Origin of the sequence: Cupriavidus sp. NPDC089707 (assembly GCF_044748965.1) — a bacterium.
Lineage (GTDB): Bacteria > Pseudomonadota > Gammaproteobacteria > Burkholderiales > Burkholderiaceae > Cupriavidus.
Map to the genome: position 1 here is coordinate 87061 of NZ_JBIVHB010000005.1, position 57671 is coordinate 144731.

Annotated in this window: 45 protein-coding genes and 1 tRNA gene (1 of these 46 running past the window's edge); 22 read left to right on the forward strand and 24 right to left on the reverse strand. The window is 65.9% G+C overall.

Going from position 1 to position 57671, the window contains the following annotated elements; genetic code table 11:
* Positions 1-319: 319 nt before the first annotated feature.
* The 5 genes from ACIP1U_RS10540 to ACIP1U_RS10560 are packed head-to-tail and all read right to left on the reverse strand — an operon-like array spanning position 320 to position 8414.
* Positions 320-1156, reverse strand: a complete 837-nt coding sequence (locus ACIP1U_RS10540) for a ChaN family lipoprotein (RefSeq protein ID WP_400314522.1) — start codon at positions 1154-1156, stop codon at positions 320-322.
* A gap of 13 nt (positions 1157-1169) precedes the next feature.
* Complete coding sequence (locus ACIP1U_RS10545; protein ID WP_400314523.1) at positions 1170-1517, reverse strand: DUF2149 domain-containing protein; 348 nt, start codon at positions 1515-1517, stop codon at positions 1170-1172.
* On the reverse strand, positions 1514-2059 hold the full coding sequence (locus ACIP1U_RS10550) for a MotA/TolQ/ExbB proton channel family protein (protein WP_400314525.1): 546 nt from the start codon (positions 2057-2059) through the stop codon (positions 1514-1516). The genes ACIP1U_RS10545 and ACIP1U_RS10550 overlap by 4 nt, the downstream gene beginning before the upstream one ends.
* A 38-nt stretch (positions 2060-2097) precedes the next feature.
* A complete protein-coding gene (gene cobN / locus ACIP1U_RS10555; protein ID WP_400314526.1) occupies positions 2098-6108 on the reverse strand; it encodes a cobaltochelatase subunit CobN in 4011 nt (1336 codons plus the stop codon).
* A 26-nt stretch (positions 6109-6134) separates the two neighbouring features.
* Entirely contained in the window at positions 6135-8414 is a 2280-nt protein-coding gene (locus ACIP1U_RS10560; protein WP_400314528.1) for a TonB-dependent hemoglobin/transferrin/lactoferrin family receptor, read from the reverse strand.
* A 274-nt stretch (positions 8415-8688) separates the two neighbouring features.
* On the opposite strand from ACIP1U_RS10560, the gene ACIP1U_RS10565 reads away from it, so the two are divergent.
* Together ACIP1U_RS10565 and ACIP1U_RS10570 are read left to right on the forward strand one after the other, a co-directional pair.
* Positions 8689-8946 (forward strand): type II toxin-antitoxin system RelE/ParE family toxin, encoded by a 258-nt coding sequence (locus tag ACIP1U_RS10565; RefSeq protein ID WP_400314530.1) that lies wholly within the window; start codon positions 8689-8691, stop codon positions 8944-8946.
* Positions 8943-9320, forward strand: a complete 378-nt coding sequence (locus tag ACIP1U_RS10570; RefSeq protein ID WP_400314532.1) for a helix-turn-helix domain-containing protein — start codon at positions 8943-8945, stop codon at positions 9318-9320. The genes ACIP1U_RS10565 and ACIP1U_RS10570 overlap by 4 nt, the downstream gene beginning before the upstream one ends.
* A 22-nt stretch (positions 9321-9342) precedes the next feature.
* Here ACIP1U_RS10570 and ACIP1U_RS10575 read toward each other — a convergent pair whose 3' ends face one another.
* From ACIP1U_RS10575 to ACIP1U_RS10595, 5 genes are all read right to left on the reverse strand, one after another.
* Positions 9343-12540 carry an efflux RND transporter permease subunit gene (locus ACIP1U_RS10575; RefSeq protein ID WP_400314534.1) on the reverse strand — a complete coding sequence of 1066 codons (3198 nt, stop codon included), beginning with the start codon at positions 12538-12540 and terminating at the stop codon, positions 9343-9345.
* 3 nt (positions 12541-12543) lie between these two features.
* Positions 12544-13815 carry an efflux RND transporter periplasmic adaptor subunit gene (locus tag ACIP1U_RS10580; protein ID WP_400314536.1) on the reverse strand — a complete coding sequence of 424 codons (1272 nt, stop codon included), beginning with the start codon at positions 13813-13815 and terminating at the stop codon, positions 12544-12546.
* Positions 13816-14077: 262 nt separating this feature from the next.
* Positions 14078-14716, reverse strand: a complete 639-nt coding sequence (locus tag ACIP1U_RS10585) for an MOSC domain-containing protein (RefSeq protein WP_400314538.1) — start codon at positions 14714-14716, stop codon at positions 14078-14080.
* Between the two features lie 172 nt (positions 14717-14888).
* A complete protein-coding gene (locus tag ACIP1U_RS10590; RefSeq protein WP_400314539.1) occupies positions 14889-16073 on the reverse strand; it encodes an MFS transporter in 1185 nt (394 codons plus the stop codon).
* A gap of 217 nt (positions 16074-16290) precedes the next feature.
* Complete coding sequence (locus tag ACIP1U_RS10595; protein WP_400314540.1) at positions 16291-17316, reverse strand: D-2-hydroxyacid dehydrogenase family protein; 1026 nt, start codon at positions 17314-17316, stop codon at positions 16291-16293.
* 521 nt (positions 17317-17837) lie between these two features.
* On the opposite strand from ACIP1U_RS10595, the gene ACIP1U_RS10600 reads away from it, so the two are divergent.
* On the forward strand, positions 17838-19694 hold the full coding sequence (locus ACIP1U_RS10600) for a phosphoenolpyruvate carboxykinase (GTP) (RefSeq protein WP_400314541.1): 1857 nt from the start codon (positions 17838-17840) through the stop codon (positions 19692-19694).
* Between the two features lie 109 nt (positions 19695-19803).
* On the opposite strand, the gene ACIP1U_RS10605 is transcribed toward ACIP1U_RS10600, so the two are convergent.
* On the reverse strand, positions 19804-20478 hold the full coding sequence (locus tag ACIP1U_RS10605) for a response regulator (protein ID WP_400314543.1): 675 nt from the start codon (positions 20476-20478) through the stop codon (positions 19804-19806).
* Entirely contained in the window at positions 20475-21890 is a 1416-nt protein-coding gene (locus ACIP1U_RS10610; protein WP_400314544.1) for a cache domain-containing protein, read from the reverse strand. Before ACIP1U_RS10610 ends, ACIP1U_RS10605 begins: the two co-directional genes overlap by 4 nt.
* Before the next feature lie 393 nt (positions 21891-22283).
* Here ACIP1U_RS10610 and ACIP1U_RS10615 point away from each other — a divergent pair, with 393 nt between their 5' ends.
* The 3 genes from ACIP1U_RS10615 to ACIP1U_RS10625 all read left to right on the forward strand — a co-directional run bounded on the left by ACIP1U_RS10615 (position 22284) and on the right by ACIP1U_RS10625 (position 25260).
* A complete protein-coding gene (locus tag ACIP1U_RS10615) occupies positions 22284-24356 on the forward strand; it encodes a carbon starvation CstA family protein (protein WP_400314545.1) in 2073 nt (690 codons plus the stop codon).
* A 31-nt stretch (positions 24357-24387) separates the two neighbouring features.
* The gene (locus ACIP1U_RS10620; protein ID WP_092315474.1) at positions 24388-24582 is read left to right on the forward strand and encodes a YbdD/YjiX family protein; all 195 of its coding nucleotides are present in this window, start codon (positions 24388-24390) and stop codon (positions 24580-24582) included.
* Positions 24583-24807: 225 nt separating this feature from the next.
* Positions 24808-25260, forward strand: a complete 453-nt coding sequence (locus tag ACIP1U_RS10625) for a hypothetical protein (RefSeq protein WP_400314547.1) — start codon at positions 24808-24810, stop codon at positions 25258-25260.
* A 293-nt stretch (positions 25261-25553) separates the two neighbouring features.
* Here ACIP1U_RS10625 and ACIP1U_RS10630 read toward each other — a convergent pair whose 3' ends face one another.
* Positions 25554-25841, reverse strand: coding sequence for a hypothetical protein (locus ACIP1U_RS10630; protein WP_400314549.1), 288 nt, complete (start codon positions 25839-25841; stop codon positions 25554-25556).
* A gap of 201 nt (positions 25842-26042) precedes the next feature.
* Here ACIP1U_RS10630 and ACIP1U_RS10635 point away from each other — a divergent pair, with 201 nt between their 5' ends.
* Positions 26043-26984: a LysR family transcriptional regulator gene (locus ACIP1U_RS10635; RefSeq protein WP_400314551.1), complete on the forward strand. Its 942-nt coding sequence runs from the start codon at positions 26043-26045 to the stop codon at positions 26982-26984.
* 63 nt (positions 26985-27047) lie between these two features.
* Here the strand turns inward: ACIP1U_RS10635 and ACIP1U_RS10640 are convergent, their stop codons facing one another.
* From ACIP1U_RS10640 to ACIP1U_RS10655, 4 genes are all read right to left on the reverse strand, one after another.
* Positions 27048-29750 (reverse strand): DNA topoisomerase III, encoded by a 2703-nt coding sequence (locus ACIP1U_RS10640; protein WP_400314552.1) that lies wholly within the window; start codon positions 29748-29750, stop codon positions 27048-27050.
* A 148-nt stretch (positions 29751-29898) separates the two neighbouring features.
* The gene (locus tag ACIP1U_RS10645; protein WP_400314554.1) at positions 29899-30303 is read right to left on the reverse strand and encodes a thioredoxin family protein; all 405 of its coding nucleotides are present in this window, start codon (positions 30301-30303) and stop codon (positions 29899-29901) included.
* Between the two features lie 94 nt (positions 30304-30397).
* The gene (gene dprA / locus ACIP1U_RS10650) at positions 30398-31567 is read right to left on the reverse strand and encodes a DNA-processing protein DprA (protein ID WP_400314555.1); all 1170 of its coding nucleotides are present in this window, start codon (positions 31565-31567) and stop codon (positions 30398-30400) included.
* A 19-nt stretch (positions 31568-31586) separates the two neighbouring features.
* Positions 31587-32756 (reverse strand): LysM peptidoglycan-binding domain-containing protein, encoded by a 1170-nt coding sequence (locus tag ACIP1U_RS10655; RefSeq protein ID WP_400314556.1) that lies wholly within the window; start codon positions 32754-32756, stop codon positions 31587-31589.
* Positions 32757-32917: 161 nt separating this feature from the next.
* Between ACIP1U_RS10655 and def the strand changes: the two genes are divergently transcribed.
* The 10 genes from def to ACIP1U_RS10705 all read left to right on the forward strand — a co-directional run bounded on the left by def (position 32918) and on the right by ACIP1U_RS10705 (position 42113).
* A complete protein-coding gene (gene def, locus ACIP1U_RS10660; RefSeq protein WP_116320063.1) occupies positions 32918-33424 on the forward strand; it encodes a peptide deformylase in 507 nt (168 codons plus the stop codon).
* 164 nt (positions 33425-33588) lie between these two features.
* Positions 33589-34602: a methionyl-tRNA formyltransferase gene (fmt, locus tag ACIP1U_RS10665; protein WP_400314558.1), complete on the forward strand. Its 1014-nt coding sequence runs from the start codon at positions 33589-33591 to the stop codon at positions 34600-34602.
* 183 nt (positions 34603-34785) lie between these two features.
* The gene (gene htpX, locus ACIP1U_RS10670; protein ID WP_400314841.1) at positions 34786-35646 is read left to right on the forward strand and encodes a zinc metalloprotease HtpX; all 861 of its coding nucleotides are present in this window, start codon (positions 34786-34788) and stop codon (positions 35644-35646) included.
* 179 nt (positions 35647-35825) lie between these two features.
* The gene (gene rsmB / locus ACIP1U_RS10675; RefSeq protein WP_400314560.1) at positions 35826-37241 is read left to right on the forward strand and encodes a 16S rRNA (cytosine(967)-C(5))-methyltransferase RsmB; all 1416 of its coding nucleotides are present in this window, start codon (positions 35826-35828) and stop codon (positions 37239-37241) included.
* A 9-nt stretch (positions 37242-37250) separates the two neighbouring features.
* On the forward strand, positions 37251-38105 hold the full coding sequence (locus ACIP1U_RS10680) for a DUF4390 domain-containing protein (protein WP_400314562.1): 855 nt from the start codon (positions 37251-37253) through the stop codon (positions 38103-38105).
* Positions 38102-40537, forward strand: a complete 2436-nt coding sequence (locus ACIP1U_RS10685; RefSeq protein ID WP_400314564.1) for a sensor histidine kinase — start codon at positions 38102-38104, stop codon at positions 40535-40537. Before ACIP1U_RS10680 ends, ACIP1U_RS10685 begins: the two co-directional genes overlap by 4 nt.
* 54 nt (positions 40538-40591) lie before the next feature.
* Positions 40592-41302 (forward strand): response regulator, encoded by a 711-nt coding sequence (locus tag ACIP1U_RS10690; RefSeq protein WP_400314565.1) that lies wholly within the window; start codon positions 40592-40594, stop codon positions 41300-41302.
* A gap of 60 nt (positions 41303-41362) precedes the next feature.
* Positions 41363-41438 (forward strand) — tRNA-Phe (locus tag ACIP1U_RS10695).
* Between the two features lie 109 nt (positions 41439-41547).
* Positions 41548-41781 (forward strand): type II toxin-antitoxin system ParD family antitoxin, encoded by a 234-nt coding sequence (locus ACIP1U_RS10700; protein ID WP_400314567.1) that lies wholly within the window; start codon positions 41548-41550, stop codon positions 41779-41781.
* Complete coding sequence (locus ACIP1U_RS10705; protein ID WP_400314568.1) at positions 41778-42113, forward strand: type II toxin-antitoxin system RelE/ParE family toxin; 336 nt, start codon at positions 41778-41780, stop codon at positions 42111-42113. Before ACIP1U_RS10700 ends, ACIP1U_RS10705 begins: the two co-directional genes overlap by 4 nt.
* A gap of 142 nt (positions 42114-42255) precedes the next feature.
* Here the strand turns inward: ACIP1U_RS10705 and ACIP1U_RS10710 are convergent, their stop codons facing one another.
* From ACIP1U_RS10710 to ACIP1U_RS10730, 5 genes are read right to left on the reverse strand one after another with little or no spacing between them, the layout of a single operon-like run.
* Positions 42256-45291 carry a type I restriction endonuclease subunit R gene (locus ACIP1U_RS10710; protein ID WP_400314570.1) on the reverse strand — a complete coding sequence of 1012 codons (3036 nt, stop codon included), beginning with the start codon at positions 45289-45291 and terminating at the stop codon, positions 42256-42258.
* On the reverse strand, positions 45288-46541 hold the full coding sequence (locus tag ACIP1U_RS10715; RefSeq protein ID WP_400314572.1) for a restriction endonuclease subunit S: 1254 nt from the start codon (positions 46539-46541) through the stop codon (positions 45288-45290). The genes ACIP1U_RS10710 and ACIP1U_RS10715 overlap by 4 nt, the downstream gene beginning before the upstream one ends.
* Entirely contained in the window at positions 46538-48112 is a 1575-nt protein-coding gene (locus ACIP1U_RS10720; RefSeq protein ID WP_400314573.1) for a type I restriction-modification system subunit M, read from the reverse strand. The genes ACIP1U_RS10715 and ACIP1U_RS10720 overlap by 4 nt, the downstream gene beginning before the upstream one ends.
* Positions 48109-48279: a hypothetical protein gene (locus ACIP1U_RS10725; RefSeq protein WP_400314575.1), complete on the reverse strand. Its 171-nt coding sequence runs from the start codon at positions 48277-48279 to the stop codon at positions 48109-48111. The genes ACIP1U_RS10720 and ACIP1U_RS10725 overlap by 4 nt, the downstream gene beginning before the upstream one ends.
* A 16-nt stretch (positions 48280-48295) precedes the next feature.
* On the reverse strand, positions 48296-49195 hold the full coding sequence (locus ACIP1U_RS10730; protein ID WP_400314576.1) for a helix-turn-helix transcriptional regulator: 900 nt from the start codon (positions 49193-49195) through the stop codon (positions 48296-48298).
* A gap of 321 nt (positions 49196-49516) precedes the next feature.
* Here ACIP1U_RS10730 and ACIP1U_RS10735 point away from each other — a divergent pair, with 321 nt between their 5' ends.
* Positions 49517-49981, forward strand: a complete 465-nt coding sequence (locus ACIP1U_RS10735; RefSeq protein WP_400314577.1) for a hypothetical protein — start codon at positions 49517-49519, stop codon at positions 49979-49981.
* 23 nt (positions 49982-50004) lie between these two features.
* On the opposite strand, the gene ACIP1U_RS10740 is transcribed toward ACIP1U_RS10735, so the two are convergent.
* The gene (locus tag ACIP1U_RS10740; protein WP_400314579.1) at positions 50005-51786 is read right to left on the reverse strand and encodes a diguanylate cyclase; all 1782 of its coding nucleotides are present in this window, start codon (positions 51784-51786) and stop codon (positions 50005-50007) included.
* A 385-nt stretch (positions 51787-52171) separates the two neighbouring features.
* Here ACIP1U_RS10740 and ACIP1U_RS10745 point away from each other — a divergent pair, with 385 nt between their 5' ends.
* On the forward strand, positions 52172-52936 hold the full coding sequence (locus tag ACIP1U_RS10745; protein WP_400314580.1) for an aquaporin: 765 nt from the start codon (positions 52172-52174) through the stop codon (positions 52934-52936).
* Here ACIP1U_RS10745 and ACIP1U_RS10750 read toward each other — a convergent pair.
* The gene (locus tag ACIP1U_RS10750) at positions 52920-54626 is read right to left on the reverse strand and encodes a carbohydrate porin (protein WP_400314581.1); all 1707 of its coding nucleotides are present in this window, start codon (positions 54624-54626) and stop codon (positions 52920-52922) included. The two genes, ACIP1U_RS10745 and ACIP1U_RS10750, sit on opposite strands and share 17 nt — an antisense overlap.
* Positions 54627-55172: 546 nt before the next feature.
* Here ACIP1U_RS10750 and ACIP1U_RS10755 point away from each other — a divergent pair.
* From ACIP1U_RS10755 to dinB, 3 genes are all read left to right on the forward strand, one after another.
* A complete protein-coding gene (locus ACIP1U_RS10755) occupies positions 55173-56309 on the forward strand; it encodes a TRAP transporter substrate-binding protein (RefSeq protein WP_400314583.1) in 1137 nt (378 codons plus the stop codon).
* Between the two features lie 119 nt (positions 56310-56428).
* Positions 56429-57331 carry an EamA family transporter RarD gene (gene rarD / locus ACIP1U_RS10760; protein ID WP_400314584.1) on the forward strand — a complete coding sequence of 301 codons (903 nt, stop codon included), beginning with the start codon at positions 56429-56431 and terminating at the stop codon, positions 57329-57331.
* A gap of 47 nt (positions 57332-57378) precedes the next feature.
* A protein-coding gene (gene dinB / locus ACIP1U_RS10765; protein WP_400314586.1) for a DNA polymerase IV crosses the window boundary here: on the forward strand, positions 57379-57671 show its 5' end (the start). It continues 796 nt past the right edge of the window; 293 of the gene's 1089 nt are visible here — the first part of the coding sequence; the start codon lies at positions 57379-57381; its stop codon lies off the right edge, out of view.

Below are 57671 nucleotides of genomic sequence, written 5' to 3' on the forward strand. Positions count from 1 at the left end.
GCGTGCGGGAGAGGGGAGCGATCGCCAGCGGAGTCGGCAAGCTCTCAAGCCCTCGAATATCGACACCTTGCCCCCCTCTCCCGCCTGCGGGAGAGGGGTGCGATCGCCAGCGGAGTCGGCAAGCTCTCAAGCCCTCGAATATCGACACCTTGCTCCCCTCTCCCGCCTGCGGGAGAGGGGTGCGATCGCCAGCGGAGTCGGCAAGCTCTCAAGCCCTCGAATATCGACACCTTGCCCCCCTCTCCCGCCTGCGGGAGAGGGGCTGGGGGAGAGGGCCGGCGCATCCAGGAACTGCAGCCCTGCAATAGCCGGATAGCGCTCACCCCGCCGGCTTCGCCTCCAGGCAAGGATCCTTGCGCACCACCGCCGGCACCACCACCGCCATGTCGAACTCGCCCTCCGCCGCCGCGCTCTCCACATAGCCTACGCTGACAACCTTGCCGGCCTCGCCAGGAAGCCAGCGCGGCACCCCCACATCGCGCCGGACATGCCCGTTGCCTGCAATCAGCACCGCGCCGCGCTGCGCGTAAGGCCGCAGCGCCTGCGCCATCACCGCGTCGCGCGCGGCCTGTGCAGCCAGCATGCCGGGCAGCATCGCCTTCGGGAAATTGCCGCAGTGCCCGCGGTCAAGCACCGCGGTCTGCGCCGCCACCAGGTCAGGCGGCAACGCACCGGTCAGGCCCAGTTGCTGCCGCTCGTCCGCAGGGAACAGGCCCTCCAGGCCGCCGCGAACGATCTTGCCCGCATCCGCGCGCGACAGGTTGGCCGCGACCAGCGGCAGGTCGTACTGCAGCGCCAGCGCCACCACCGGCCGGTACAGCGGCCACTGCCAGGCGCCGCCGCCGGCCTGCGCGATCAGGTAGTCGGCATCCTTCGGCCGCTCCTTGCGCGCGCGGTCGATATCGGCCTGCCGTTCGCGGTCGAATTGCTCCATGGCGATGGCCGGACGCCACCCTTGTTCGACCGCGCGCGTGAGCGCGGCCAGCCGCTGCTGCTGGCCGGCGGCATTGTCGTGGACCTCGCCCAGCAGCACGTAGGGCTTGCCGGCAAAGCCGGCGCTGACGGCAGCCGGCGAAGGGCCCGAGGCAGCACAGCCGGCGGTCAGCAGGGCAACGTTCGCGGCCAGCATGGAGGCTGCGAGCAAGCGGATTGACATCACGCGGTTTCCTTTATCTCGTTTCGTTCGTCGGGACGGAAGCCTGCGGCGCAGGCTGCTCCGGCACATATACCATCGACCCATCCTTCATCCGGTACGCCACACCGGCCTTGATGCCGTCGCCGCTGCCGACCTGGCCGCTGGCCTGGTAGCGCACCACCTTCTCGCCCTGCCGCGACACGATTTCCATGTTGGGCTTGCCCGGGTTCTTGATGATCGTCACGTCGTCATGCGTGAATGGATTCGCCGGGTTCTGCGCAATCGCCACCAGGAGCGCGGCGATCACCACCAGGAACACGTCGATTAGGTTCACTACCGACAGGATCGGATCGTCGGCCTCGCTCTCTTCCAGGAATTTCATTCGTCGCGCTCCCATTGCGGCTCACGTTGCGGCTCACGTTGCGCCTCACTTTGCGGCTTCGACTGCCCCAGCCACACCAGTTCTTCAGCCAGCCAGCGGCGGCGCACGTTGACGACCCAGAAGGTAATGCTGGCCGCGATCAGCGCCAGGATCACCGCGGAGAATGCGATGGTGAGATTCTCGCCCACATTGGCCAGGTTGCCACCAGACAGGCCCTTCAGCGCCGGGCCCATCGGGATCATGGTGGCCACCAGCCCCAGCATTGGCGCCACACGCGTGGCGATGCGCGGGCGCTCCAGCAGGCGGTGCGCGGCGACGTCGAGGGCATCGGCATCGGCCACCTTGTGTTTGCGCGCCCACGCCACCAGCACGTAGCCGCTGCCGCTGCCAATGGGATGGCGCGCGCGCAGCCAGGCTTGCATGGCGAATTCGCCCAGCGCCCAAAAGGCATACAGGAACAGCAGTGCGATCAGCGCGAGTGTCGGGATCAGGAACAACTGGCCGACGTCGTACATCAGGGTTTCAAGCAGGGTGGGTGTCATGTCTCGTCTCGTTAGATGCGATGGAATTCTTCGTTGCCTCAGCGCCGTTCGGGCAGCCAATTGCCGCCGGCATTAACGTGGCGCCGCCGCGCGCTGAGCGCGCCGCCGACAATGGCGGCCGCCAGCGCGATGCCGCCGGCCAGCCACGACAGCACTGGCACGATTTCCGCAGCGGGTGGCGTGCGTTCCACCAATTGCATGCCCTGCACGGGCTGCGGCTGGTTCGGCGCGGGTGCGGGCGGAGGCTCTGGCGCGGGTGCCGCCGCGGCAGGCTTCGGCGGCGTTGCCGCCGGTGCCGGACGCGGTGCCGCAACAGGCGGCTGCAACCCATAGCCCGGCGCGGCGGCCTGCGCCTGCTGCTTCAGGTACTGGTTGAACGCGCGGTTGTTGCTGACGATATCGTGCCGCTGCGCCAGGTCTTCATAGCGCTGCGCCAGCGTCTTCAGCAGCTTGTCGTCGGCCTTCCAGTAGCCCTTGCGCGCGGCTTCGAGCATGCGTTCGATCACCTGCGCCTGGGCCTGCGGTGCGTTCTTCTCGAACCATTCGTTCAGGCCGAGCTTGTGCTTGTCGTTGACATAGACCTCGGCGAACTCGGTCCACTGGTCGTCGCGCACGATCTCGGGCGAGACCGCGGTCCAGCCCCAGAAGTTGTTGACGGTGTCGAGGACGTTCAGCGCGCCGCTGTAGCCTTCGGCCTTCATACCCTCGATCCAGCCGGGATGGAAGTAGCGCGTGCGCAGTTCACTGGCGAGGAAGCTCGCGGCGGTCTCGGTGCGCGCATTGCTGGCATCACGCAGGTTCGAGATCAGCAGCTCGGGCGCCTTCCCGGTCAGGTGCCGCACCGCCAGCCCGATGCCGCCAAGGTACTGGAACGGGTCGTCGGTGGTCAGCATGCCGTACAGGTTGGAGCTGCGCGCCAGCAGCGCGCCGTCGACGCCTTTCAGGTTCTCGGCATACAGGTTGACCTGCGGCAGCGCCTCGCCCCAGTGCTGCTCATCGGGACCGTAGGCGTACTGCATGCGCGCGAGATACAGCCTGGCCAGCTTGGCGTCGGCCTCGCGGCCGCTGCCGAAGGTGTCGGTGGCCATCGCCGCGTCGTTCAGGCCGGTGCCGTAGTTGCCCGATTCGCTGGCGAAGATGCGGGTCACCGCCAGCGCATCGAGCCGGTCGGCAGGTACGTTCAGCTTGGCCAGCCGTTCGCGCACCGCGCGAGTGTTGGCGGCAACGACGTTGTCCGCTTCCGGCTGCGCGGCGGCGAGCTTCACCGCCTCGGCCAGCCACTTCATCAGGTTAGGGAAGTGGTCGCGATAGAGGCCGGTGGCGGACAGCACCACGTCCACGCGCGGACGCCCCAATTCCGCAGCGGGAATCGGCTCGACGCCGACCACGCGTCCGCCGTCATCCCACTTCGGCCGCACGCCCAGCACCGCCATCGCCTGCGCCTCGAGCATGCCCTGGTGGCGCATGGTCTCCACGCTCCACAGCGAGAACGCGAGCTTGTCGGGGTAACGGCCATGGCGCTTGCGCCAGTCGGCGATCATCGCCTCGGCGGCGGCCTGGCCGGCTTTCCACGCTTCGCGGCTGGGCACCTTGGAGGGATCGAAGCCGTACAGGTTGCGGCCGGTCGGCAGCGTGTCGGGATTGCGCACCGGATCGCCGCCCGTTCCCGATTGCAGGTGACGGCCGGCCAGCGCGGTCAGCAAGCCGCCGTTTTCCGGGGACGCATCGAGGCTGGCATAGAGGTGCCGTGCGCGCTGCATGTCTTCACGCTGGCGCGGGTCGCTCAGCTCATCCAGCGATGCGCCCTCAGCCACGTAGCGCCGCACCATCGCATAGGGCGGGGTCTGCGCAAGCTGCGCGTAGTCGACCGCGAACAGCTCCTCCGGCTCTTCGGGAAAGACGCGCTTGAGCCAGTCCTTGCCGAGCATCGCCATGGTCGTGTAGAGGCGCAGGCCATCGTCCTGCGACTGCCCGAACGTGTGCAGGCCATAGGGCTGCAGCGCGCCGCCGAGTTCATGCAGATGGATATGCAACGCATCCAGGTAGCCGGTGAAGTCCGAGCGCGCACGCGCGGCGCTCCAGCCCATGTCTTCGAACAGGTGCATCGACGCGCTGCGCGACAGGATCTGCTGGCGGATGATGTCCTTCACCGCGCCTTCGTCCTGCTGCAGGTACACGTGCAACTGGTCATGCAGCGATACCAGGTCGGTATGCAGGCCAGCCGGCCGGAATGGCGGCGTCTGGTGGCTGACGATCACCGCGCGGCCGCGGCGCTTGGCCTGGATCGCTTCGCCGACGTCATCGACAATGTACGGATAGATCACGGGCACGCTGCCCAGCACCAGGTAAGGCTGGTCGGTGACAGACAGGCCGCGCTCCTTGCCCGGCGTCCATTCCTGGGTGCCGTGCGTGCCGTAGTGGACCAGCGCCTCGCGGCCCCCATTTCCGGTACGTGCCCACAGGTAGGCCGCCATGTAGAAGTGGTTCAGCGGCGTGGTGGTGGAGTGGTATAGCGCCTTCTCATCCGATTCATTGCGCTCGCCGCGCGGCGGCACCGGCATCAGCGCCACGTTGCCGAGCTGCAGGCGCGGGATCACGAAGCCGGCCTCGCCGTTGCGCGTGGTTGCCATCGCCGATTGCTCCGGATTGCCCCAGCGCTGCGCGACGGCGGCACGGAACGCTGCCGGCTGTACGTCGTACCAGCGCCGATATTGCGACATCGGCATCCACACCGCGAGGCCGGCATCAAGCAACGGTTCCAGCTTGCCACTGCGATAGAACGGTGCGAGCAGCGCGCCAAGGTCGCGCTGCAAGCGTGCTTCGTCCGCGGCCTCGGTGGTGTAGCCCGCGGCGCGCAGCGCGGCGAGTGTGCTGGCCAGGCTCTTGGGCAGGTTCAGGAACGACGCCGACAGGTTCTTCTCGCCGGCCGGGTAGTTGTAGTACAGGATTGCCACGCGCTTGTCGGCGTTTGGCAGGTGCCGCAGCCGCGCCAATGCCAACGCCTTGTCCGCCACGGCATCGAGCTGCGCCGGCAGGCTGACGATGGCACCGTCGCCCTTGGCCGTGGCGGCGGCCAGGATGGGATCGATCACGCCGGCCAGTTCGGGCTGCACCAGGTAAAAGGGCGTATCGGTCAGGCTGATGCCGTGCGGGTCGTTCTGCCACGCTTGCGCATCGCCCTTGCGGTAAGGCATGACCTGCATCACCGGCACGTCGAGCTTTTCGAACTCGGCCTTTCGGCCGTGCGGGTTCAGCATGATCTGGCCGTTGACCAGCACGTCGACCAGGCGCTTGCCGTCTGGCATCGTCATGCGCGTGATGCCGTCGGCATCCATCACCGGGCCGTAGAAGGTCAGCACGCGCGCATGGCGCGCTTCCAGGCGACCGATGAGGTCGTCGATAAAGGCGCTGTCGAGACCCGACACATAAGCCTGGTGGATGGCGATGCCGATCACCGGGCCGCTGCTGCCCGATGCGGCCAGCGCTTCCTGCGGCGACGTGGTGATCACGCCCGCGAGCTTCGGATGGTAGTACGCGGCCTTGGGGAACACCACCGGCGCGGGAATGGCGGCATCGGCACGCAAGCGGAACTGCTGTGCCGCAATCGTGCGCATCATGGCGCCGAAGTTGCCGCGGCCTCCGTTGACGTAGTACGCATGCAGCTGCGCCGCGAGCTTGTCGTCGACGCCATGCGCTTCATAACGGTCGGTGGCGATCAGCACGCGCGGCACGCGCGCCTCGCTCCACAACGGACCGAGGCGTTGCAGCATCGCGGTGACGATGTGATCGCGCGGCGCATCGACGATCAGCAGGTCTGCGCTACCGATAAACGGCGCGACGTCCTGCGCCTGCATGCGCTCCAGGTACTGCGCCTCCAGCGTCATGCCCTGCGCCTGCGCCAGTTCGCGCAGCGGGCCGAACTTGCCGGCCGGCACCGGCGAGCTGGTCAGGATGGCGATGCGTGGCGTGGCAGCCTGCGCCGCGCCCATCCACATCAGCAGGCACAGCAGCGCCCAGAGGAAGCGACTGGTTATGTTCTGTGGGGCCATGCGATACCTCCTTGAGCCGACGTGGCTCAGAACGACAGCTTCAGGCTGGCGGCAAAGGTGCGGCCCGGCTGCGTGTAGAAGTCCACGCCGGGCTCGGTGGCCGATACGCCGGTCTGGCGCACGTCGCCCCACAGCCAGTACTTCTTGTCGAACAGGTTGTTCACCGACAGTGCCAGGCTGACATAGCGGTTGAAGCGCCACCACGCCTGCAGGTCGACCACGCCGTAGCCGGCCGGCTTGAAGTAGGTGAACGACGTGGCGTCGGTACGCGTGACCGGACGCGCGCCGCGCCAGCGGATCGCGGCGCCCTGGCCCTGCACGCGCTCCCAGGTCAGCCCCGCGCTGGCGCGCAGCGGCGACACGCTGTTCAGCGGCTGGCCGGTCTGCTCGTTGTTGCCATGCGCATACGCGACCGCGCCATCGACGCGCCATTGCGGCAGGAAGCGCCACACGCCGCGCCACTCGGCACCGTAGATGCGCACGCTGGTCTGGTTGCGGTACTGGTAGGTCGCGCGCAACCCGGGCAGGCACGCCGGGTCGGACGGGCAGGTCAACTGCACTTGCTCGATAAAGTCGCGGTAGCGATTGTCGAACAGCGCCACGCTGGTCTGCACGTTGTCGCTGGTGTAGCGCGCGCCGATCTCGAACGAGCGGCTCTTTTCCGGGTTAAGGTCCGCGTTAGGCGCGGCGCCGTAGCCCTGCACCGGGTTGCGGAAGCTGCCGTTGACTTCCTGGTAATTGGGCGCGCGGTAGCCAAACACGTATTGCGCCCACAGGTTCACGCGATCAGTCGCCTGCCACAGCGCCGACAACTTCGGCGACACGTGAGAATCGCTCTTGCTGACCGCCGGGCGGCCGCCCGCACTGGTGTAGACGAGGTCGTCGCCATCCGGCGACAGCGAGTAGTGGTCGAAGCGCAGCCCTGGTGTCAGCGTGAAGCGGCCGTCGAAGAAGCGCATTTCGTCCTGCGCGAACAGTCCGGTCTGGCGCGTCTCGCCGGTGGGGAAATCGTGCACCGGGAAGTTCTCGCCGGCGAGCGACTTGGTGGTGGTGCCGGTGGTCAGGTTGCGCACCGTGGCGTCGCGCGATTCGGACGTGCGCGTGCGCATGAAATCGATGCCGCCGATCAGCCGGTGCTCGACACTGCCGGTGACGAAGGACTTGTCGCCCTGCACGTTGAAACCGGTCTGCTCCTGCTTGAAGGCAAAGCCCAGCGCAACGTTGCACAGGCTGGTGCCGCGCGTGGTGGCCGAGCAACCGGTGCTGGTGTTGCTGCGCACCTGGTTGGTCCACGTGGAGGTTTCGGATTCCTGGTAGTAGACCTGTGCGGCCAGGCGATCCAGCACACCGCTGGCAGGCTTCCACTCATAGTCCAGGCTGACGCGGTCGCGGCTCAGGTCTTCATTGCCGTTGGCGGCGGTCACGCGCGGCAGCGAGGTGGAGAGGCGCAGCAGGTCGGTATCGGTGTTGCCGTCGCGATGCTCGTAGGTGAACTTGAACTTGTGCTCGGGCGTGGCGTTGAGCAGGAGCTTGCCCAGCCACGCCTGCGTGCGCACGTCCTGCGGATTGGGCTTGGTGCGGTTGACCGAGTTGGAGTCGTCGGTGCCCATGTTCTTCATTTCGTGCGCGTTGCGGTTCGCGTACATGAAGAGGCCCTGGATGGTGTCGTTGCCGCCCGCCACGCCTGCGTTCTGGCCGAAGCCATTGTCGATGCCGTTCCAGTTCAGCCCGACCTCGCCGCCGACCTTGCGGCCTTGCGTCAGGTCGACCGGATCCTTGGTTGCATAGGCCACCACGCCGCCGATCGCATCGGAGCCATACAGGCTCGACGCCGGCCCGCGCAGCACTTCCACGCGCTTCAGGAACGAAAACTCCGGCGCATCGCGCGTCGAGCTGGAGATATTCGACGGCCCTCCGCCATTGAAGAAGTCTGGCAGGCGGACCCCGTCCACCATCTGCAGCACGCGGTTGTCCTCGATGCCGCGGATATTGATGCTGCCCGCGCCAAAGCGGCGGCGGTCGCGCGGCACGTCGATATCGGGCTCGTCGGCAAACAGGCCGGTCTCGTCGACCGGCTGCGCGCGCTCGATCTGGCGCGCTTCGCGCGTGGTGATGGTGGAGGCGACTGCATCGGAACGCTCTTCGGTGCGGGTGGCGGTGACCACCACTTCATTGAGCGAGGCAAGCATGGTGGCTTGGCTGTCGCCCTCGGCGGCAAAGGCGGGCGAGCCCAGCGCCGCGCAGACGGCGGCAACAGGCGTGACCCGGACGGTGGCGCGCAGGCGCGCCAGGCAGCGACGTTTCATGGATTCTCCCCAGAAGAAATCGGACGCTGGCTGGCGGAAAACCGTGACAGGGTGGCTGGCTCGCGAAGAGGCGCTGCCCGGCCGGCGCATGGCCGCGGGTGACGCCGTTTTTAGTTAACGAGAATTATTATCATTTGCGACAGATAGGTAAATGACTTAAATCAAAGGGCGTGGCGTGCATGCCACATGTATGCAATGTTCGTCGGCTTGAACAACTCTGCCGTGCCGTGCTAACTTTATTTGCTGACGTGTTAGCACAGCACAAGCATGCTGCATGTACGCCATTGAGTTCACCCGGCAAGCCGCACAGACCCTGAAGGCCATACCCAGAAACCTTGCCGCAACGATCGTCGCGAAGGTCAATGTCCTTGCCGCGGATCCTTACGCACCGAATCCGAACGCAAGAAAGCTTGCGGGTCGAAACGGCTACCGGCTTCGGATAGGGGATTGGCGAGTGTTGTATGAAATCGAGGATGGACGGCTGGTGATTCTCGTCCTGGCCATCAGTCCACGTGGAGGCGCTTACAAATGACCGAAATCCAGTTCATTGAACGTGATGGCCGCCGCGAATATGCGGTGGTCCCCATCGAGGTGTGGGAGCGCGTCAAGCACCTGATCGAAGATGCAGGCGACGTCGCCCTGTTCGACGCCGCAAAGGCCAAGGACAACGGCTTCCGCGTGCCGGCCGCCGTGCTCGATGCCGAACTGGCCGGCGACCATCCGGTCAAGGCCTGGCGCAACTATCGCCGGCTGACGCAGGACGCGCTTGCCCGGGCCGCGGGCCTGAGCAAGCCGTATCTCAGCCAGATCGAGAACCGCTCGCGCGCCGGAAGCCCCGATGCGCTGCACAGGCTGGCGCAAGCACTGGACGTGCCTTGCGACATCCTTGCGGAATCGGGCGAATAGCTGGTCTATCCAGCCATCCCCCTCAGTGCTGCCGCACCGTCTCGCCAGGCACCTTCTCCGGCAGCTTGTTGCCTTCCGAGTCGATCTGCAGCGGCCCAGTGCCCGAGAACTTGTCGAGCGCCAGGTAGATCACCGGCGTGATGAACAGCGTGATCACCTGCGAGAACAGCAGCCCGCCGACCACCGCCAGACCCAGCGGCTGGCGCAGCTCGGCACCGGCGCCGAGGCCCAGCGCCAGCGGCAGCGCGCCCATCACCGCGGCGAAGGTGGTCATCATGATCGGTCGGAAACGCAGCAGGCACGCCTGCCGGATCGCCCTGGCCGGCGTCATGCCTTGCTCGCGCTGCGCCGCCAGCGCGAAGTCGATCATCATGATCGCGTTCTTCTTGACGATGCCGATCAGCATCAGCACGCCGATGACAGCAATCAGCGACAGCTCGACATTGAAGATAAACAACGTCAGCAGTGCGCCGACCGCCGCCGAGGGCAGCCCCGCGAGGATGGTCAGCGGGTGGATGTAGCTCTCGTACAGCACGCCCAGCAGCGTGTAGATCACCGCAATGGCGGCCACCAGCAGCACGATCTGCGTGGCCTGCGACGACTGGAACACCGCCGCGTCGCCACCCCAGCTGGTGAAGATCGAGGTCGGCATTGCAATCTCTTGCTTGTAGCGGTCGATGCGTGCCGAAGCCTCGCCCAGCGCCGCGCCCGGCGCCAGGTTGAACGACACCGTCACCGACGGCAGCTGCCCCTGGTGGTTGACCGCGATCGGGCCGACCCGGCGCTCGGTGGTGGCAAAGGCCGACAGCGGCACCATCTGGCCGGTCTTGCTGCGCACGTAGAGCTTGGCGAACGCGGTTTCGTCGGCGCGGTCGACATCGGCCGCCTGCAGGATCACGTAGTAGTTGTCGATCGGCGTGTAGATGGTCGACACCTGCCGCTCGCCGAACGCCGTGTACAGCGCGGTGCGGACATCCTGCATCTGGATGCCGAGCGCATTGGCCTTGTCGCGGTCGATCGTCAGGTGCGCCTCCAGGCCCGACTGCTGCGAGTCGCTGGTGACATCGCGGAACAGGCTGTCGGCGCGCATCCTGGCCATCAGCTTGTCGGAGGACTCCTGCAGCTGGCCGGCCTTCACACTCTGCAGCGTGTACTGGTAGCGGCTCTTGCTCTGGCGCCCGCCCAGCTGCAGGTTCTGCACCGGCGCGAAATACACCGCCAGGCCGGCCACGCCGGCCACATCGCGGCGCAGGGACTCGATCACCTTGGGCATGGCGTCGCGCTCGCCGCGCGGCTTGAGCTCGACGAACATGCGGCCGGTGTTGATGGCCGGCGACGGGCCGCCGCCGACGGCGACCACGATGCTCTTGACCGCGGGGTTGGCGCGCATGCGCTCGGCGGCGTCGCGCAGGCGTTCGGACATGGCGTCGAAGGAGATGTCCTGCGGGCCTTCGGCGTTGACGCGGATCTGGCCGATGTCTTCCTCGGGGAAGAAGCCCTTGGGGATCGCGACGAACAGCACCGCGGTCAGCACGAAGGTCAGACCCGCCGCCACCAGCACGGTGCGCCGGTGCGCCAGGCACCAGTCCAGCCCACGCGCATAACGGTGCAGCGTGAACTCGAACAGGTTCTCGAACCACTGCGTGGAGCGCATGCCCAGGGTCTGCTTCTGCACGATGGCGGGCTGCCCCGGGGTGTGGTCCCCATAGGCGTGCTGCGATTCATCCGGCGGCACGTTCTCGGCCGACAGGAAGCGCGCGCACAGCATCGGGATCAGCGTCAGCGACACCAGCGCCGACACCAGGATCGACAGCGACACCACCGCGGCAAATTCATGGAACAGCAGGCCGATCACGCCCGGCATGAAGAAGATCGGGATAAACACCGCCACCAGCGAGATCGAGATCGACATGATGGTGAAGCCCATCTCGCGCGACCCCACCAGCGCGGCCTTCAGCGGCGGCACGCCTTCCTCGATATGGCGCACGATGTTCTCGAGCATGACGATGGCATCGTCCACCACCAGTCCCACCGCCAGCGTGATGGCCAGGAGCGAGACGTTGTCCAGGCTGTAGCCGAACGCCTTCATCAGCGCCACCGTGCCGATCAGCGAGATCGGCAGGGACACGGTCGGGATCAGCGTGGCGGCAGCGCGGCGCAGGAACAGGAAGATCACCAGCACCACCAGCGCCACCGTCAGCGCCAGCGTGAACTGCACGTCGTGGATCGATTCGCGGATCGAGTTGGAGCGGTCGTTGACCACCGCCACGTTGACCGAGCCCGGCATCTGCTGCACCAGGCGGGGCAGGGCGGCCTTGATCGCGTCCACCACCGCCACGGTGTTGGCATCGGGCTGGCGCAGCACGGCCAGCACGATCGAGCGTTCGTTGTTGAGCCAGCTGCCGGTCTTGATGGTCTCGACGCTGTCCTCGACCTCGGCCACGTCGGACAGCCGCACCAGCGCGCCGTTGGGCTGGCTGGCGACGATGATGTTGCGGAAGGCATCGGCATTGGTCAGCTGCCGGTTGGCCTGGATGGTCAGGGTCTGGCGCGCGCTGTCCAGCGTGCCCACCGGGGTGTTGGCGTTGGCACGGTTCAGCGCGCTGGCCAGCTCATCCAGCGTCAGCCCGCGCGCGGCCAGCGCGTCGGGATGGGCGCGCACGCGCACGGCAAAGCGCTTCTGCCCGTAGACCTGCACCTGCGCCACGCCGGGCAGCGTGGCCAGCGTGGGAGAGATCAGGTTGTCGCCGAAGGCATTGAGCTCGGACAGGCTCATCGCCGGCGAGTTGATCGCCAGCAGCAGCACCGGCGCATCGGCCGGGTTGACCTTGCGGTACGACGGCGGCACCGTCATCTCGATCGGCAGCGAACGCTGCGCGCGGAACAGGGCCGCCTGCACGTCCACGGCCGCGTCGTCGATGTCGCGGTCGCTGTTGAATTCGATGGTGATGCTGGAGTTGCCGAGCGTGTTCGACGAACTGATCACCGACACGCCCGGGATGGTGGCGAACTGCTTTTCCAGCTGCGTCGCCACCGATGCCGCCATGGTTTCCGGGCTCGCGCCCGGCAGCGTCGCGGTGACCTGGATCACCGGCGAGTTGAAGCTGGGCAGCGCGGCGATCGGGATGGTCGGGTACAGCACGATGCCGGTGACGATCACGGCCAGGCACAGCAGCACCGTCATCACCGGGCGGCGGATGCAGAGTTCGGACAGCGTCATGGCTCAGTGCCCCGCGGCGGCGGTGGCGGCGGTGGCGGCGGTGGCGGCATTGGCTGGCCGTGCGGCGGCCGCACCGGAGGCGGCGCCGCCGGCCGGCGCCTCGCGCACCAGCGCGCCCGGGCGCAGGTTCTGCGTGCCTTCCACGACGACACGGGCGCCCGGCTGCACGCCTTCCACCACGGCAGCGGCGGCGGTGGTGGAGATCACCTGCACCGGCACGCGCGCGACCTTGCTGTCGGGCTGCACCACATACACGAAGCGGCCTTCGGGGCCGGTCACCACCGCCTGCGGCGGCACCGACAGCGCGCCCTTGAGCGTCTGCACCACCGCGCTGACGTTGGCGTAGGTGCCCGGCCACAGCCGCTGCGCTTCGTTGTCGAACTGGGCCTTGACGCGGATGGTGCCGTACTGCGGGTCGACCGTGTTATCCACAAAGGTGATCTTGCCGGTCACCGGAGTCTTGCTGCCGTCGTTGGGCTGGGCGGTGACCTGTACCGGACCGGCCTGCAGCGCCTCGCGCAGCGCCGCCAGCTGGCGCTCGGGCAGGCTGAAGGTCACGGCGATCGGCTGCACCTGCGCGATGGTGACCATCGGCACCGCGCCGCTGGGCAGCACCAGCGAGCCCGGGAAGGCGTTGATCACCCCGGTGCGGCCGTTGATGGTGGCGCGGATCGAGCCATAGCTGATCGCTACGCGGCTGGCCTCGATGGCGGCCTGGTCGGCGCGCACGGTGGCTTCAAAGCCGTCAGCCCTGGCCTGCGCGGTATCGACGGCGCTCTTGGAAATGAAGTTGCGCTCGAGCAATTCCTTGCTGCGCGCCAGCGTGCGGCGGGCGTCTGCCAGGTCTGCCTGGTCCTTCAGCAGTTGCGCCTGGGCCTTGGCCAGGTTGGCCTCGTCCATGCGCGTGTCGAGCGAGAACAGCAGGTCGCCCGGCTTGACCGTCTGGCCTTCCTTGATATGGACCGTGCGCACGGTGCTCGATACTTGCGGCCGCACCTCGACTGTGGATAACGCGGTGACGTTGCCGTTGGCCGTGACCTGCAGCGGCACGTCGCCTTGCTGCACCAGCGCGGTGGTCACCACCACTGCCGCGGGCGGCTTCGGCGCCGGCTTGGGCGCCAGCCACGTGCGCCAGGCAAACCAGCCCAGCCCGGCCAGCACCAGCACTGCTGTGACCCATACCCACGCTGATACCCGGCCGCGTCCGGTCCCGGCGGCCGCACTCCAGTTGCTGTCGACAAAGCCCTTGGGCTGGTCGATCCTGTCAGTTTTCATGTTCTCTGTGGACCCTCTGCACCGCGTCTTGCGCCACTCCCCGTGATCCGCGCCGGCTTGTTGTGATCGAATGTCGCCGGCGCGTGTTGCGCAAAGACTCTACTAGTACCGCGCTTCGCCCGCCGGAGCCAGCGTCGCGTATTACAGTCCGTTACAGGGGTGTAAGGGTCTCGTGACGGCGGGCGCTGGCACACGCGCTCCGGGCCACGGAAAAAGCCGGATGTGAATTTGGCGGGGCGCTTGTATCGTTAGACAAACATTATCAGAAAAGCTGCCGCCGGCTGTCACGACGCCACTGGTTGACGCTGTCGATCGACAGTTCGCGTGGCCCCGGCTGCACAATGACGGGGTCGCCGGCGCGGACCAGGCCGGTCACCAGCACGCTCAGGTAGACGCCCGAATACCCGCTCTGCACCATGTCGCGCACCGCGTGGCGATAGCCGAGCGCGGCATTGAACTTGTAGCAGGGCCGGCGCGGCGCCTCCACCCGCAGCAGCGCCGTCCCGGCGCGCACCAGGTCGCCGATCCACAGGTCGGACTCCAGCAGGCCTTCCATGCTCAGGTTCTCGCCCAGGGCGCCGAACGGCAGCGGCTGCCCCGACTCGGGCTGGCCGCAGGCGCGCCGGCGCGCATTCCACCAGGGGTAATGCTCGGATGGATAGGCGTAGACCGCCTTGTCCCGGCCGCCGTGGACGGTCAGGTCGGCCTGCTCGTCGCCGGCCAGGCCCAGCGGGCGCACCTGCACCGAAAGCGGGTGCAGCAGGGTGCTGACGGGATGCTTGCGGATGCCGGACAGCACCACCGCCTCAGTGCCGGCGCCGGCCACGACCAGCGGGATCGCCTTGCCAAGGCTCACGGCCAGCACGCGTGCATTGCCTTGCCAGCGTCTGGAATCGCTCACATGCGCCCCCGCTTGGTGGTTGTGGAAAGGGATGTGGATAAGCTGCGGATATCCCTGAGGATAAGGGGGCGGATAACGCTGTGGACAAGTGCTTGGTGCGGTGCCTCACAAGACGCCATTGGCGGCGCAAGGGGCGCGTGCGCCCGCTGACGTGATGGAGCGGGGCGTGGTTTCAGCCGGCGTTGGAAGCCTGCTGCGGCGCCTGCGGGCGCTGCCACTGGCAGCCGAGCGAGCGCGCGCGCTGCGACACCGCCAGCGCCGCCAGCATCAGCGCCGCGGCGCCCCAGTGCAGTGAATCGACCCCGGCCAGGGTATAGATGGCAGCGCCGGCCATCGCGCCCGCCGCCTGCCCCAGGTAGATCGACGAAGAGTTCAGGGAGATCGAGGCCGCTGCCCGCTCCGGCGCCAGCAGCACCAGCCGGGCCTGCTGCGCGCTGTTGGTGGCAAACCCGCCCAGCCCCCACAGCATGAACAGCAGCACCAGCGCCACGCCGCCCAGGCCCGCCAGCGGCCACAACACCATGGCGGTCACCGACGTCAGCAGAGCGACCTGCACGATCCGGCTGGGTGTGACGCGGTCCATGCGCGACGCGGCCAGCGCATTGCCGAACACGCCGCAGGCGCCATAGGCCAGGAACATCAGGCTGAGCGCGCCGCCGCTGATGCCGTAGACATCGCGCATCAGCGGCGCGACATAGGTAAACATGGTGAACATGCCGGCCGAGGACACCATGGTGGTCAGCACCACCAGCATGATCGGCTTGTGGCGCAGTACCGCGGCCCAGGCCTCGCGCCCGACCGGTTCGACATACAGCCCGCGCGGCAGCGCCCGCCATACCGCGGCCGACACCAGCAGCGCCAGCCCGCCCACGAGGCCCATGCTGACGCGCCAGCCTAGCGTGGTCGAGATCCAGGTGCCCAGCGGCACGCCCACCACGCTGGCGACGCTCCAGCCCAGGAAAACGAAGCTGATGGCACGGCCGCGCGTCTGCGCGTTGACCAGCAGCGGCAGCGTCGCCGCGGCCTGCGGTGTGTAGATGGCGGCGCCGATCGCCGTCAGGAAGCGGATGACCATCAGCGCCGCGAAGCTGGGCGCAAAGGCGGCCGCCAGGTGCATCACGGCATAGACCAGCAGCGATCCCGCCAGCAGCAGCCGGCGGTCGATGCGCGAACCCAGCGTGGCGAACAGCGGCGCGCCGACGCAGGTGGCGAGCGCGAACACCGAAATCAGTTGCCCGGCACTGGCCGCGCCCAGCCCGAAATCCCCGGCAATGTCGTTCAACATGCCGGTCACGATCATCGCGCCGGTGCCGATGACGAAATTGCCGACGCAGAGCGTCACGAGCCTGGGATCCATGCCGGCCTTGGGAAGAGGGAGTGCGCGCGGGCGCTTGTTGTTCTCGGGACTGCCGCCAGGGCCGTTGCGGCCGGCGGTTAGGGAAGTCCCGAGTGTAGCGGGATTGGGGGATTCGCGTTGACGAGGCAAGCGCGCCCGCCGCAGCCAACACTGTACGAACTGGGCTCCCCTACCGGCAGGCGGTGGAGGGGAGCAAACCGGCAGGAACCGAAACGCCTCAGCGCGACAACACCGGCGTCAACGCCTTGGGATTGACGATACAGTCGTGATTGCCGCCCAGCACGTCCAGGATGTTCTGGAACGCCGTGCGGAAGTACAGCTCATAGCTGTCGCGCTCGACATAGCCCAGGTGCGGCGTGCAAATGCAGTTTTCCATGCGCAGCAGCGCATGCCCCTGCAGGATCGGCTCGGATTCGAACACGTCGACCGCGGCCATGCCCGGCCGGCCACGGTTAAGGGCGGTAACCAGCGCGTTCTCTTCCAGCAGTTCGGCGCGGCTGGTATTAACGAACAGCGCGGTGGGCTTCATCCGCGTGAGATCGGTCAGCTTGACGATACCCCGGGTGTCGTCGTTCAGCCGCAGGTGCAGCGACAAAACGTCGCTGTCGGCAAAAAACTGCTCCTTGGAGGTGGCCACGTCCAGCCCGTCGGCGCGCGCCGCCTCGAGCGAGGCTTCACGGCCCCACACCATCACCCGCATGCCGAATGCCTTGCCATAGCCGGCCAGCAACCGGCCGATCTTGCCGTAGCCCCAGATACCCAGCGTCTGGCCGCGCAGCACCTGGCCCAGCCCGAAATTGGGCGGCATGGTGGTCGATTTCAGCCCCGATTGCTGCCACGCGCCGTGCTTGAGGCTGGCCACGTACTGCGGAATGCGCCGCTGCGCGGCCATGATCAGCGCCCAGGTCAGCTCGGCCGGCGCCACCGGCGAGCCGACGCCTTCCAGCACAGCCACGCCGCGGTCGGTGGCGGCATCCAGGTCGATATGGCTGCCGGGGCCGGCGCCGACCTTGCCGGTCTGGCTGATCAGCTTCAGTTTCGGCAGTTTTTCCAGGAGTTGCCGGGTGATACGGGTGCGTTCCCGGATCAGCACCACGGCTTCCACGTCCGACAGGCGCGCGGCCAGCTGGCCCACACCCTTGACGGTGTTGTTGAACACCTTGACGTCGTGCCCCTCCAGCAGTCTGAAACACGGCAGCTTGCGCACGGCGTCCTGGTAATCGTCGAGTACGGCAATCTTCATCGGCAACTCTGGTTTGTCTTCCGGCGCTTGTGCCGGTTGGTGCGCGCGGCAACCGAGCCGCGCGCCGCCCAACAGTATTGTGGATAACCCAGCGTCGGCGCCAGCATGTCGGACCGCCGCGAGGTGGAACATCTCTTGCGAAACAATGGTGTCAATTGTTGCGCAGCAAAAAACAGGGGGGTGCGCCAGTGGTATCCTTGCCCGCTCCGGTGCCGCCGCGGATTGTCGGTCGAGCCTTGCTCCCGACATACGGGCGCCGCCGGACAAAGCCCGCCCGGCGCGCGCAGCTACCCCTGCGCGGGCGAAGCGCAACTGTAGCGCAGCCGCAGGGACCGCCGCGACCTTTTGCACGACACGGGTCGCCGTGGAGTTGTAACGGGATGTGACGATCAGGACATGACCGACGCCATGCCGCGATCCCACGACTCCGTCCACCGCGCGAGCAGCGGACCAACCGCCCGCCGGCCAGGCTTTGCAAGGCTTCCCTTCCCTTCTTCCCTTTACAAATCTGGAGTTGCAGTATGAACCACCCCACGATGCAAGGTACGGCGCCAGTGAATGCCCCGGCCTGGGTCAAGCACCCCAAGCTGGTCGCCTGGGTCGCCGGAATCGCCGCGCTGACCAAGCCCGACAATATCTACTGGTGCGACGGTTCGCAGGAAGAATACGACCGCCTGTGCGAGCAGATGGTCGCCGCCGGCACGATGAAGCGGCTGAACCCGGCCAAGCGCAAGAACTCGTTCCTGGCGCTGTCCGATCCGTCGGACGTGGCACGCGTGGAAGATCGTACCTTTATCTGCTCGGAAAGGCAGGAAGACGCCGGCCCCACCAACAACTGGACCGCCCCGGCGGAAATGCGCCAGACGCTGAACGGCCTGTTCGACGGCTGCATGCGCGGCCGCACGCTGTACGTGGTGCCGTTCTCGATGGGTCCGCTGGGCTCGCCAATCGCGCATATCGGCGTGGAACTGTCCGATTCGCCATACGTGGCGGTCAATATGCGCATCATGACGCGCATGGGCCGTGCGGTGTATGACGTGCTGGGCACCGACGGCGAGTTCGTGCCGTGCGTGCACACCGTCGGCAAGCCGCTCGCCGCGGGCGAAAAGGATGTGTCGTGGCCGTGCAATCCGACCAAGTACATCGTCCATTTCCCGGAAACGCGTGAGATCTGGTCGTTCGGCTCGGGCTACGGCGGCAATGCGCTGCTGGGCAAGAAGTGCTTCGCGCTCCGCATTGCTTCGACCATGGGCCGCGATGAAGGCTGGCTGGCCGAGCACATGCTGATCCTGGGCGTGACCTCGCCGGAAGGCAAAAAGTACCACGTCGCCGCGGCGTTCCCGTCGGCCTGCGGCAAGACCAACTTCGCGATGCTGATCCCGCCCAAGGCTTTCGAGGGCTGGAAGGTCACCACCATCGGCGACGATATCGCCTGGATCAAGCCGGGGAAGGATGGCCGCCTGTACGCGATCAACCCGGAAGCCGGCTACTTCGGCGTGGCACCGGGCACCAGCGAGAAGACCAATTACAACGCCATGGCGACGCTGAAGGAAAACGTCATCTTCACCAACGTGGCGCTGACCGATGACGGCGACGTGTGGTGGGAAGGCATGACCAAGGAAGCGCCGGCGCATCTGGTCGACTGGCAGGGCAAGGACTGGACGCCGGAGATCGCCAAGGCCACCGGCGCCAAGGCGGCGCACCCGAATGCGCGCTTCACGGCGCCGGCATCGCAGTGCCCGTCGATCGACGAAAACTGGGACAACCCGGCGGGCGTACCGATTGATGCGTTTATCTTCGGTGGCCGCCGTTCGACCACGGTGCCGCTGGTGACCGAGGCACGCAACTGGACCGAGGGCGTGTACATGGCTGCCACCATGGGTTCGGAAACCACTGCTGCGGCCGCGGGCCAGCAGGGTGTGGTGCGTCGTGATCCGTTTGCGATGCTGCCGTTCTGTGGCTACAACATGAGCGACTACTTTGGCCACTGGCTTGAGTTGGGCAAGAAGCTCGAGGCATCAGGCGCCAAGCTGCCGAAGATCTACTGCGTCAACTGGTTCCGCAAGGATGCCGACGGCAACTTCGTGTGGCCGGGCTTTGGCGAGAACATGCGCGTGCTGTCGTGGATGATCGACCGCGTGGAAGGCAAGGGGCAGGGCGCCGAGCACGTGTTCGGCACCACGCCGCGGTATGCCGATCTGAACTGGGACGGCGTGGACTTCTCGCCAGCGCAGTTCGAGCAGGTGACGTCGATCGACCGCGATGCCTGGCAGAAGGAGCTGGCGCTGCATGATGAGTTGTTCACGCAGCTGAAGCATCATCTGCCGCAGGCGCTGGCGGAAACGCGCGCGGCGCTCGGCAAGCGGCTGGAGGGTTAACTTCCGGCGCACGTCCGCTCCCCGCTCCTGAACAGAGAGGGGGAGAAATCATCGTTGCTCTGCGAGGCCTGAGCAAATCGACGCCCGCCTTCCAAAGGCGGGCGTTTTTTTATCCCGCCTCGCTATCCCCCAGCGACTCCACCGCATACTTCACCAATCCCGCTCGCCCCTCGATCCCCAGCTTGCGCTTCAGGTTGAGCCGGTGGGTCTCCACCGTGCGCACGGACACCCCCAACTGCACGGCAATCTCCTTGTTGGCCATCCCGCGCCCGATGCATCCCAGGATGTCGCGCTCGCGACGGGTCAGCGCATCCAGCGGCCCCGGATTCTGCTCGGCCATGCCACGCGCGATCCGGGCGCTGTAGAACACGCGCCCGGCCAGCACCGACTGGATTGCGGCCATCAGCTCATCTGCCGGCGCATCCTTCAGCACGTAACCGCGTGCGCCGGCCCGCACTGCCTGCCGCACATACTCCAGGTTGTCGTGCATCGACACGATCAGCACCGCCAGCTCGGGATACCGGTCATGCAGCGCCGCGGCCAGCGCAATGCCCCCCATGCCGCGCATGCCAATGTCGGTGATCACCAGGTCCGGCAGGTCAGCCTCGCCGGCACGATCGAGCCACGCCAACGCCGCTTCGCCGTCATCGGCTTCGCCCACCACGCGCAGGCCGGGCTGCAACGCCAGGTGCATCCGCATCCCGTCGCGCACCAGCGCATGGTCGTCGATCAGCAAGACGCGCGCCGGCGCCTCAGCATGGTTGGGTTCAAACGAAATATTCATGACTGCGAAGGTCCGGCGGAAACCGGATCATGTGAAACGGCGGCACGGGGCGCCGCGTTGGCAAGAGGCAAGACCGCCACCAGCTCCGTGCCGCCGATGCCGGAAACAATGCCGAACTGCCCACACAGCGCAGCAATGCGCTCGCCCAAATTGCGCAGTCCGATGCCGCGCTGCGGATCGACCTGCATGCGGGCCACGTCGAAGCCGCTGCCGTCATCACGCACGGTCAGCCGCGTGGCGTCGGCATCGAAGGCCAGGGACACGCTGACATTCCGGGCGTTCGCATGGCGCTCCACGTTGGTCAGCGCCTCCTGGGCGATGCGGAATAGCGCCGTCGCCTGCTCGTCGGGCAACTCGCGCGGGGTACCTGACTGAACCACCGAGATCCGGAGCCGGCTGCCGCCTTGCATCTCGCGCGCCAGGTGCTGGAGCGCTGCAAAGAGACCGAGGTCATCCAGCAACGCCGGCCGCAAATTGCGCGCTACCCGTCGCACTTCGTTGAAAACCGTGTCGAGCCGGTTCAGTGCCATGCCCAGCACCGGCGCCACCGTGGCGCCTTCGGTCGGGGCCAGCCGCAGCCGGTTGGTGGCGGTCTCCAGCACCAGCTTGACCGACACCAGCAACTGGCTGATGCCGTCGTGCAACTCGCGCGACAGCCGCGCGCGTTCTTCTTCCTGCGACTGCACCACGCGCTGCGCCAGCTGGCGCAGCTTGGCATCGGCCTCGCGGTGCTCGCTGACATTGAGCGCCAGCCCGCTGGCGGCGACCAGCAGGATGCTGATCGCGGCGATCACGCCGATCCACGCCATGGTCTCGCGGATGTCGGTCTCGGCACGTGCATCGAGCTGGCGCAGCGTGCGCTCGACGTCATCCAGGTAGATGCCGGTACCGAGCATCCAGCCCCACTCCGGCACCGCCACCACGTAGCCAAGCTTGGGCGCGAGCTGCTGCGACGACGGCTTCTTCCACTGGTAGCGCACCGCGCCGCCGCCGCCCTTCGCCGCGGCGATCAGTTTCTGGATGGGGAGCGTGCCCTGGGCGTCACGCATGGTCCACAGGTCCTTGCCGACCAGCTCGGGCTGGCGCGGGTGCATCAGGTTGCGGCCTTGCAGGTCATACAGGAAGAAGTAGCCGTCCGGACCATAGTCGAGCCGGGCCAGCGCCTCCAGCGCCGCCTGCCGCATGGCGGCGTCGTTGCGGCCGGAGCGGACCATCGGCGCGATCGCGCTCTGCGCCAGCTCTACGTAGTGGCGCAGCTCTGTCTCTTTGCTTTGCAGGTAGGCGGCTTCGACCAGCGCGCGCTCATGCTGCGCGAGTTGGGTCGCCTGGTAGCGCACGGCAAGCGCGATGCCCAGCATGGCCACCGCGAGGGGGGCCACCGCGAGCAACAGGATCTTCTGGCGGAGTTTCATACAGGACCGGGGGTAAACACCGATGCCGCGCAGGCGGCATGCCACCGTCGATTTGCGTAGTACTACGCAGAAGTGCTGCGTAGTTACGCGCTTGTGCGGGGTTTGGCGGGTGTCAATACTACACGCCGGACACGCAAGCCGCCCCAACATGCGGCGTGTGTCCACGCAGCTGGTGCACCGGCCTACCCGGATGGTGCACCGCCTGCCTGCAAGACGAGATCCGGAAACGACACGAACCGGGCGAGCAGCATACAGATCCCAGGAGACACCCTCACCGCCGGATTGCCCCAGCTGCCCGCCCCGGCGCGCCCGCCGCCGACCCAGCCCGTTGCCAGTTACCAGTCCTTCGCCGCCGCAGGCTTTCCCATTCCCGGTCTGAGGAGACCCTTCACTATGAATCGCATCGGAGAACACCTGGTGTGGCTGGCTGTCGCCGTGCTCGGCGCGTTTGCCTTCGGCACCGTCGCGCTGGCGCGCGGCGAGGCCGTCAGCGCGCTGTGGATCGTGGTTGCCGCGCTCTGCATCTACCTGATCGCCTACCGCTACTACAGCCGCTTTATCGCCGACAAGGTGATGCAGCTTGACCCGAAACGCATGACGCCGGCCTGGCGCTACAACGACGGCCTGGACTACGTACCGACCAACAAGGCGGTCCTGTTCGGCCACCACTTCGCCGCTATTGCCGGCGCGGGCCCGCTGGTCGGCCCGGTGCTGGCCGCGCAGATGGGCTATATGCCGGGCATGCTGTGGCTGCTGGCCGGCGTGGTGTTCGCCGGCGCGGTGCAGGACTTCATGGTGCTGTTCATCTCCACGCGCCGCGACGGCCGTTCGCTGGGCGACCTGGTCAAGTCCGAAATGGGCACGGTGCCGGGCCTGATCGCGCTGTTCGGCTGCTTCATGATCATGATCATCATCCTCGCGGTGCTGGCGCTGATCGTCGTGAAGGCGCTGGCCGACTCGCCGTGGGGCACCTTCACCGTGGCGGTGACCATCCCCATCGCCATCTTCATGGGCATCTACACCCGCTACATCCGCCCGGGCCGCATCGGCGAAGTGTCGGTGATCGGCTTCGTGCTGCTGATGCTGGCGATCATCGGCGGCCAGTACGTGCATGAAAGCGCGACGCTGGCCCCGCTGTTCACCTACGACGGCAAGGCGCTGACCTGGATGCTGATCATCTACGGCTTCGTCGCCGCCGTGCTGCCGGTGTGGCTGCTGCTGGCCCCCCGCGACTACCTGTCGACCTTCCTGAAGATCGGCACCATCATCGCGCTGGCGGTGGGCATCGTGATCGTGGCGCCGGAGCTGAAGATGCCGGCCTTCACGCAGTTCGCCGACGGCGGCGGCCCGGTGTGGTCGGGCAACCTGTTCCCGTTCCTGTTCATTACCATCGCCTGCGGCGCGGTATCGGGCTTCCATGCGCTGATCTCGTCGGGCACCACGCCCAAGCTGCTGGAGAACGAGACCCACGCTCGCTTCATCGGCTATGGCGCGATGCTGGCCGAGTCCTTCGTCGCCATCATGGCGCTGGTGGCCGCGGCGGTGATCGAGCCGGGCGTGTACTTCGCCATGAACAGCCCGGCCGCCGTGATCGGCACCACGCCGGAAGCGGTGGCGCAGGCGGTTTCGACCTGGGGCTTCGTGATCACCCCTGACGTGCTGGTGCAGACCGCCAAGGACGTCGGCGAAAACACCATCATCTCGCGAGCCGGCGGCGCGCCGACGCTGGCTGTAGGCATCGCGCACATCCTGCATCAGGTGGTGGGCGGCCAGGCCATGATGGCGTTCTGGTACCACTTCGCCATCCTGTTCGAGGCACTGTTCATCCTGACCGCCGTCGACGCGGGCACCCGTGCCGGCCGCTTCATGCTGCAGGACCTGCTGGGCAGCTTCATCCCGTCGATGCGCAAGACCGACTCGCTGCCGGCCAACCTGATCGCCACCGGACTGTGTGTGGCGGCCTGGGGCTACTTCCTGTACCAGGGCGTGGTCGATCCGCTGGGCGGCATCAACACGCTGTGGCCGCTGTTCGGCATCTCCAACCAGATGCTGGCCGCGGTGGCGCTGGTGCTGGGCACCTGCGTACTGGTCAAGATGAAGCGCGGCCAGTACGCCTGGGTCACGCTGGTCCCGACCATCTGGCTGCTGATCTGCACGCTGACCGCCGGCTGGCAGAAGCTGTTCCATGCCGACCCGAAGATCAGTTTCCTGACCCACGCCGCCAAGTTCAGCGCCGCCATTGCGGAAGGCAAGGTGCTGGCCCCGGCCAAGTCGATGGAGCAGATGCACCGCATCGTCTTCAACGATTACCTGGACGCCGGCCTGTGCGCGCTGTTCATGGTGGTGGTGCTGTCGATCGTGTTCTACGGCTTCAAGACCGCGCTGCAGGCCCGCGCCGTGACCCGCCCGACCGACAAGGAAACGCCGTTCGAGCCGCTGCCGGGCGCTGCTTCGGTCCAGTCCTGACCCTGACCCTGACCTCGACAAGGAGCCCGCCATGCTGGACCAACTGGGTACGATGGGGCGTTATCTCGGACAGTCGCTGCGGCTGATGGTCGGCCTGCCCGACTACCAGACCTATGTGGCGCACATGGAGAGCACCCACCCGGACCGCGCGCCCATGAGCTATGAAGAGTTCTTCCGCGAGCGCCAGGAAGCGCGGTACGGCGGCGGGCAAGGCAAGTGTTGTTGAGCACACGATGAAAGGCATCCGGGCTGCTTCCCGGATGCAGACAAAGCAGACAGGCGATCACATGGTCGCCTGTCTTTTTGTTAAGTGTTGTATTTTCCCCGCGTTTTTATTGTCCGGTTACGTCGTTTCTGTGGGGGGTTACAGGGCTTTACAGGTAGTTACAGCAAGGGTGGGGCGCCTTCTCTACACTTGCGACTCATCATGGCAATTCAAAGGACAAAACGTATGACTCGCCATCCCGTTCGCAATCTGACCATTGCACTCGCCCTGGCGGCCTGCGCGCTGCCGGCCGTCGCGAGCGACATGAACAACGCCCTGGGCGGCGCACTCGGCGGTGTTGCCGGTGCCGCAGTGGGCGGTGCGCTGGGTGGCAGCACCGGCGCTGTGATCGGTGGCGCGGTGGGCGGCGGCGCCGGCGGCGCAGTGACCTCCAACCGTCGTGAGCGCACCGGCGCCATCATCGGCGGCGCACTCGGCGGCGGTGCAGGTACCGCGGCGGGCAACGCCATGGGCGGCCGTACCGGCGGCCTGATCGGTGCAGGCCTGGGCGGTGGTGCCGGTGCGGCGCTTGGCGGCAATGTCTCGCGCAGCAATTCGTATGACGATGACCGTCGTCGTTATTACAAGAGCCACTACAAGCGCAAGAAGCACAAGCATCACCATCACCACGACGACTGATCTGTCGGGATAGGAAGAACGGGCCGCAAGGGCCCGTTTTTTTATTTGCGCCGTGAGGCATAATCGCTCAGGTGCGGCATTCGGCCTGCCGCACCCCGAAACAAAGAAGCCCGCACCCGGACATGCCGGAGGCGGGCTTCTTCTCCAATAAAGTCGGAGAGGGCGTTCGCGCACTCTCCCAAAGCCAGTTGGAGACCAGGCAGATACAGAAGGGGCCGCTCTGGGGAGGAGCGGCCCCGGATCGCGCTTGCAGGAGCCTTGTTGCCTGTGGCGGCCCCGGAGGGATGGGCCGCTTACAGCGGCGCGCGATCGCTACCAGTGTCGTACTTGGCGCCGTCGGTAAAGGCGTCGAACTTGCCGGCGCGGGCGCCATCGGTGAAGGCGTCGAACTTGCCAGCCTTGGCACCGTCGGTGAACACGTCGTACTTGCCGGCCTTGGCGCCGTCCGTATAGACGTCGAACTTGGCCACCTTGGCAGCGTCGGTAAACACATCGAACTTGCCTGCCTTGGCAAAGGCCGGCGTGGCCGACAGGGCGGCGGCGATGGTGGCGACAGCAATCAGGGCGGAGCGGTTTTTCATGATTCAGGCCTTCTGTATAGCTTGGATGCCTCAGCCGGCACTTCGGCGAAAGGGAATTGTTGCATTGCGGCATCCGATAGCTAGATATTAGGCATTTCCCTGATATCAATAAATATCGGAATCCACAATGATTAATTCTGATTCCAACAATAAAATAGCCTGATCGCGTAAGGATTCAGCGCAGAACCGGGAGACTATGTCATGGATCGCCTGCAATCGATGCGTGTGTTTTCCAAGGTGGTGGAACTTGGAAGCTTCGCGCGTGCAGCGCAACAGCTGGAAATGTCTAACGCCGTGGTCACCCGGTACGTCGCGGACCTGGAAAGCCATCTCGGCACCCGGCTACTGAACCGCACCACCCGCAGCCTGTCGCTGACCGACGCCGGCGAAACCTACCTGCAGCGCTGCCAGCAGATCCTCGAAGACGTGGAAGAGGCCGAAAGCGTGGTCGCTGCGCGCAGCCAGTCGTTGTCGGGCACGCTGCGGCTGGTGACGCCGGTGATGTTCGGCCTGCATCTGCTGCCCGAACTGCTGTCGCGCTTCCAACAGCTTTATCCGGATGTGGTGTTCGACGTGCTGCTGTCTGACCGCAACGTCGACATCGTCGAAGAAGGCCGCGACGTGGCTGTGATGCTGTCAGACCTGGGCCTGGGCTCGCACCTGGTCGCGCGCCCGCTGATATCGGCCGAGGTGATTCTGTGCGCGTCGCCTGGCTACGTGGCCGCGCATGCACCGCTGCGCCATGCGCACGAGCTCAGCCATCACCGCTGCATCGCGATGAAGCTGCCCAACGCCGAACACGAATGGACGCTGCTGGGCCCCGAGGGCGAGGTGACCGTGCCGATCCGCCCTGGCCTGCTGTGCAGCAACGCCGAGCTGGCGCACCAGGCTGCGCTGGCCAATATGGGCGTGGCCATGCTGTCTTCCTACCTGGCCCGGCCGAATATCGAGTCCGGCAAGCTGGTCCATGTGTTGCCGCAGTACCAGTTGCCACGGCGCGACGTCAGCGTGGTCTACCCGAGCCGGAAGTTCCTGCCGACCAAGGTCCGTGCGTTCATCGATTTCCTGCTGGAAGAAGGGCAGGTGAAGGGTAAGGCGGAGGGCGTCGAGCCGCGTCACGCGGCGCATAGCGTCAGCCAGTAAAGCCCGAAAAGCCGATTCCGGATTGCACAAGGGGCCCTTGCGGGCCCCTTTGCCTTTACGGTGTCACTCGCCGGCTTCGACAGCGGTCTTGCGCGCCGCGCTCTTGGCGGGCACCTTTTTGGCCGCGGTCTTGGTGGCGGTGGTCTTGGTGGCGGCGGTCTTCTTCGCCGCTGCTTTCGTGGCCGCCGCTTTCGTGGCCGCCGTCTTGGTAGCCGCGGACTTGGCCGCCGCGGGCTCGGCATCCGCCGCCTTGGCCGCGCCGCGCGAAGCCGTCTTGGCCGCGGTCTTGGCGCCCGGCTTGGGCTCGCGCGCCTCGAACTCGAAGCCGATCTTGCCGTCCGGCTGCTTGACCAGGAAGGCCTTGAAGTTGCGGCCGGTGCGCGACGACTTGAAGCCGGTCAGCAGGTCGGTCTTGCCGTCATTGAGCAACTTGCCGATCTGCTCGCGGCTGATCTCCTGCTGCAGGATGATCTTGCCGGTGGTGAAGTCGCAGCTCTTGGGGCTGGCCACGCTGTTCTCGCAGACATACTTCATGCCATGCTCGAACACGGCACCGCCGCATTTGGGGCAGGTGCCAACCGGCTCCTGGCCGCTGAAGTCGACCGGTTCGCCGTCGCCCTCGTCGTCGTTCTGGCCGAAGTCGAATTCCATCTTGAAATGGCCTTCGTCGTCCTTGCCCAGCTTGAGGATGGCGGCGAACGGGCGGCCCATCTTGCTGCGGAAGCCCTGCAGCGGACCGATTTCCTTCTTCAGCAGCAGTTCCTCGACCTCTTCGATCTCGAACTGACGCCCGCCCGGGATCTTGCTGATCGAGAACTCGCACGCGGTGCAGGCAAAGCGGCGATAGTTCTCCTTGACCTGCCCGCCGCACTGCGGGCACGGCGTGTCCAGCGTGGCGTAGTCGCCCGGGATAGTGTCGCTGTCGTATTCCTTGGCGCGCTTGACGATCTGCTGCGTCATTTGCGCGATCTCAAGCATGAACTCGTCGCGCTTCAGGCGCCCGCGCTCGATCTGCGAGAGCTTGTGCTCCCACTCGCCGGTCAGTTCGGCCTGCGTCAGTTCCTGCACGCCCAGGCCGCGCAGCAGCGTCATCAGCTGGAACGCCTTGGCGGTGGGGATCAGCTCGCGGCCTTCGCGCACCAGGTACTTTTCGGTCAGCAGGCCTTCGATGATGGCCGCGCGCGTGGCCGGGGTGCCCAGGCCCTTGCCGGCCATGGCTTCGCGCAGCGCGTCGTCGTCCACCAGCTTGCCGGCGCCTTCCATGGCGGACAGCAGCGTGGCTTCGTTGTAGCGCGCGGGCGGCTTGGTGGTCAGGCCGACGCTCTCGACCTTGTCGGTCTTGACCTTCTCGTCCTTGGCCACCGGCACCAGGTTGGCGGCATCCTTGTCGCCCTGGGCCTCGCGGCCGTAGATCACCAGCCAGCCCGGGTTGACCAGCACCTTGCCTTCGGTCTTGAAGTGGTGGCCGGCAACTTCCGTGATGCGGGTGGTGACCTGGAACTCGGCCGCCGGGAAGAACACCGCCAGGAAGCGGCGCACCACCAGGTCGTACAGCTTCTGCTCCGGCTCGGACAGGTTCTTGGGCGCCTGCAGCGTCGGGATGATGGCGAAGTGGTCGCTGATCTTGCTGTTGTCGAAGATCTTCTTGTTCGGCTTGACCCAGCCCTGCGCCAGGATCTTCTTGGCGTGCGGCAGGTAGTTGGGCGAACTGTCGGCCAGCATGTCCATGGTCTGCTTGACCGTGTCCAGGTAGTCCTCGGGCAGCGCGCGCGCGTCGGTACGCGGGTAGGTCAGGACCTTGTGCTTCTCATACAGCGCCTGCGCCAGGCCCAGCGTGTTCTTGGCCGAGAAGCCGAAGCGCGAGTTGGCCTCGCGCTGCAGCGTGGTCAGGTCGAACAGCGCCGGCGACTGCTGCGTCGACGGCTTGGATTCCTCGGTGACGGTGCCCGGCTTGTCGCGGCAGGCGGCAACGATACTCTTGGCCTCGGCTTCGCTCCACAGGCGCGACTCGCGCGCCTCGGGATCGAATTCGCTCTTCTTGAACTTGGGGTCGAACCAGCGGCCCTCGTAAAGGCCCGCGGCAGCGATGAACTCGGCGCGCACTTCCCAGTAATCGCGCGGCACGAAGTGCTTGATCTTCTCTTCGCGCTCGACCACGATCGACAGCGTCGGCGTCTGCACGCGGCCCACCGTGGTCAGGAAGAAGCCGCCGCCCTTGCTGTTGAAGGCGGTCATGGCGCGCGTGCCGTTGATGCCGACCAGCCAGTCGGCCTCGGAGCGGCAGCGCGCGGCGTCGGCCAGCGGCAGCATGTCCTCGTCCTCGCGCAGGCTGGCGAAGCCATCGCGGATGGCCTGCGGCGTCATCGACTGCAGCCACAGGCGGCGGATCGGCTGCTTGGCCTTGGCCTGCTGCGCGATCAGGCGGAAGATCAGTTCCCCCTCGCGCCCCGCGTCACAGGCGTTGATCAGCGCGGTCACGTCCTTGCGCTTGATCAGGCGGTTCAGGACCTTCAGGCGCGACTCCGTCTTGGCGATCGGGCGCAGGTCAAAATGCGGCGGGATCACCGGCAGGTTGGCAAAACTCCATTTGCCGCGCTTGACCTCGTATTCGTCCGGGGCGGCAATCTCGACCAGGTGGCCGACTGCCGAAGACAGCACGTAACCGTCGCTCTCGAAATACTCGTCGTGCTTGGTAAACCCCCCGAGGGCACGGGCGATATCCGCCGCGACCGACGGTTTTTCCGCGATGATGAGGGCTTTTGACATGGGAAAGGGTCCTTGCGAGCCGCTTCCGGCAACCCGCTAATTGCACTGCAAACGTAGGAATCAGAACGCCGGGAGGCTTTGAGGCGCCAATAATAAGCGCGGTTTCAACGACGGTGCAAGCAAGCCCCGTCGTCACCGCCGGCACCGCCTACGCGGCGCCACGGCCCCCGGCAAGTAACCAGTCCAGCACCTGTGGCACATCTTCGGCGCTTGCCGGCATCGCGCCACCGCGCGTCAGCATGCGTTCCAGCACCTCGACATGCGGCAGCAGCGTGCCATAGAACTGCGGCGCGGCGCCCGACGCAGGCTGTACCAGCAGCGTCGGGAAGTTCTCGATGTCGATATCGCCGAGCGCGTCGGCATGGGTCTCGATATCGATCCAGACGAAGCAGTCCCGCGGATGGCGCCCGGCCAGTTCCGCCAGCACCTTCAGGTAATCCCGGCAGGTGCCGCACCACTGCGCGCACAGGCACGCCACCAGACGGCCCTGTGGCCGCGCGGCCAGGCATTCGGCAATGGCGGCGGCGTCACGCTCGGGAAAGTAAACGGTCATGGCATCGGAATCATGAGGCGCCCGCGGCATGCGGATGCCGGCGATTGTATCGGTATCGGGGCTGCACCCCTCTTGCTGCAGCAACACCCCTGGTTCAGCCGAGGCGCCGGAACAGGTTTCCCGGTAGACGTTCGGCCGCGCCGGCCAGTTCCAGCTCGAGCAGGCGCGCCGCGATCGTCTCCGGGGGCTGGCCGCTGCGCTCGCATAGGGCGTCCAGCGTAACCGGATCGTAGCCGAGTGCCGGCAACAGGGTATCAGCCGGTTCTGAAAGTCCAGCCTTGCCGGTGGCATCGTGGTCCGGGGCCGCGGCGGCCCGGGGCGGGGCGGGGACGCCAAGTTCGTCGAGCACGTCCCCGACCGACTCCACCAGCTTCGCTCCCTGGCCGATCAACTGGTGGCAGCCCCGCGACAACGGTGCGTGGATCGAGCCCGGGATCGCGAACACCTCGCGCCCGAGCTCCGCCGCCAGCCGCGCCGTGATCAGCGAGCCCGAGCGCGTTGCCGCCTCGACCACCAGCACGCCGCGCGCAAGCGCCGCGATGATGCGGTTGCGCCGCGGGAAATTGGCCGCCAACCCGCGCATGCCGAGGGGGAACTCGGTGACGATGGCGCCGCGCTGCGCCACTTCGCGCGCCAAGGAAAGGTTCTCCGCAGGATAGACCCGGTCGGCCCCGGTGCCGGTCACCGCCACGGTGCCACCGCAGCCGCTCAGGCCGCCCGCATGGGCCGCCGCGTCGATACCCAGCGCCAGTCCCGACACCACCGTCAGCCCCGACTCGGACAAGGCGCGTCCGAATGCCAGCGCGTCGCGCGTGCCCTGCGCGGTGGCCGAGCGCGCGCCGACGATGGCCACGGCGGGGCGGGCCAGCATGGCGGGATCGCCCTGGACATATAGCAGCGGCGGCGGATCGGCCAGGTCGAACAGGCGCCTGGGATAAGCGTCGTCGGCAAGCGTGACGAGGTGGTTGCCGGGCGCGTCGAGCCAGCGCAGCGTTCGTCCGGCCAGCACCGACACCGCGGCGCCGGGTGCGGCCAGCACGGCGCGCGCCAGCCTGGCCGGCACCACCGACGAAAGCGCCGCCACGCTTTGCGCCAGCACCTGCTGTGGCAGCCCGAACGCCGACAGCAGGCGCTGCGCGGCCACCGGGCCGACGCCGGGTGCGTTGGCCAGCCGCAGCCATGCGAGCACGTCCGCGGGCTCGCGCGTGGTGCCCTGCCGCGTGGTGTCCTGCCGAATCACGCCGGCCAGGGGCAATGCGTTCACGCCGTCCCCCAAGGCCGGTTCAGCGCGGCGAGGTGGCGCGATCGCCGACCGCGATCACGTTGGAGGCGTCGGTCACCAGCGCATATGCCACGCCGGGGAACACACGGAAGACAAAGGCGAGCCCATAGCGCTCGTCGGGCAGGCGGATGCTGCGGTTCTGATCGGTCCGGTCGCGCACGGTCTCGCCGGCGCGCGACAGCGCCAGCACTTGCCCGGGCTCGAGCCCGGCCTTGCTGCCGACGTTGAGCACCACCACCTGCTTGGCACCGCCGAATTCGACGCCACCATAGACCTTGGCAACGCGGCCGTCGACCTCGGCATCAGGCGCGTGCGGCACGTAGCGCACCGCTTCGCGCGCCGGCTGCGGCATCAGCAGCGTGCCCACGCCCATCTCTTGCTGGGCCTGCGTGACCTGCAGCGTAGACACCGCGTCGGGACCCTGCGCGCCGCGCGCCAGCCGGGCGTTGCCTTCGTATTCGGCCTCATAGCCCAGCACGGCGTTGGTGACCGGATCGCGCACCGGCGTGACTGGCCGATAGGCCTGCCAGTCGCTGCCGGCCGGCGCATCGGCGGCAATGCCACGCGCGTAGGCGCTGTCGTCGCGGCCCAGGTACACCCGCGATTCGGGCACCGCGACGATCCTTGCCGACGTTGCAAGCGTGCCTTCGTCGACCACCAGCGGGCGGATCAGGAACGGCTCGATATCGCTGGCGGAAATGCTGAGGATGGCGGCGCCGTCCGCGTCGCCGCCACGCACGCGTGGCGACAGCTGCACTGTCCCGTTGCCGGCGGGGGTGGTCGACAGCCAGGCGCGGCCGTCGCGCTGGATCAGGTACAGGATCTGGCCGGGGTAAATCAGGTGCGGGTTGCGGATCTGCTGCTGGTTCATGCCCCACAACTCGGGCCAGCGCCACGGCTGGCGCAGGTAGCGCCCCGAAATCCCCCACAGCGTATCGCCATTGCGCACGGTGTACTGCGAGGGCGCATTGGGGGCGAGATCGGCAATCGGGATACCCTGGCGGGCAGTGCGCTGGGCCTCGGCCTGCTGCGCCGCCGTGACCGTCAGGTCAGCGGCCCGGACGGACAGGCTTGCCGCAGCAGTGATGCCGGCGGCACTCAGCAATGTAAGGGTGAACGCGTGCAGCCTGCGGCCCGACGCCGCCTGGTGTTCTTTGGTAAGATCGCGCATTTTCCTGAACCGGCCGGTGGTTCGGCCGGATTGACCCTGGAGAGCGTGCCTGCTTCGGCGCGCCTTGATTTTTTGTACTGGCGCCCCGATTCTGCATGTAAAGTCCCGACGCCGCAACGCGGCGGAGCCGCTCGCCCAGTCGGGCGTTGCGCCCTAGCATCATGGCAAAACTCGACATCCTGACCTACCCCGATCCCCGCCTGCACACCGTCGCGAAACCCGTCGCGGCCGTGGACGACCGCATCCGCCAGCTGGTGAAGGACATGGCCGAGACCATGTACGAAGCACCGGGCATCGGCCTCGCCGCGACGCAGGTGAACGTCCATGAGCAGGTGGTGGTAATCGACGTTTCCGAAACGCGCGACCAGCTCCAGGTCTTTATCAATCCGGAAATCGTCTGGGCCAGCGACAACCGCAAGGTATGGGAAGAGGGCTGCCTGTCGGTGCCCGAGGTCTATGACCGCGTCGAGCGCCCCGACCGCGTGCGCGTGCGCGCGCTCAACGAGAAGGGCGAGACCTTCGAGCTGGACGCCGACGATCTGCTGGCCGTATGTATCCAGCACGAGATCGACCACCTGCGCGGCAAGGTGTTCGTCGAGTACCTGTCGCCGCTCAAGCTGAACCGCATCAAGAGCAAGCTGCAGAAGCGCGAACGCACGCGCATGTAAGTCGGCGCGGCCTCCGCGCGAAGATGTAACAGCACGGCGGAATCCGCCGCCTGCGCTCGACACGCGCGCGGGGTCTGCTATCTTTATGACTTCCGAAGAACAAACGTACCGGCCGCGATAGCGGCCGGTTGCGCTTTCAGCCAGTATTCACCTCGGAACCTGCCATGTCCCAAGCCAAGCCCCTGCGTGTCGCCTTTGCCGGCACGCCCGAGTTCGCGCGCGTCGCGCTTGAAGCCATCCACGCCGCCGGCTTTCCCGTGGTGGCCATGCTGACGCAGCCGGACCGGCCCGCGGGCCGCGGCATGCAGCTGCAAGCGAGTCCGGTCAAGCAATTCGCGCTAGCCAACGGCCTCGGGCCCGTGCTGCAGCCCCGTTCACTGCGCCGGCAAGGCAAGTATCCGGAAGAGGCCGCGGCGGCCGTGGACACGCTGGCGGAACTCGCCCCCGATGTGATGGTGGTCGCCGCCTACGGCCTGATCCTGCCGGCCGAGGTGCTGGAGTTGCCGCGCCTGGGCTGCCTCAATATCCACGGTTCGCTGCTGCCGCGCTGGCGCGGCGCGGCACCAATCCACCGCGCCATCGAAGCCGGCGATGCCGAGACCGGCATCACGCTGATGCAGATGGACGAAGGCCTGGACACCGGCGACATGCTCACGCGCGAGGCCGTGCCGATCGGCGCCGACGACACCACCGGCACGCTGCACGACAAGCTGGCCGCGCTGGGCGCGCGCATGACCGTCGCGGCGCTGCAGGAACTGGCCGCTGGCCGCGCGCTGGCGGCGACAAAGCAGCCCGAAGCCGGGGTCACCTACGCCGAGAAGATCGCCAAGGACGAGGCGCCGCTGGACCTGCGCCGCCCGGCCACGGCGCTGGCCAGCCAGGTGCGCGCCTTCAACCCGTTCCCCGGCGCCACCGTGCAGGTCGGCGATACTGTCATCAAGTGCTGGCAGGCGCTGCCGCTGGCCGCGGCCGGCAACCTGCCGCACCCGCCCGGCACGGTGCTGGCGGCCGATGCCGGCGGTATCATCATCGCCTGCGGCGACGGCAGCGCCCTGCAGGTCACCGAGCTGCAGAAGCCGGGCGGGCGCCGCCAGCCGGCGCAGCAGTTCCTGCAGGCCATGCCGCTGCCGCCGGGCACGCGCTGCGCGGTCCCCGGCAATGAGGCGGCGCAGGCATAATCGGTCAAATCAGCGCGGCAAACAACTTCGTGTGCGCCATGCGCCATGGTGCGGCGGCTGGACAGCATCCTCCGCAAGCAGTTGAATTTTCTGGTGTTGGCCCCTATCTAACGGTCATCGCGCCGGCATGTTTTGCAAAGTCTTGCAGCGGCCGGCACGGTCCACTACATGGAGATCACCGCAATGTTCAACTGGGTCAAGACCTTCATGCTGATGGCGGCCATCACGGCGCTGTTCATCGTCATCGGCGGCATGATCGGCGGACGCAGCGGCATGATGATGGCGCTGTTGCTCGCGCTCGGCATGAACTTCTTTTCCTACTGGTTCTCGGACAAGATGGTCCTGCGCATGTACAACGCGCAGGAAGTCGACGCCAGTACCGCGCCGCAGTTCTACGGCATGGTGCAGGAGCTGGCGCAGCGCGCCAACCTGCCGATGCCGCGCGTCTACCTGATCAATGAAGACGCGCCGAACGCCTTCGCCACCGGCCGCAACCCGGAACACGCCGCGGTGGCGGCGACCACCGGCATCCTGCGCGTACTGTCCGAGCGCGAGCTGCGCGGCGTGATGGCGCATGAGCTGGCGCACGTGCGCCATCGCGACATCCTGACCTCGACCATCGCCGCGACCATGGCCGGTGCCATTTCGGCGCTGGCCAACATGGCGATGTTCTTCGGCGGCCGCGACGAAAACGGCAACCGCACCAATCCCATCGCCAGCATCGCGGTAGCGATCCTGGCACCGCTGGCGGCCGCGCTGATCCAGATGGCGATCTCGCGCGCGCGCGAGTTCGAGGCCGACCGCGGCGGCGCCGAGATCAGCGGCGACCCGCAGGCGCTGGCCAGCGCGCTGGACAAGATCCACCGCTACGCGCAGGGCATCCCGTTCCAGGCGGCCGAGGAGCACCCGGCCACGGCACAGATGATGATCATGAACCCGCTCGCGGGCGGCGGCATCGCCAACCTGTTCTCGACCCACCCGGCGACCGAGGAACGCATCGCGCGCCTGATGCGGATGGCGCAGACCGGAACCTATCCCGCCTGACCGGGCGGGAGTTCGCGGGGCCCCGGAGAGCCGTTGCGGCGGCAATTCCGGAGCGCGGCCCCCACACAAGGTAAACTGCCCGCTGGTTTAAACCTGGACCAGCGGGCATTTTTCTTGCCCTCGCCCGGCTGCCCACCGATTCACGACTTACCTGCCGCCTCACCCGCTGCCTGACCGATATGCGCCTGCCTCCCGATTCGCTTGCCTTCCAGATGCTTGGCGCCGCCGCCGCGGTACGCGCCGTCAGCGAAGGCACCGCCTTGCCGCAGGCGATCGAGGACGCCGCCGCGCAGCTGCGCCTGGACCGCGTGCGCGATGCCGCCACGCGCGGCGCGCTGCAGGACATCGCTTACCGCACCATGCGCCAGTTCGGCACCGCGCGCGCGCTGGTGACCAGGCTGGTCACGCGCCCGCCCGGCGCGCAGGTGGACTCGCTGCTGGCGGTGGCGCTTGCGCTGCTGGTCGAGCAGGCGCCGGGCCAGCGGCAGGACAAAGACAGCCAGGACGCGGCGCAAGGCGCCTCAGGCCGCGCCGGCTACAGCACCTTCACCGTGGTCGACCAGGCGGTCAGCGCGGCCGCCTCGGAACCCAAGACCGCGCATGCGCGCGGCCTCGTCAACGCGGTGCTGCGCCGTTTCCTGCGCGAGCGCAAGGCGCTGCTGGCCGAGGTCAACCGCGACGAACAGGCGCGCTGGAACCTGCCGCCGTGGTGGCTGCGCATGCTGCGCGAGGCGTACCCGGAGCAGTGGACCGATCTCGCCGCGAGCGTCAACGTGCGCCCGCCGATGACGCTGCGCGTCAACACCGCGCGGGTCAGCGTGAAGCAATACCAGACCGACTTGGCCAATGCCGGCCTGGCCGGCACCGTGGTCGGCCCGCAGGCCGTGCGCCTGGTGCGCGCGGTGCCGGTGACGCAATTGCCGGGCTTCGCCGAAGGCGCGGTGTCGGTGCAGGACGCCGGCGCGCAACTGGCCGCGCCGCTGCTGGAGGTGGCCGACGGCATGCGCGTGCTCGATGCCTGCGCTGCGCCGGGCGGCAAGACCGGCCACCTGCTGGAGCTTGCCGACATCGACGTGACCGCGGTGGAAAGCGACCCGCAGCGCGCCACCCGCATCAACGAAAACCTGGCGCGCCTCGGCAAAGAAGCCCGCATCGTGGTGGGCGATGCCAGCCGGCCCGCCGACTGGTGGGACGGCCAGCCCTTCGACCGCATCCTGGCCGACGTGCCGTGCTCGGCCTCCGGCATCGTGCGGCGCCATCCCGATATCCGCTGGCTGCGCCGTGAAACCGATATCGCCAAGCTGATCACCGAGCAGCGCCGCATCGTGTCGCAGTTGTGGCCGCTGCTCAAGCCGGGCGGCATCCTGGTCTACGTCACGTGTTCTATTTTCCCAACGGAAGGCGAGGAGCAGGCGCGCTGGTTTGGTGCACAACTGGCAGATGCGATACGATTGCAGGCACCGGGGCAACTGCTGCCCGGCACCCGTACGACAACGCCCTCGGCCGGCGAACAAGGTGAAAAGGACTCCGGCCACGCCAGTTTGCCATCGGATCACGATGGCTTCTTCTACGCCCGCTTTCAGAAACGCGCCTGATCTGATCCGATGCTGAGCACGCCGCGCCCGTCAGACTGCCGCGTTACCGTGGATCTCGCCACGGGAATGACGCATCTTCTGACGCGCATGCGGGTTGTGCTGATGCTCGCACTGGCGCTGCTGCTTTGGCTGCCGCCTGCCGCGCAGGCGCAGGTGATCGAGGCCACCGAGGCCCGCATCGAATACCAGGACGGCGGCTTCGAACTGGCCGCGAGCTTCGAGTTCGACCTGCCCCCCGCGCTGGAAGACGCCCTGCACAAGGGCATTTCGCTCTATTTCGTGGTTGATTTCGAGCTGACGCGGCCGCGCTGGTACTGGTTCGATGACAAGCCCGTCAACACCAGCCGCAGCGTGCGCTTGTCCTTCCAGCCGCTGACGCGGCAATACCGCATTTCCACCGGCGGCCTGCAGCTGCCGTTCTCGCGGCTGAAGAGCGCGCTGCAGTTTATCCAGCGGGTACGTGGCTGGCGCGTGTTCGAGCGTAACGCGATCAAGCCCGGCGAGAGCTATCACGCGCAGGTGCGCATGCGACTGGACCTGTCGCAATTGCCCAAGCCGTTCCAGATCAATGCGGTCAATACGCGCGACTGGAACCTGGCTTCGGACTGGCGGCGCTTTATCTACACCGTGCCGACGGACCTGAACGCAGTACCAACGCCGGTGCCGGTGCCCGCGGTTCCGGCGCCGCCGCCGGCCTCGCCGCCGCTGCCCGCTCCACCTGCCGTGCCCGCGCCTGCGTCCGCACCGGGCGCACCTGCCGCCGCAGTGGATCCGCGCAATACCGTGTTCGTGCAGACGGCATCGACCGCGCTGTCGACCGCGCTGCTGGCGCAGCCGGCGCTGACCGCCTCTAGCCAGCCATGAACACCTCGCTGTGGGACAGCCGCTTCCGGCGCGTGCTGTATCGCGTCGTGGCCGGGATCATCGTTTTCCTGGCGCTGGTACTGGTTGGCCTGCTGGCCGGGGCATCGGCCAATACCGAATTCTTCGATCGCTATTTCACGCTGCTGTTCAAGGTGAACCTGGTGATCGGCGCGCTGCTGGTGCTGACCATCGGCGCACTCGCGGTGACGCTGTGGCTGCGCTACCGACGCGGCAAGTTCGGCACGCGGCTGATGACCAAGCTCGCGGTGTTCTTCGGCGTGGTGGGCGTGCTGCCGGGCGTGCTGATCTACCTGGTGTCGCTGCAGTTCGTCTCGCGCAGCATTGAGTCCTGGTTCGACGTGCGAGTGGAAACCGCGCTCGAAGCCGGCCTCAACCTGGGCCGCTCCACCATCGACAGCGCGCTGGCCGACCTGCAGGGCAAGGCGCGGCTGATGGCCGATCAGCTGGCCGGTTCGTCGGGCGTGTCCACGTCGCTGCAGCTGAGCCGGCTGCGCGAGCAGTACGGCGTGCAGGAGGCGGCAATCTTCACGGGCAGCGGCCGCGTGCTGGCGAGCGCATCGAGCAACTACGCCGCGCTGGTGCCCGACCTGCCCTCGGGCGTGCTGGCCGAGCAGGCGCGGCTGGCGGGCGGCTACGCCGCGGTCGAAGGCGGCACCGATCCGACGCAGGACAGCCAGAGCGCCGAGCGCGTCGACAGCAGCCACCTGTACCGGCTGCGCGTGATCATCCCGCTTGGCGCGGCCCCAACCACTGCGCAGGACCAGATGGCCGCGAGCGCGCCGCGCGCGGCACCGCACTCGCGCTGGGCGGGGTCGGGCCTGTCGGTGGAACGCCGTGCCGAGGAATCGCCGTCGAGCGGCTTCGGCCTGGTCGGGGAGACCGTACGCGAGGAACGCTATCTGCAGGTGCTGCACCCGGTGCCGGCCGTGCTCGCGCGCAATGCCGACGAAGTCCAGCGCGCCTACCAGGAGTACCAGGAGAAGGCGCTGGGCCGCACCGGCCTGCGCAAGATGTATATCGGGACGCTGACGCTGACGCTGTTCCTCGCGGTCTTTATCGCGGTGATGCTGGCGCTGCTGCTCGGCGGCCAGTTGGCGCGGCCGCTGCTGATGTTGCTGCAGGGAACCAAGGAAGTGGCCGAGGGTGACCTGTCGCCCAAGCGCGAACTGAAGAGCCGCGACGAGCTCGGCATGCTGACCCAGCAGTTCAACCAGATGACCAGGCAGCTGGCCGAGGCACGCCTGGCGGTCGAAGAAAACCGCGCGGCGCTGGAGCAGTCCAAGGCCTACCTCGAAAGCGTGCTGCAGAACCTGACCGCGGGCGTGCTGGTATTCGACCGGCGCTTCGTGCTGATTACGGCCAACCCCGGCGCCGAGCGCATCTTCCGCCAGCCGTTCGGCGCCGTGCTGGGACTGCCGGTAGAACAGATCCCGGGGATGGGCCCGTTCGGCGAGATCGTGCGCCAGGCCTTCTCGGACCAGAACACCAGCGAGGTGCTGGGCGGCGCCGAGCATTGGCAAAAGCAGATCGAGCTGCCGCAGGGCCACGGCGGCATTGACGAACAGCCGTTGACGCTGCTGGTGCGCGGCGCGCGGCTGCCCGGCGGCGAGCGCGACGAGCCCGGCTACGTCATCGTCTTCGACGATATTTCCGATGTGATTTCCGCTCAACGCTCGGTGGCCTGGGGCGAAGTGGCCCGGCGCCTCGCGCACGAGATCAAGAACCCGCTGACGCCGATCCAGCTGTCGGCCGAGCGGCTGCAGATGAAGCTCTCGCCCAAGCTGGAAGGCACCGACGTCGACGTGCTCAAGCGCGGCGCCGCCACTATCGTCAACCAGGTGGCGGCGATGAAGCGCATGGTCGACGATTTCCGCGACTACGCGCGCACGCCGCCCGCGGTGCTGCAATCGCTGCAGCTCAACAGCCTGGTGTCAGAGGTGCTGCATCTGTATGGCATCGACGATCCGGCGGTGCACGAGCATCCGGTGATCCATCCGGCGCTGGGCACTGCGCTGCCTGAGATCAAGGGCGATCCCACGCAACTGCGCCAAGTCATCCACAACCTGCTGCAGAACGCGCAGGATGCGGCCGCGGAGAACGTCGCGGCGGGTAGGGCGGCGCCCCATATCACTCTGAACACCGAGACTGTAGAATACAAAGATTCTGCCGGCGAAAACCGGCAGGCCGTCAAGCTCACCATTGCGGACAATGGTCCCGGCTTTGCACCACGGATCCTGAGCCGTGCGTTCGAGCCCTACGTGACCACCAAAGCCAAGGGCACGGGTCTCGGGCTTGCGATGGTAAAGAAGATCATTGATGAACACGGCGCGCGCATCGAGCTGCGCAATCGCATGGAAGGTGCGGAGGTCGTCGGTGCACAGATCTCGATCCTGTTCGTTAAACTGACATAGTCAACTTTTGGCGATCCGGTCCCGGAACGCTTCGGTGGGGTTAAGAGGGGAAGTATGGCAACCATCCTCGTAGTCGATGACGAAATGGGAATCCGGGAGCTGCTCTCGGAGATCCTCAGCGACGAAGGCCACGTGGTCGAACTCGCGGAAAACGCGCAGCAGGCGCGCGAATACCGCGCGGCCGGCACGCCGGATCTCGTGCTGCTCGATATCTGGATGCCCGATACCGATGGCGTCAGCCTGCTCAAGGAATGGTCCGCGCAGGGCCAGCTGACCATGCCCGTCATCATGATGTCGGGCCATGCAACCATCGACACCGCGGTCGAGGCCACCAAGATCGGCGCGCTGAATTTCCTGGAGAAACCGATCGCGCTGCAGAAGCTGCTGTCCGCGGTGGAGCAGGGCCTGGCACGCGGCATCGAGCGTCCGCGCAGCACATCCGCCACGGCCGCCGCGCCGGCAAGCGCGCCCTCGGCCGAATCCGCCAGCGCCACCGCCGCACCGGAAGCCGTGGCCGAAACCGCCACCAACGGCAGCCCCGCACGCGTGCCCGAGGCCGAGATGCAGTTCTCGTTCGACATGCCGCTGCGCGAAGCGCGTGACCTGTTCGAGCGCGCCTACTTTGAATACCACCTGCTGCGCGAGCACGGCAGCATGACCCGCGTGGCCGAGAAGACCGGGTTGGAGCGTACCCACCTGTACCGCAAGCTCAAGCAGCTCGGCGTCGAACTGGGCCGCAACAAGCCTGAACCGGCCGAGCAGTGAGCCAGTGACGCAGATGACGCTTGACTGCGTCAGGAACAGCAGTTATAGTTTCGCTTCTTTGGCCCGGTAGCTCAGTCGGTAGAGCAGAGGATTGAAAATCCTTGTGTCGGCGGTTCGATTCCGTCCCAGGCCACCAGATTTAACAAGGAAACGGACGCTTCGGCGTCCGTTTTTTTTTGGCGCTGTGCCGAGGTTGTCCGCATAGGCGGTTTGGCAAATTTTGCCAAACACGCTAGGATGAATCCATGAGCACAATGAACATTTCCCTGCCTGACACGCTCAAGACCTTTGTCGATGAGCAAGTCAGCCAACGCGGCTACGGCACCAGCAGCGAGTACGTGCGCGAACTGATCCGCAAGGATCAGGATCGCCAGCAACTGCGCGGCTTGCTGTTGGCCGGGGCGGCCTCCGCACCGACTGCACCCGTCGATGGTAGCTACTTCGACGCGTTGCGAGCCCGAGTGCGGAGCGCCCGGTGAAGGCCAAGCCTGTCATCCCGAGAGTGCTTGCCAGGCAGGACGTCGACGAAGCGGTCAGCCATTACCTGAGCAAAGAGGCCGAGCAGGCGGCGCTCGGCTTCATTGATAAGCTGGAGCAGGCGTACGCGCACATCGGGCGATATCCCGCGACCGGCTCCCCACGCTACGCTCACGAGCTGGATCTACCTGGCTTGCGCATTTGGATGTTGAAGCGTTATCCGTATGTCGTGTTCTACGTCGAGCGCCCCGACCACATCGATGTCTGGCGCATCTTGCACGGCATGAGGGACATCCCCGCATGGCTGCGTGAAAGCAGCGACGATCCGCATTGAGTGCGGCGCTTTTTTCTTCCCCTCAGAGCCGGAACAGCTTCTTGAATCCCTTCTCTGCCGTTCCTCTATGGGCTCGCGACGCAAAGCTGCAATCAGGGCCCTGATCGGTAGTCTGGATTTGGTTCATCGTCATCTACCCCGTTCAGGCCAGCCCGAAATACCGTTCGAAGAACGCGGTCAGCTTGTCCAGCACCGTCTGCTTTTTGGTAGCGTGGCCATTGTTCTTCGAGAACCGCGATACCGGCGGCAGGATCTTCGTGATGGCGGTGCCGGTGACAGGGATGCTTCCGTCGCGGAAGGCGTTGTCGATAAAGCTGCGCGCTGCCTCGGCGTTGAGGTTTTCTTCCGTGATGATGCGCTCCAGCTCCTCGGCCTTTTTCGCCGCCACGAAAGCCTGCCACTGCGCGTCCACTTTGGCCTTGGTGGTCACCGAATCCACGAACTGTTCGATGAGGTCCTTCTTGTTGCGCAGGCCAGGGCTGGAATTGATGGCTCGCTCGATGGTGGCGCGGATTTCCTTGTCGTCGCCTGTGCCTCTCTTTTTCAGGTACTGCTCGACCAGCAGCAGGATGTAATCGACGTTGATTTCCACTTGCTTGATGAGCTCGATCTCGAACACCACATCGTCATTGATCGACTCTTTCTCGGCATCCGACATGCTGCGGAATTCGGCGTACAGGTTCAGGTACAGGCTCTGGTAGTCCTGGAATTCGCGCTCGGTGAGAATCTCCTGACCTGCAAAATCATCAAACGCCGTGAGGATGTTCTTCAGCCGCAGAATCGCGCCGAACAGCTTGATGAATGCCTTCTGTGCCGCCTCGCCGACGATGGCCCGTCCTAGTGGGAACCCGGCGATCAGCTCCCCGATACGCTTGTCGTACTCCTTGTAATACTCGGCGTATGGCTTGAGCAGCACGATGCCCTTGGCATCCTTGTTGCCGAACAACGCGAGTGCGTCGTTGGTCTCCTGCTCGAGATTGCGGAAGGAGACGATGTTGCCGTAGGTCTTGACTGAGTTGAGGATGCGGTTGGTGCGTGAGTAGGCCTGAATCAGCCCATGGCTTTTCAGATTCTTGTCCGCCCACAGGGTGTTAAGCGTGGTGGCGTCAAATCCAGTCAGGAACATATTGACCACGATGACGATGTCCAACTCGCGTTTTTTCAGGCGCTGCGACAAGTCCTTGTAGTAGTTCTGGAACTTGTCCGCCGAGGTGTCAAAGCTGGTGCCGAACAGGGCGTTGTAGTCCCGGATCGCAGCTTCCAGAAAATCGCGCGAGCCTTGATCCAACCCCTCAGTCTCGAATTCCTCCTCGCCAAGCAGGCCATCGCTTTCTTCCTCATTCGCGGCAAAGCTGTAAATCAGGCCCACCTTCAGCCGCTGGGGCTCGGGCAGTTCTTTTTGCTGTGCGGCGAATTCCGCGTAGTAGCGTTTGGCGGCATCGATGGACGCGCAGGCGAACAGCGAATTGAACCCGGCCAATCGCTTGCCATCGTGGCGGTAGCTGCTGGCGCGCCTGGTTTTCTGGTCGAAATGTTCGCGGATATAGCCCACGATCTGCGTGATGCGCTCCGGTGCCAACAGCGCCCGTTCGGTGTCGATCGCCGACACCTTCTTGTCCTTGATGCCCGCTTGCGTCTTGATCGTGTTGATGTAGTCGATGCGGAACGGCAGCACGTTCTTGTCGTTGATGGCATCGACAATCGTGTAGGTATGCAGCTTGTCGCCAAAGGCCTGTTGCGTGGTGCGCCGCAACGGATTGCCGGTGGTACCGGCATTCTCGGCGAAGATCGGCGTGCCGGTGAAGCCGAACAGGTGGTAGCGCTTGAACACCCGCGTGATCTCGGCGTGCATGTCGCCAAACTGGCTGCGGTGGCATTCATCGAAAATCACCACCACATGCGCCTCATACACCGGGTGCTTCTTGTTTTTCACCACGAAACGGGAAAGCTTCTGAATGGTGGTGATGATGATGCGGGCGTTGGGGTCTTCCAGCTGCCGTTGCAGCACCGCCGTGGAGGTGTTGGAGTTGGCCGCGCCTTTCTCGAAGCGCTCGTATTCGCGCATGGTCTGGTAGTCGAGATCCTTGCGATCCACCACGAACAGCACCTTGTCGATGTTCGGCAGGCCCCTGGCGAGCTGCGCCGCCTTGAAGCTGGTCAGCGTCTTGCCGCTGCCGGTGGTATGCCAGATGTAGCCGCCCGCCGCCACGGTGCCGAGCTGCCTGTGGTTGGTGGCCGTGGCAATCCGCTGCAGGATGCGCTCGGCGGCGACGATCTGGTAGGGCCGCATCACCAGCAGCTTGCGATCCACATCGAACACACAATATTTGGTGAGGACATTCAGAAGCGAATGCTTGGCGAAGAAGGTCCTGGTGAAGCCCGTCAGTTCGGTGATGGGCTGGTTGCGGGCATCGGCCCACCAGCTGGTGAAGGAAAAGCTGTTGGAGGTCTTGCTCTTGCTGCCGCCTTTGCCACGCCGGGCGGACTGCTCCTTCAAATGCCCGTCGCGCACGGTGTTGCTGTAGTACTTGGTCAGCGTGCCATTGCTGATAACGAAAAGTTGCACGTACTCGAACAACCCCGAGCCCGTCCAGAAGCTGTCGCGCTGGTAGCGGTTGATCTGGTTAAAGGCCTCGCGGATGTCCACGCCCCGGCGCTTCAGCTCGATGTGCACCATCGGCAGGCCGTTGACCAGTACCGTCACGTCATAGCGGTTGGCTCGCGCGCCCTCGATTGCGTACTGGTTGATGACCTGCAGGGCGTTGTTGTGAATGTTGGCCTTGTCGACCAGATAGATGTTCTTGGTGGTGCCATCGTCGCGCTTCAAGACCTGCACATGGTCTTCCTGAATGCGCGCGGTTTTTTCGAGAATACCGTCGTTCGCGCCTGCGATGCTTGCGGCAAAAAAACGCTCCCACTCGGGGTCCGACAGCGTGACCTTGTTGAGCTTTTCCAACTGGCGGCGCAGGTTGGCGATCAGCTGCGCTTCCGAGGTGATGGGCAGATATTCATAGGCCTGCACCTGCAATTGCTTGATGAAGGCTTTCTCCAGAGCCGCTTCACTTTGATAGCAGTCCTGCTGCACACCCTGAAATTCAGGCAGAAATTCGGCAACGACGGTGCTCTCGTTGGACAGTGCGATCGCTTCAAAGCGGGAGGGTTTGGGATCTGCGCTCATGCGGCTTCCTTGAAAGTGAGCAGCCGGTCGCGGTAATGCACATATTGCTGACGGTGTGCCGCGATCTCGGCAGGCAGGCCATCGGTGATGTCATTTACCAGCGCATCGAAGCGGTCAAGGATGGCGACGATGCGCTCTTGTTCCTCGAGAGGCGGGACCGGAATGGTTAGCTTGGCCAGGTTTTCTCCAGACAAACGCTTGACCTTTGCACGAGCGACAAACTTGTTTTTCTCGGCATTGAAGCTTTGAGTCTGAAGGTAATACGACACAAACTTTGGATTCATCGTGTGCCGGAATGCAAAGCAGTCATCGTGAATCGCAACCTCATCCTGACCGAGCCAGGCAACCGCCTTGCCCACATCCTCGACCGTTTCGCCGACAGCAGCAATAACGATATCGCCCGTTTGCGCAAAACGCAGCGTGGAGACCAAGTCAGCACGCACATGCGAAACCGCCTTTGTTGTAAAGGTTCCGTACTGGGTATAAATATCGCCATAGTGGATGCAGCTGATACCGTCCCGGACATAATCGTCCTTGGTGAATCGACGGCCGCGCGTGAAGTGCCCGATCTCACCCAAGGCCATCCACCTTATGCTCGCTTGCTTGCGCTCATGGATACGCGCATCGAAGCTCAAGAGCGCGTCGCGGTAGTACTTGTACTGCCGCCGACGCGCCTCCAGCTCCGTCTCCAGCTCCGTCTCCAGCTCCATCTCGAGCTTGGTAAAGGTATCAAGAACTTTTGCAATTTCAGCCTGCACTTCTACAGGCGGTCTCGGAATGCGAAATGCTTTTACCGCTCCGTCCGTGATGGCCGGATAGCTTGCGCCGCGCTGATTGGCCTCTACATAGCTGTAGAACGTTTCTGTTCCGAGTAGATGAAACAGAAAATTTGGAAGAAGCAACTCAGTATCTGGGCGAAGAACGCAGTAGCCGGTGCTGCATATTTGCCCGTCGTATTCTGAGGGGACTAGGCAATAGCGTTTGAGCATCGGTCTTGTCGTTCCGAAAATCACATCGCCCTCGCGCACAATTTGTTGTGCGCGGCTTGGCGCAGTTTCGCCATAAATCGTTTCTGTATCTCCGATAGCGTGGGTATTGCGATCAACCGAAGTCAGATCAATGTACTCGAACTCCTCACCTTGAACATCCTGCCATCGGATATTCGAAGTTCTTTCAAGCAGCTCATCGAGCTCCCTGAACTCCACCCCATCCGGGCAAAGTTGCGCGATAAGCTCGTCGATCCGGTTCATGTCCGCGCCCCTTCTAGATCAGCCACGATGGCATCGATCTGCTTCCGCAGTTTCGCTTGCCGTGCCACGATGCGGGCGATCTCCGCGTTGAGCTCGGTGATGTCCACAGCTTCACGGGTGTCGGCCTGCTCGACATAGCTGGAGACGGCGATGTTGTAGCCATTGGCGGCAATGTCGCTGTTCTCCACCAGGCGCGCGAAGTGGTCGATGCTCTTGCGCTGGATGAAGGCATCCAGAATTCTTTGCCGATGATCTGACAGGAGCTTGTTCTTGTTGCCACCGCGAACAAACAGACTCGATGCGTCGATGAACAGCGTGGCGTTGTCGAATTTGGACTTCTTCAGCACGATGATGCAGGTGGCAATCGTGGTGCCGAAGAACAAGTCGGGCGGCAACTGAATCACCGCATCAACGTAGTTGTTGTCGATCAGATACTGGCGGATTTTTTTCTCTGCACCGCCGCGATAGAGCACGCCGGGGAATTCGACAATGGCCGCCGTGCCGTTGACTGCCAGCCAGCTCAAGATATGCATCGTGAAGGCCAGGTCGGCCTTGCTCTTGGGCGCGAGCACGCCCGCCGGAGCGAAGCGCGGGTCGTTGATGAGCAGCGGGTTGGCGTCGCCATCCCATCTGATCGAATACGGCGGATTGGAGACGATGGCCTCGAAGGGTTCGTCATCCCAGTGCGCGGGGTCGGTCAGCGTGTCACCGTGGGCGATGTCGAACTTCTCGTAGTTCACATCGTGCAGGAACATGTTGATCCGGCACAGGTTGTAGGTGGTGAGGTTGATCTCCTGGCCGTAAAAACCATGGCGCACCTTGTCGTGGCCCAGCACCTTGACGAAATTGAGCAGCAGCGAGCCGGAGCCGCAGGCCGGATCGTAGACCTTGTTGACTTCAGTCTTGCCGACCACGGTGATGCGTGCCAAAAGCTCGGAGACTTCTTGTGGGGTGTAGAACTCGCCGCCGGACTTGCCCGCCGTCGAGGCGTACATCTGCATCAGGTATTCGTAGGCATCGCCAAACAGGTCGATGCTGTTGTCCGAAAAGCTGCCATTGGAGAGCGGCAGATCGCCGATGGCGTCGAGCAGCTTGACCAGTTTTTCATTGCGCTTGGCGACTGTGGGGCCGAGCTTGCCGCTGTTCACATCGAGGTCGTCGAACAGGCCCTTGAAATCGTCTTCGCTGTCGCTGCCAGTGGCCGAGCCTTCGATATCAGCAAAGATGCGGCTCAAGGTTTCGTTAAGGTTGGCATCCTGCCGGGCGCGCATCCGCACATTGGTGAACAACTCGGAGGGCAAGATGTAGAAGCCCTTTTCCTTGACCGTCTCGGCGCGGCCAAATTCGGCCTCCGCGTCACTCAAAGTGCCGTAGTCAAAATCGGTGCTGCCAGCACGACGTTCCTGTTCGTTCAGATAGCTGGTCAGGTTCTCCGAGACGAAACGGTAGAACAGCATGCCGAGCACATAGCTCTTGAAGTCCCAGCCATCGACACTGCCGCGCAGATCGTTGGCAATGCGCCAGATGGTTTTGTGGAGTTCTGCGCGTTCGATTTCCCTGGCGTTGCTCACGATGCTGCGCCTCCAGCCGCCATTGCGGACACCAGATCATCGAACAACGCCGTTGCCTGCTCGGTCGTCCGGGCGCAGCGGCGCTGATAGTCCGGAATCTTGAACTGGCAGCTGCCTTCGGAGATCTTCCGGATCAGTTTGTCGTGGGCTTCAAGTGTCTTGGCCATTACGTTTATTCTTTCCCTATCGATTCTTTTGGCTGGTCGGCGCTTGGTAGCCAGGAGCCAGCTTCGCGTTCTCTACCCCGTACAAGGCCAGCGGGTCGCTGAGCCATAGTCGGTACTGTTCATCCTTGATGCTGTGATCCGGCGAGCAGTCCACGCTCCAGCGCAGCAGCATGTAGCCAGCGACTGCGGCGCGAACGCGCGTCCGTATTGCACCATCCTTCATCCCGTAGTCCATCCGAATGATCTCGGGCCGACTCAGGCGCGGGTGAGGCACAAAATCCAACTCAACGATCCGGGTCCACTGGATGTCGTTGTCCGGGCGCTCGTTCGGCAACGGCTCCTCATCGAGCAAGGTGGGCGTTTCGATTCGCGTTACGACGAAGTCGCGGAACTCGCCGCTGTTGCGGTCAAAGGCACGGACGTGCCAGCGCATGCCGGTGTCCACCAAGGCGAAGGGCACGATGACCCGCTCTGACTCTCCACTGCTCATCGAGTGGTAGCGGATCGCGACTGGGCGTTTGGCGTGGATGGCCCGGCAGATCGGAGCCAGCACATCCATCCTGGGGTTGCTGAGGGCTGTTGGTGACTCGCAGGGCAACAACGACTGCGACACCCCGTGAACGCCATCGCCGAACCCCAAGGCCAGCGATGACAGAACGCGCCGCGGGGCGTGCTCGAAGAGCGGGGAGAACAACTGTCCGATACGGTAGATCTTGTGGCTGCCATCGAACGTGATATTCCGCGGCGCGATTTCCCGGTACTGCGCCAAGTCTCGTGTCGCACCTGCCGGTGCAACACCGAAACGCTCGATCAGGTCCGGTCGCCCGATCTCACCGAAGAAGTAGAGCCGGAAGTCGATGTAGGCCAGCCGCTCGCGCTGTGCGTGGCTCAGGCGCTCGACGCGCTGGGGCTGCATGGCGGCAGGCTCCATATCCAGGACAAACGGTTATTGTACTGGATCTGGACATGTATTCTCATCATATTGATGACAATATGCCACCGGTGCTTGAAGCTCAGAAATTCATTCGCCGGCCGCTGGCAACCTATCAAATGTCTTTGCCCGCCACGCAACACCCAATCCAGAAGTAAAAATCTTCTACTTGGCACCCGTTATAGGTATCTCTAGGATTGCCTGACGACCTGCCACCTGGCAGTGCGTCGCGCGCCGGCGAAACCGCACTCGGCTGCAGAACAATGCGGTACCCGGCCAAGGGAAGTCCTTTCTACCGGGGGTCAGATGGATACGTTGATCGGGACGGCCGGCGAGCGCGGCCTGTGGAAGAGCACCATGGCCGCGGCGAGCCAGGCGCTGGGCGCGGCCGGCAAGGTGCAGCAGGCAGTGACGCAGACGCTGAAACTGCAGCGCAAGATCCGCGAACTGCGCGATGCGCTGCACCAGGCCGAGGCAGAGCGCGACGTCTATCGTGAACTCCACGCCCGCACCGTCGACGAACTGCACCAGGCGGTGGACCGCAGTCCGGCCGAGATCCGGCGGCTGCGTGCCGAGACCGAGGCCATGCAGGTGCGCCATCGCGCCTACAAGCTGCTGGTGCAGCACTACATGCGCCTGGGTGCGCCGATCGATCCGGCGTTCTTCGCCGAGCAGCGCAGCCGCGTGCAGCAGCACATCCTGTTCCAGCGCCGCAAAGGCATCCCGGTGTCGCAGATCGGCGTCGACGATATCGCATTCCTGTTGCGCTGATTCGCTGTTGCGCTGATGCGAACTCAGGTCGACCGCTCCGATATATCCGCTTCGCCCGCATGCAGCCCGTCGTCGCTGACGACGCGGTTGCGCCCGTGCATCTTGGCATCGTAGAGGCGCCGGTCGGCAATGGCGAGCAGCGCGTCTAGCGCGAGCGGGGCGTCGCCCGGCGATTCGGCTACGCCGATCGAGATCGTGAAGCGGATCACGCGTTCGGGGCCCGCGGTTCCCGCCTTTGCGGCATGAAGCGCGGGATCGGACTCGGGCTCGGCTTCCGGCTCGGCCGCCACTGTGCAGCCGGCGATCGCCTCGCGCAGGCGCTCCGCGATCCGCACCGCGTCGGCCAGGCCGGTCTGCGGCAGCATCACAGCGAACTCCTCGCCGCCAAGGCGCGCGGGCAGGTCGAAGGCGCGCAGCGTGCCGTGCAGGGCCTGCGCCAGCGCGCCCAGCACGCGGTCGCCGCTGGCGTGGCCCCAGCGGTCGTTGACCTTCTTGAAGAAATCGATATCGATCATCAGCACCGACAGCGCGGTTCCGCCGCGCTGCTGGCGCCTGGCCTCGCGCCCGAAGCTGGCGCGGAAATGCCTGCGGTTGGCCAGGCCTGTGAGCGGGTCCTGCTGCGTCAGTTCCTGCAGCTTCTCGCCCAGCGCAAGGTAGTGATCGAACAGCTGCGTGACCACGCGCATCGTGACCCACAGCAGCAGCGGCAACAGCAGCCAGACGATCAGCAGGGGTCCGCTCAATCGCCTGAACATCGCCGGTGCCAGCGCAGACAGCGGCAGCACGTCGACCACCAGCCACAGGCTTTGCCCAGCGCGCTGGAAGAACAGCAGGTCGCCGTTATGGCTGAGCATGCCGGAGCCGCGCGCGAACAGTTCCGCCACGCGATGTCCTGACCAGTCTCCGGGTACGGCCTCGGGCCACTTCTGCAGGCTGGAGAACCCGCTGCCGGATGACGACACCACATCGCCGTGCATATTGACCATGTAGTGCACCGCGCCCGGCGCGCTGGCGGCACCCAGCAGCTCGTGCAGGCGCTGCTGCGCGACGTCGACGGCGATCACGCCGCGAAACTGGCTGCCGGCATAGACCGGGATGCTGATCGTGGTCAGCACGCGCGCGCCCTCGAATTCGGTATAGAGAGGCGCCCAATGGATTGCGCGGGTCGGGTTCTGCGCCGGCATGTGGCCGCGGTAGTAGTCCATGCTGTCGAATCGCTGCATGAGCCGGACGGCCTTGGCAGGATCCTGCGGCGGATAGATGGCGAAGAAGCCATTGGACGAGATAAACAGCGCATTGCCCTGTATCAGGTCGCCGCGCAGGCCCAGCCCGAGCAGCTGGCTCAGCGTGCGGCCGACCATGAGATCGGCCTTCAGGTCGGCATCGCGGCGGGCAAACCCTTGCAGGCCGGCAAGGCTGTGGGGACCGACGCCGATCAGTGGCGCATCGCCACGCGGCAGGGGCAACTGCCAGACTTCGTCATTGCGGGCAGCATAGGCGCGCTCGATATCGGTATCGGCCGAGCCGACATTGGCGTGCAGCGCGAACAGATGCTCGGAGAAGTCGCGCAGGAAAAACAGGCGGCGGCGTTCGGCGGAAAGAATCGCGTCCACGCCCAGCGCGCGCAGCACCAGCGCATGCTGGTGCGCGCCGATGACGCGCTCGCGCACCAGGTACAACTCACGCGCGGCGACCACCAGCGTGATCAGGAACACCGCGCCGAAGCAAACCAGCACAACCCGTTGCGGGCGCATGACGGCTAGGCGGGGCAGCCAGCGCGGCTGCGGCAGCAAACGTCGCCACATGGGGCGGGCTCCTGTCGGTGCGGTCAGGGGTCGGGCCTGGCATGCCGGCGAGCAGGCGCGCGATATCGGTGCTGGCCGTGCAGGCTGGCTTAGTGTAGACGAGAGCCGGCCCGCAGTGTCGATTCGATACCCGGCGTCAGCACACAACAAAGCCGCCGCGCATTGACGCTCCAGGGCGCCTGGCGGAACACTGTCGCGTCCGCGCGGGGCCTGGCATCGCGCACCGGTTTCGCGCGGACGCCCCCCGCTGAATGCCACCGTATGAGGCGTCGTCTCAGGCGACGTTGTCGATCTTGCCGCTGCAAATTTTCCCCCCTCGTTCCGCACCCATTGCCGCAAACTTGCGCTTGCCTGCCGGCCACTGCGCCGGCATCGGAGCGCAGCGATGAGTACGCGCGCCCGCCGCCTGGTGGCCGAAGGACTGGGCACGGCGCTGCTGGTGGCGATCGTGATCGGCTCGGGCATCCGTGCCGAGCGCCTTGCCGCCGGCGATACCGCGCTGGCGCTGCTTGCCAATTCGCTGGCCACCGGCGCCGGGCTGGTGGCGCTGCTGGTCTCGCTGGGGCCGGTGTCGGGCGGGCACTTCAACCCGGTGGTAAGCCTGTCCGCGCTGGTGCAGGGTACGCTGTCGCCGCGCGATGCGCTGCGCTACGTCGTGGTGCAGCTGGCGGGCGGCGTGTGCGGCGTGCTGGCCGCGCATGCGATGTTCGGCGAGCCGGCGCTCGCGTGGTCGGGTCAGGCCCGTACCGGTGCGGCGATGTGGTGGAGCGAATGCGTGGCAACCTTCGGGCTGGTCGGCGTGGGCATCGGCACGCTGCGCAGCCGGCCGCAGCTGGTGCCATTCGTGGTGGCGGGCTATATCACGGCGGGCTACTGGTTCACGTCATCGACGTCGTTCGCGAATCCGGCGCTGACCATTGCTTGCGCGCTGACCGATACCTTCACCGGAATCAGGCCGGTCGATGTGCCGGGCTTCGTGCTGGCGCAGCTCGGCGGCGGCCTGGCGGCCACGCTGGTGTTCCACTGGCTGTGCCGAAAGCCGGCTGCCGATACCGCTGAGCTTGCCTCGAACGCGGCACCGGCCGACAGCGCAACGACCGCCTCATCATCGCGGCGCGCCTGGCAGACCAGCGCTACCAGCGCCGATTGAGCTGCACGCCGAAGATCGAGCCGCTGGCCTGCGATGCCCACGCGTCGGCCGGCGCGGTATAGCCGATGCCGTCCACGTCGCTGGCGCGGCTGTAGGTATAGAACGCGCGCAGGTTGGCATTGCCGGCCGACTTGCCCAGCGTCAGCGTGGGCGCCACCGTCAGGGCGGTGCGCTGGCCGCTGACGCCGAAACCCGACGAAATCTGGTCGTGCGATACCTCGAAGTTCAGGCGGAACTGGTCGCTCGCCACATAGGTGGGCCGTACGCGCGTGGTGGTCCACTGCAGCGTGCCGACCGGGGAACGGTCGAACTGCAGGCTCTGTTCCACCGCGCCACCCAGCCCCGAGCGGCCTCTCCATTCGATCGATTCCGCCACGCGCATGCGCGACAGGGACGGCCCCATGCCGGTGTAGCCGGTCATGGCATTGCGCGAGCCTGAGCCGAACTGCATGCCCAGGCGATTGGTGCCGTACAGCACGCCTTTCTGCTCATGCAGCGCCGACGCCCACCATGCGCCGCCGGTGTCTTGCACCATCGGCTGGGCTTCGACGCGGGTGAAGCCCAGTTGCACCGAGCCCCTGTCGTTGGTCGGGATGGGCGCGGTGCGCAGCGAGTGGTAGCTCGGCAGGTTCTGGCCGTTCTGGTCCGCGCGCGCAGTGTACTGGTAGTTCAGGCCGATGTCGCCGATCACCTTGGCGTTGTCGACGCCGAAGCGCATCGCCGTGGAATTGGGCGGCAGCAGGCCGGATGACATCAGGAACGGCGCGTTGTCGCGCCGGCCGGCCCACATGGTGGCGCCGTCCAGCACAGCCAGGCCGCTGACGGCGGTATAGAACTGCGGCACCAGCGCGTAGGGATCGATCGCGGCGGGACGGCCGTTGACGGTGGTGGCGTCGGTGCCGCGCGCCTGGGCAATCAGCATCACCTGCGCACCGCCATCGAGGTCAAGCACCGACTCGCGGATTTTCACTTCACCGGCGCTGCGGCAGGCCAGACCGCTGCCGATGCCGGTCGACAGCGCGCCGCCCGGGCAGGCGCGCATGGTGGCGGGGCGGTCTTCGACGGCGGCGCGGCCGCTGTAGCCCAGGCGCCACACCGAGTCGCCCGCGGGATCGTCGGCGGGAAGTTGCGAGCGCAGCACAGGCGGCGCTTCGGATGGTGTCTCGGACGTGGTGGCGGCCGGCGCTTCCGGGGCTGCATCCGCCGGTGCATCGGTCCTGGCCGCTGCCAGCTGTTCCGGCGGATCGGCCCGGAATTCGCCCAGCCGGGGCGGGAACAGCACCAGCGGCGGAGGCTGGGGCGCGGGTGGCTCCGGCGGTCCAACGAAGCCGGGATCGGTCACGGTGGTGCCGGCAACTGTCGCGGGCAGGCTGCCCTCGGACTGCGCTGCGGCTGGCGTTACTGGCGCAGTCTCGGAACCAGCCGCCGGGGCCGCATTGCCGGCGATCAGCGCCGCCAGCGGATCGTCCTGTCCCGCGGCGACTGCCGCGGCGGTGGGCTGGGTGGTGGGCTGGCCGGCGGCCGCCGCCACATTCGGGGCCAGCACCACTGGCGGCACCGCTGGACGCTGCGCAATGCGCGGCGGCTGCGTGCCGTCGCCCGCGGCCACTGCCATTGGCCCGCCGGTCTGCGTGCATGCCACCAGCCCCCAGGCGGCCAGCACGGCAAAGCCTGGGCGGCGCACGGGCAAGCCCCCCGGCCCGGCGGCAGGGCTCGGGCAGGGCAGGACGGCGGCAGGCCGGCAGGAGGTGGGCAGCAGGACGAACGGCAAGACAGACAACAAGGCGAACAACGATTCCAGCGGGCAGTCCCTCGGCCGGAATGAGACAAACCGGCGAAACAAACCCGCCAAAGGCGGGGACTGTTTTTTATCAGCCGCTCCATTTGACCGCAAGCCGGGTTACAAAATCCATCACAGTGTTGGTCGTCTCACAATGCGAAAATCACACGCCGCCTGTCGCAATCGACTAGCGAAAACCCGTATTGGCGCGATGCTCCGTGCCGAAAGGGCCACCGCTATAATCGGCTGGCTTGTCTTTCGGGTAAGACAGCCCTCGCCGTGCGACGCAAGTCCCGGCCATGCAGGGCACACCGCCGTGCCCGTTCGCAACAGGCACAGCTTGCGCAGGCCGCCTATCGACACGATCGCCGGCGGCATGTGCGTCACGGTCCGGCGCCCGGCACCAAGCGAGCCGCGCTTGCATCCGAACCAATATCTATAAGAGGAGAAGTAGAGATGGAACGTCGTTCCTTTCTGTTGAAGGCGTCGGCCGTGGCCGCCACCGGGGCATTGGCCGCGTGCGGCAAGGGTGAAGAGAAGGCAGCGCCTGTCGCCGCCAGCGGTCCGGCAGCACCGGCCGTGGTCGGCAGTAACCCGGCCGTGGAATGGCGCCTGGCCTCGAGCTTCCCCAAGTCGCTCGACACCATTTTCGGCGCCGCCGAGCTGCTGTCGGCGCGTGTGAAGGAACTGACCGACGGCAAGTTCAACATCAAGGTCTTCGCGGCAGGCGAGATCGTACCGGGCCTGCAGGTGCTGGACTCGGTGCAGAACAACACCGTGCAGATCGGCCACACCGCCGGCTACTACTACTTCGGCAAGAACCCGACGCTGTGCTTCGACACCACTGTGCCGTTCGGCCTGACCGCGCGCCAGCAGAACGCCTGGATGCTGCAGGGCAACGGCATGAAGCTGATGCGCGAATTCTTCAAGGAATACAACGTCGTCAACTTCCTGGGCGGCAACACCAACGCGCAGATGGGCGGCTGGTTCCGCAAGGAAATCAAGACCGTGGCCGACCTGCAGGGCCTGAAGTACCGTATCGCCGGTTTCGCCGGCGTGGTGCTGTCGCGCCTGGGCGTGGTGCCGCAGCAGATCGCCGGCGGCGACATCTACCCGGCGCTGGAAAAGGGCACGATCGACGCGGCCGAGTGGGTGGGCCCGTACGATGACGAGAAGCTGGGCTTCTACAAGGTGGCGCCTTACTACTACTACCCGGGCTGGTGGGAAGGCAGCGCGCAGCTGTCGTTCTACGCCTCGGCCAGCGAATATGAGAAGCTGCCGGCACTGTACAAGCGCGCGCTGGAAACGGCGACCATCGAGGCCCACACCACCATGATGGCCAAGTACGACACGGTCAACCCGCAGGCGCTGGCGCGCCTGCTGGAAAACGGCGTCAAGCTGCGCCCATTCTCCAAGGAAATCATGGAAGCCTGCTTCAAGGCGACCCAGGAAGCCTACGCCGACGAGACCGCCAAGAACCCGTCGTTCAAGAAGATCTACGACGACTGGCGCGTATTCCGCAACAACGAGGCGGCGTGGTTCAACGTGGCCGAGCAGGCCTACGCGCAGTTCAGCTTCGCGCGCAAACTCTAAGCACGTTCCGGCCGGTGCCGGGCACAAACCCCATGCCTGTCCGCGGGCATGGGGTTTTTTATTGCCCGGCGAGCTTTCCCCGGCGCCGGTAGAATCGCCGGCATCGACCGGAATTCCCTATGCAAATCGGCATCCTTTACGCGCTCCTGGCTTATGTCATCTGGGGGCTGCTCCCGCTCTATATCAAGTCGCTGCCCGGCATTGCGCCGACGGAGATCCTGCTGCACCGGATGGTGTGGTCGCTGGTGTTCCTGGGGCTGATCCTGGCCTGGCGGCGCCAGTGGGCCTGGCTCGGGCAGTTGAAGGACCGGCGCCTGCTGCAGTCGTTCGGCGCCAGCGCGGCGCTGCTGTGCGCCAACTGGTTTCTCTATATCTGGGCGGTGTCGGCCAATCGCGTGGTCGATGCCAGCCTGGGCTACTTCATCAATCCGCTGTTCAGCGTGCTGCTGGGCGTGGTGTTTTTGCACGAGCGGCTGCGTCCGGTGCAGTGGCTGTCGATCGCGGTGGCCGCCGCCGGGGTGGCGTGGCTGACGGTGGCGGCGGGCCAGTTGCCCTGGATCGCACTGGGGCTGGCGGCCAGCTTCGGCGGCTATGGGCTGTTGCGCAAGACGGGGGCGCTGGGGGCGCTCGAAGGACTGTCGCTGGAGACGCTGCTGCTGTTTCCATTTGCCGCGGCGATGCTGGCCTACCTGTTCACCACGGGGCAGGATGGCTTTACTCACGCAGCGCCAGGTACGCAGCTGCTGCTGCTGATGGCCGGGCCGGTGACGGCGGTGCCCCTGCTGTTCTTCGCCGCGGGCGCGCGGCGCATCCCGCTGTCGCTGCTGGGGCTGCTGCAATACACCGGGCCGACGCTGCAGCTGCTGCTGGGCGTGTGGCTGTGGCATGAACCGTTTCCCGCGCAGAAGCAGGCCGGCTACGCGCTGATCTGGATTTCGCTGGCGCTGTATGCGGCGGAAGGGTTGTGGATGAACAGCCGGCAAAAGGCGGCTTCCATCCAGGCGACTAATGAATCGATTTAAATCAACCAATCGTTCATTCTTCTCGTAGATAAACCTGGTACCTGGCAATGTCCGCGCCGCCTGATGCCACGCCCCCGGTCCAGCGCAAGATCATCCATTGCGACTGCGATTGCTTCTACGCTTCGGTCGAGATGCGCGACGACCCGTCGCTGCGCGGCCGGCCGATGGCCGTGGGCGGCTCGCCCGACCGGCGCGGGGTGATCGCTACCTGCAATTACGAAGCGCGTGCGTTCGGTGTGCGCTCGGCCATGGCGTCGGCGCAGGCGGTCAAGCGCTGCCCGGATCTGCTGATCCTGCGCCCGGCCATGGACAAGTATCGCGAAGTGTCGCGCCAGATCTT

What these genes read in the sequence shown, in the direction of transcription:
- ACIP1U_RS10540 (WP_400314522.1), bottom strand. Translation starts at nt 1,156, where the DNA reads ATGTCAATCCGCTTGCTCGCAGCCTCCATGCTGGCCGCGAACGTTGCC.
- ACIP1U_RS10545 (WP_400314523.1), bottom strand. Translation starts at nt 1,517, where the DNA reads ATGAAATTCCTGGAAGAGAGCGAGGCCGACGATCCGATCCTGTCGGTA.
- ACIP1U_RS10550 (WP_400314525.1), bottom strand. Translation starts at nt 2,059, where the DNA reads ATGACACCCACCCTGCTTGAAACCCTGATGTACGACGTCGGCCAGTTG.
- cobN (WP_400314526.1), bottom strand. Translation starts at nt 6,108, where the DNA reads ATGGCCCCACAGAACATAACCAGTCGCTTCCTCTGGGCGCTGCTGTGC.
- ACIP1U_RS10560 (WP_400314528.1), bottom strand. Translation starts at nt 8,414, where the DNA reads ATGAAACGTCGCTGCCTGGCGCGCCTGCGCGCCACCGTCCGGGTCACG.
- ACIP1U_RS10565 (WP_400314530.1), top strand. Translation starts at nt 8,689, where the DNA reads ATGTACGCCATTGAGTTCACCCGGCAAGCCGCACAGACCCTGAAGGCC.
- ACIP1U_RS10570 (WP_400314532.1), top strand. Translation starts at nt 8,943, where the DNA reads ATGACCGAAATCCAGTTCATTGAACGTGATGGCCGCCGCGAATATGCG.
- ACIP1U_RS10575 (WP_400314534.1), bottom strand. Translation starts at nt 12,540, where the DNA reads ATGACGCTGTCCGAACTCTGCATCCGCCGCCCGGTGATGACGGTGCTG.
- ACIP1U_RS10580 (WP_400314536.1), bottom strand. Translation starts at nt 13,815, where the DNA reads ATGAAAACTGACAGGATCGACCAGCCCAAGGGCTTTGTCGACAGCAAC.
- ACIP1U_RS10590 (WP_400314539.1), bottom strand. Translation starts at nt 16,073, where the DNA reads ATGGATCCCAGGCTCGTGACGCTCTGCGTCGGCAATTTCGTCATCGGC.
- ACIP1U_RS10595 (WP_400314540.1), bottom strand. Translation starts at nt 17,316, where the DNA reads ATGAAGATTGCCGTACTCGACGATTACCAGGACGCCGTGCGCAAGCTG.
- ACIP1U_RS10600 (WP_400314541.1), top strand. Translation starts at nt 17,838, where the DNA reads ATGAACCACCCCACGATGCAAGGTACGGCGCCAGTGAATGCCCCGGCC.
- ACIP1U_RS10605 (WP_400314543.1), bottom strand. Translation starts at nt 20,478, where the DNA reads ATGAATATTTCGTTTGAACCCAACCATGCTGAGGCGCCGGCGCGCGTC.
- ACIP1U_RS10610 (WP_400314544.1), bottom strand. Translation starts at nt 21,890, where the DNA reads ATGAAACTCCGCCAGAAGATCCTGTTGCTCGCGGTGGCCCCCCTCGCG.
- ACIP1U_RS10615 (WP_400314545.1), top strand. Translation starts at nt 22,284, where the DNA reads ATGAATCGCATCGGAGAACACCTGGTGTGGCTGGCTGTCGCCGTGCTC.
- ACIP1U_RS10620 (WP_092315474.1), top strand. Translation starts at nt 24,388, where the DNA reads ATGCTGGACCAACTGGGTACGATGGGGCGTTATCTCGGACAGTCGCTG.
- ACIP1U_RS10625 (WP_400314547.1), top strand. Translation starts at nt 24,808, where the DNA reads ATGACTCGCCATCCCGTTCGCAATCTGACCATTGCACTCGCCCTGGCG.
- ACIP1U_RS10630 (WP_400314549.1), bottom strand. Translation starts at nt 25,841, where the DNA reads ATGAAAAACCGCTCCGCCCTGATTGCTGTCGCCACCATCGCCGCCGCC.
- ACIP1U_RS10635 (WP_400314551.1), top strand. Translation starts at nt 26,043, where the DNA reads ATGGATCGCCTGCAATCGATGCGTGTGTTTTCCAAGGTGGTGGAACTT.
- ACIP1U_RS10640 (WP_400314552.1), bottom strand. Translation starts at nt 29,750, where the DNA reads ATGTCAAAAGCCCTCATCATCGCGGAAAAACCGTCGGTCGCGGCGGAT.
- ACIP1U_RS10645 (WP_400314554.1), bottom strand. Translation starts at nt 30,303, where the DNA reads ATGACCGTTTACTTTCCCGAGCGTGACGCCGCCGCCATTGCCGAATGC.
- ACIP1U_RS10655 (WP_400314556.1), bottom strand. Translation starts at nt 32,756, where the DNA reads ATGCGCGATCTTACCAAAGAACACCAGGCGGCGTCGGGCCGCAGGCTG.
- def (WP_116320063.1), top strand. Translation starts at nt 32,918, where the DNA reads ATGGCAAAACTCGACATCCTGACCTACCCCGATCCCCGCCTGCACACC.
- fmt (WP_400314558.1), top strand. Translation starts at nt 33,589, where the DNA reads ATGTCCCAAGCCAAGCCCCTGCGTGTCGCCTTTGCCGGCACGCCCGAG.
- htpX (WP_400314841.1), top strand. Translation starts at nt 34,786, where the DNA reads ATGTTCAACTGGGTCAAGACCTTCATGCTGATGGCGGCCATCACGGCG.
- rsmB (WP_400314560.1), top strand. Translation starts at nt 35,826, where the DNA reads ATGCGCCTGCCTCCCGATTCGCTTGCCTTCCAGATGCTTGGCGCCGCC.
- ACIP1U_RS10680 (WP_400314562.1), top strand. Translation starts at nt 37,251, where the DNA reads ATGCTGAGCACGCCGCGCCCGTCAGACTGCCGCGTTACCGTGGATCTC.
- ACIP1U_RS10685 (WP_400314564.1), top strand. Translation starts at nt 38,102, where the DNA reads ATGAACACCTCGCTGTGGGACAGCCGCTTCCGGCGCGTGCTGTATCGC.
- ACIP1U_RS10690 (WP_400314565.1), top strand. Translation starts at nt 40,592, where the DNA reads ATGGCAACCATCCTCGTAGTCGATGACGAAATGGGAATCCGGGAGCTG.
- ACIP1U_RS10700 (WP_400314567.1), top strand. Translation starts at nt 41,548, where the DNA reads ATGAGCACAATGAACATTTCCCTGCCTGACACGCTCAAGACCTTTGTC.
- ACIP1U_RS10710 (WP_400314570.1), bottom strand. Translation starts at nt 45,291, where the DNA reads ATGAGCGCAGATCCCAAACCCTCCCGCTTTGAAGCGATCGCACTGTCC.
- ACIP1U_RS10715 (WP_400314572.1), bottom strand. Translation starts at nt 46,541, where the DNA reads ATGAACCGGATCGACGAGCTTATCGCGCAACTTTGCCCGGATGGGGTG.
- ACIP1U_RS10725 (WP_400314575.1), bottom strand. Translation starts at nt 48,279, where the DNA reads ATGGCCAAGACACTTGAAGCCCACGACAAACTGATCCGGAAGATCTCC.
- ACIP1U_RS10730 (WP_400314576.1), bottom strand. Translation starts at nt 49,195, where the DNA reads ATGCAGCCCCAGCGCGTCGAGCGCCTGAGCCACGCACAGCGCGAGCGG.
- ACIP1U_RS10735 (WP_400314577.1), top strand. Translation starts at nt 49,517, where the DNA reads ATGGATACGTTGATCGGGACGGCCGGCGAGCGCGGCCTGTGGAAGAGC.
- ACIP1U_RS10740 (WP_400314579.1), bottom strand. Translation starts at nt 51,786, where the DNA reads ATGTGGCGACGTTTGCTGCCGCAGCCGCGCTGGCTGCCCCGCCTAGCC.
- ACIP1U_RS10745 (WP_400314580.1), top strand. Translation starts at nt 52,172, where the DNA reads ATGAGTACGCGCGCCCGCCGCCTGGTGGCCGAAGGACTGGGCACGGCG.
- ACIP1U_RS10755 (WP_400314583.1), top strand. Translation starts at nt 55,173, where the DNA reads ATGGAACGTCGTTCCTTTCTGTTGAAGGCGTCGGCCGTGGCCGCCACC.
- rarD (WP_400314584.1), top strand. Translation starts at nt 56,429, where the DNA reads ATGCAAATCGGCATCCTTTACGCGCTCCTGGCTTATGTCATCTGGGGG.